Consider the following 57,671-nt stretch of genomic DNA (forward strand, 5'->3'; position numbering starts at 1 on the left):
AGGCGCCCATCATGGTCGTAAAGGCGCGCGTGAACGTGGACGGGCTGGTATAGCCGGCGCGGCTGCTGACCTGCTTGACCGGCATGCCCTGGCGCAGCAGGCGGCTGCCGACGCCGATGCGCCAGCGCGTCAGGTATTCGCCCGGCGGCATGCCCATCACATCGCGGAAGCGTTCGGTGAATGCGGCGCGCGACATGCAGGCTACCTTGGCCAGCGATTGCAGGCTCCATGGCTCATGCGGGCGCTCGTGGATGGCCGTCAGGGCCAGCGACAACTGGCGGTCCGACAGGCCGGCGAGCAGGCCCAGCGACAGGCGCCCACTGTCGAATTCGCGCCGAATCACCTGGATCAGCAACACATCGCACAGGCGATCCAGGATAACTTCGCGGCCCGGCTCGGCCTGGCTGGCTTCGCTGAACAGCAGGTCGAGCGTCGAGCGCAGTCCGGCAATTTCGCTCAGCGGCATGACCAGGCAGTTGGGCAGCACGCGCGACAGCGGATTGCTCATTTCGTCCTGAAACTGGATGTGCGCGCACAGCAGGTTGGCGGTGTGGCCAGGATGCACGTGCAAACGGTGGCTGGCGCCGCGCGGATAGAACAGCAGCGACGGTTCGGTGACGGTGATGACCTCGCCATCGTCATGGATGAAATCGACCGGTCCTTCGCGCACCACGTGCAGCTGACCGGAGACACCGTTTTCGGTGAATTGATTGGTATCGCAAAACGCGCCGTTATAGAAAATACGGGCGTTGAATGAATGGCGACCGACCAGTGATGACAGTTTGTCCATGACAGTACGATTTAGATAGATAGCTATCTATTCTGGACGAAAAGCGCTATTTCTGTGTGGAAATTGGTGACATTTTCAGCGCGAATACAACGCTTTCTAGACGCCAGAGTCCAACTATTTTCCCTAATAAATTAATGACTTACACAACAATCAATGAGGCAAAAGTCAGAGCGCGCGTCGGCAAATTGCAACATAACCTGACTAGACAACTTCCAGGGCGATTTCGTTAATGACATCGGGTCAAGAGCAGTTCAAGGCGCCAGTGCGTCGCATGCCGGCAACGCCGATGTAAAGCATCCACAATTGAAATAGCGCGTCTATTGAAGGCGCGCTGGCCTGCGTCCATCACGTTGGCCGGGTCGGTCAACGGGCATGGGGGCACCAAATCCCGAACCGTGAAAGGCAGTATCATTTAGCGATCTCATTGACCACCTCATCGACCATGCTGCATACGCCTGCTTCCTTCACGCCACTGTTTGCGCCGCATCCCGATCCGGCGCCGCTGAACTTCCTGTTCCACAAGGGACAATTGCTGGTGCGTGAAGACGGGCCGGCGCTGCCCGACGTCGCCGTGCTCGAACAGGTCGGCGCCCTGCGCGAACACCTGCAGCCGCTCGGCCTGCTCGATGGCCGGTATTGCCAGACCGGCTGGCTCGATGCCGAACCCGCGCTGCCGGCAGGCTATGCGTGGCGCGGCCTGCGCGCACTGTTTGGTGTGATGGACGAGTCGCTGGTGGGCCTCGCCGGTCGCGCCGCCCAGGTCGCGGAATGGGCACGTACCCATCGCTTCTGCGGCGTGTGCGGCAGCGGCACGGTGCTGGCCACCGGCGAGCGTTGCTTCAAGTGTCCGCAGTGCGGTCACATGGCCTATCCGCGCATCTCGCCGGCCATGATGGTATTGATCCGCAAGGGCGACCAGGTGCTGCTGGCCAAGCACGTACTGCATGCCACGCAGCGCTTCGTGCCGCTGGCGGGCTTTCTGGAAGCGGGCGAGTCGATCGAAGAATGCATCACGCGCGAAGTGTTCGAGGAGGTCGGACTGCGTGTGCACAATCCGCGCTATTTCGCCAGCCAGTCGTGGCCGTTCCCGCATTCGCTGATGCTGGCCTTCACGGCCGATTATCTCGACGGCGAGATCCGCGTGGACCCGGCTGAAATCGCCGAGGCGCGCTGGTTCGGCCCGGGTGACGAGTGGCCGGAGCGGATACCGCAGATGTCGATCTCGAGCGTGCTGATCGACGCGCACCGGCCACCCGGCACGTAACGCCTGGCGTGGCGTTACGGCGCCGGTGCCCCGGCCACCGCCGGCCGGCCATCGCCCGGAGCAGGTGAGCGCGCCACGGTCTGCCCTGGCTGCACCGAAGCCGGCTTGGTGCCGGTGCTGCGCAGGTTGATGGTGTTCTGCAGGATGTCGAACCAGAATGGCGCGCCGAACAGCGTCGTGCTGGCGGTGATCAGCCAGCCGGATACCTGCAGCGCGAAGCTGGCGTCGAGCACCGGCGGGAAGCTGGTCCAGCCGATCGGCAGCGCCGCCAGCCCATTTGCCAGCTTTGCATCCACCGCGCCAGGCACCGCGTCAATGCCGGCAGCCAGGGTCGGATGCTGCCACAGTGTCTGAAACAGGTGGATGCTGTCGATATTGAGCAGGATCGCCAGCAGCAGCGCCAGCAGGAACGACATGAGCAACTGGCGCCGCTTGTAGGTGCCTGCCAGGCGCTCCATGGTGCTGTCGAACCAGCCCCCCAGCGCCGCCTGGAAACGCTGCATGTCGCCGCCGGTTTGCACGTACAGCGTGTCCAGCGTGCGCCGCAATTGCGGATCGGGCACGGCGGCAATGGCGCTGTCGAGCGCTGCGCCGCCGGTACGGATGGCGTCGATCAGGGCCAGCGCGAAGTTGGCCGGTTGGATGTAGGATGGACCGGGGTTCGGTGGCGCGTGCGGGTCGGCGAAATCGGTGCGCGTACTGATCAATTGGTGTGCGTACAAGGCCCGTGCGGCGCCAGTGAACTCGGGGTCGCGCAGCATGCGCTGGATGCAGGCGCGCAGCATGTGAGCGCGCAGGCTGAACACGGCCGACAAGGACTCCTGCAAGGTGGTGACGGTCAGCGCCAGGGAGCCGTAGCAAAAGGCCATGCCGATGACCACTTCCAGTACCGTGCTGCTGAACATGGCGCTCTCCGTGAATGGGTAATGTATTCAACGTTATGAGATATGTCGCATGCAGCAGATGATTTAGCGCAAGAATAGGCCTACCCCGACCGGGGCCAGACGTTTTCTATATACTGGCGGCAATCGTTATTTTAGGGTGCACCATGTCTGACAAAGAAGCTTTCACCGAACACGACTGGCGTCGTCTATTGAAGACGCTGGGCGAAAATCCGGACCGTCCCGGCCTGATCGAAACGCCTGCGCGCGTGACCAAGGCCTGGAAGCACTGGACGTCGGGCTATGACCAGAATCCGGTGGAAGTGCTCAAGGCATTCGAAGACGGCGCCGAAGAATACAACGAGCTGATCGTCGTGCGTGGCATCCCTGTCTACAGCCATTGTGAGCACCACCTGGCGCCGTTCTTCGGCAAGGCCACCGTTGGCTATCTGCCGAACGGCAAAATCGTCGGCCTGTCGAAGCTGACCCGCCTGGTCGATATCTTTTCCAAGCGCCTGCAGGTGCAGGAACGCATGACGATGCAGATCGCCAATGCGCTGATGGAAGTGCTGGAACCAAAAGCAGTCGGCGTGGTCATCAAGTGCCGCCACCTGTGCATGGAAAGCCGTGGCATCCGCGCCATCGGCGAAGAAACCATCACCTCGACCCTGCTGGGCGAGCTGCAGCCGAACCTGGCACTGCGAACCGAGTTCCTGGCGCTGGCACGGGACTAGCTAGGTTCAGCTATTCCGGGTAGACTGTAAATACAGCTAGGGAACCTGTTCCAGATGCGGGCCTCCAAGCTGTTTTGGAGGTCACCATGGACCGAGCTGTCTACCCCAGCGATATCCCCCGCGAACACTTCGAGGTCGTGCGCGCCATGCTTGAAGCGGCGCGCCGCAAGACGCGCCCGCGCAAGCACGATTTGTACGACGTGTTTTGCGCCGTGTTGTATTTTTTGCACACCGGCGCCACCTGGCGCGCGATGCCACCCGATTTCCCCCCGTGGCGCACGGTGCACGAGTATTTCACGCAGTGGACCATGCAACGCGAGAACGGCCAGTCGCTGCTTGAAAGCGTGCTCGAGAAATCAGGCCGTGAGATCGAGCTCGCGCGATTGCGCGCGCTGACGCAGCGCTACTGAGCGTTATTCGCTGGCCGCTTCCGGCTTCTCGAAGTTGAGCTTGTTGTCGCTGTTCAGCGTGAAGCTTCCCAGCGGCAGGCCGGTGACGGCATCGGGGTCGGGCGCCTTCAGTTCACTACAGGTCGTGGTGTCGATCTGCCATGCCTGGTCGTCTGCGCGCAGCGTGTAGACATTGTTGCCGTTGCCGAACAGTTCGACCTGCAAGTCGGCCAGCCACACTGAGCCCAGCTCGTACTGGCGCTGGCAATCCGGCAGGCGCGACATGACGACGCGCAGCGTGCCTTCTTTCGTCCAGAAATTGTCCTTCTCCACCTTCAGCGTGATCGCATGATCGGTATTCAGGTCGATCACGTACGTCGACGTCTCGATGAAGCAGCCGCTCAGCAGCAGCGGAGCCAGGAAGATGAGGGGAAGGCGCATGAAAGGTCCGTTGTTCATTGATGCAGTTGCTGCCGAGTATAGCAACTGGCCTATGCGTCCGGGCAATTCCGTGGCGGGCACGTTTGGCTTGCGAGCGACAGCAGATCCGCGGGCGTCCCGAACTCGCGCTCCGGGGCCACCCGGCGCAGCGCTTCCATCGACGCATAGCCCCAGCCGACCGCCCCGAACGCGATCCCGGCCCGGCGCGCGGCGTCGCCATCGGTGGTCTGGTCGCCCACATACAACGCCTCGATGGCCGGCACCGTGGCACGGCGCACGACCTTGCGGATGCGCGCCGCCTTGCCGAAGATCGACATGCCGCATTCGTACTGTCCCATCAGGCCTGCCAGTTCCGGTCCCAGCACGTGGCGCACATTGTCTTCGGCATTGGATGACACCACCGCCAGCCGCACGCCATTGCGGTCGAGCTCGCGTAGCGTGTGGGCGATGCCGTCGAACAGCGCGATGCGGCCGGTGGCGCCGCGCATGCGGTCGATGAACGAGCGCGAGGCGATCGGCAACTTCCAGGCCGGCATCCCGACATGGCGCATGATGTCGCGCGGGCCGTAGTGGCGCAGTTGCTCGGCCTGCGCCGCGTCGACGCGCCGGAAACCGTGCTGATCGGCGATCTCATTGAACACGCTCATGAAGAAAGGCCACGAGTCGGCCAGCGTGCCGTCGAAGTCGAAGATCGCCAGGCGATAGCTCATGCGCGGGTCAGTGGAGTAGAAGTCATGCGGCGATTATAGAGACCGCCGCGCCGGCATGTCGTCGGCACGCACCTGTCAGCGCATCGCCTGCAGGCCGCCCGCCTGGAGCGACTGGCGCAACCGCGTCGCATCGCGCCCTGGCGACAGGCCGAAGAAGCGCGCGTATTCGCGCGAAAACTGCGAGCTGCTTTCGTAGCCCACCGCATGGCCGGCGCGCGCCGCGTCGATCGACCCGGCGAGCATCAGCCGCCGCGCTTCTTGCAGGCGTAGCTGCTTCTGATATTGCAGCGGACTCATCGAAGTCACGGTCTTGAAGTGCTCGTGCAGCGTCGACGAACTCATGCCCACCTCGCCGGCCAGGCGCTCGACGCTCAGTGGCCGGTTGTAGTGATCCTTGATCCAGCAGATGGCGCGGGTGACCTGCGCGATGCGTCCATCGCCGCGCGCGCAATGGCGCACGGTGTCGGCATGCTCGCCGGTCAGCAGGCGATAGTGAAACTCCTTCAGCAGCAGCGGCGCGAGCACCGCGATGTCGTGGGGTGCATCGAGCAGGCGCACGAGGCGGTTGGCGACCTCGAGCAGCGCGGGCGTGGTCTCGCTCAGAAACAGTCCGCGCGCCGGGGGCGTGCCGCGCGCGGCCGGCCGCGCCGGCAGTTCGAGGTCGAGCGCGGCGAGCAACTGCGCGTCGAGATCGACCCGCAGGCACAGATAGGGTTCATCCTCGGTCGCCAGCGTCACGCAGCCGGTCACCGGCAAATCGACCGACACCACCAGGAACTTGGCCGTGTCGTAGCGGTAGTCAGTGCCGCCCAGCGAGACCAGCTTGGCGCCCTGCGCGATGATGCACACCGCCGGCGTGTGCACGACACGCAGCGGTTCGGTCGTCTGGCCGCTGCGGATCAGCCACACGCCGGGGATCGGACTCTGGTGCATGCCGTCGCCGGGGGCGTGCTGCGCAATCTGGGTAGCGAGGTCGCGGATCGCTTGCATGAACAGTTTCTCAGGTCGGTGAACAACGTGCATTAGACCACCGACGGGGCGTGCGATGGTCCTGGAAGATTGCACAATCCTCCGGCAAGGCAGCCGCTGCCGACAACACTCACACGCAGGGCGTGCCGTCTGTCAGCAGGCAGATGGTGGCCACTTGCGCACGCTCGACGTAATCGGCGCGTGGCACGCTGCCAGAGTCCGGGCAGGTGGTGGCAGTGCCATTGCAGGCCACGGCCTCGATCCGGTAGATGCGTTTGACAACCGGTGACGAGTTACCGCTGGCATCGATCGTCTCGCCCTCGTTATAGGCCCGGAATGAGCAGCTGACACTGACCAGGAATCCGGACTCGGCACGGAAGTCAGTGAGATGATTTAACGCCCCCGCTGGCGCTGCATTGCTGGTCGACAGAGGGGCCTGGGAGCAGCGCTGCGCCGGGTTGTTGAAGACCCATTCAAGGCCGCCGCGTGCCGCCAGGCTGGCGCGCGCAGCCAGCAAGGCCTGGTTGACGGTGCTCTGCTGGGTATCGGTCAGGCGCAACAGCACGACCGCGACGCCGGCAATCACCACCAGGAAGATCACGGCAGCGATATAGGCGAAGCCTGACTGGCGCCGGGGAAGGATGGGGAAGCGGATCATGGCAGGTTGTCGACGTGGGTGCCGATCGTGAGCGGGACCGATTCACCGCGCTCGGTCAGCGTGAGCTGGAGTTGTACGAAGCCGCTGTCCTGGGTCGCTCCCTGGTTGGTGTAGACGACGAAGCTGCAGGCCGACACCCGGGTGGCCACGATGGCCGATGTGCCGGCCGGCGCATTGCACGTCGTTGCGCCAGACGTGGTGCGGGAAAACCGTGTCAGGAAGCCTGTGCCGTTGCCAGTTACGTTGTCGACGCCCTGCGTACAGACGTAAGTAACGACGCGCTCGTTTCCTGGCACGACCAGGAAGCGGCCGCCATCGTACCCTTGGGGAATCTGGATCGGCGCGTTCAGCATGATGCGGCTGATGCCGGCCTGCGCATTCGGCGATGGCCCGGCCAGCGCGCTGACCGTGCCGACATTTGAGTCGTTATACACATCGTCCGGACTGCGGTTGCCGATCACGATCGCATCGCCTGGCGTCGGCATCGCATTGAGCGGCGTGAGCACATCGAACGCGGTACCGGTTTCGGCATCGTTGATATGGACGTCGTCGGGATTGACTGTGTCGGGCCCCATTCGATAACGGCCGCCATCGCGGGTCGGCACGAGGTCCAGGCATTGCGGATTATTCAGGCGCAGCGAATTGGGCACGGCGGCGCGCACCTCGGTGGTGATCCTGCGCAGCGCGGTGTCAGCCTGACTCGTCAGGCCTGCGCGCTGGCTGATCAAGAGGTAACTCTGGATGGCCGGAGCCAGCTGCATCGTGAGCACGCCGCCGATGATGCCGATCAGGACGATGACCAGGATCAGCTCGACCAGCGTGAATCCGCCATCGCGCTGCACGCCCTGGCGCATGGAATGGCGCATGCAATGGCTCATGGACGCGTCCTCCAGCCGACCAGACGCAGATCCTGGGCGCCGGGTGCGCGCACGATGACCTGGACGCGCATGGCGTTGGCAGGGGCCACGCCGGTGATGCCCTGCTGGTTGACCTGCACCTGTACGGTATAGCGTCCCAGGTCTGGAACAGGGGCGCCGTTGACATCGCTGACGGCGACAGGCCCGTAGCCGTTGTAGTCCATGAGGTCATTGAAAAACAGGCGGCCTGCCTGATTTGGTTGCGCGACGAACGGCTTTTGCATGACCTCTTCCATCATCGATTCGGCGATCGCCAGCATTTGCTGGGTAATCAAGGGATCGGTGGAGGCGATATTGGCGCGGTTGTAGGCAGCCACGAGTCCCGCCAGGGCGGTGCCCACGATCACGATCGCAACGATCAGTTCGATCAGCGTGGTGCCTGCCATGCGTTTAATGGACATAGCCAGTGCCTCCGTCAAGCGTGATGGTGCGCCGGATGGCGTTTGCACCCTTGATGGCGATGTCGACCCTGCCCAGGCGTACGCCGTTGCCGTCATCGATGGTGCCGTCGGGGCGGAACAGCAGCAGCGGGGGCGCGCCGCTCATGACGATGCCTGCTTCCTTGCTGTCGTACAGACCATCGGTGATGCCCTGCAGCTGCACGTCGCAGGGTCCGTTGCCGACGGCGGTACGCACGCGCAGCGTCAGCGTGGTTGCCGTCATGGTTACGCATACCGTGCGGCGACGCGCGACCGCGCTTTTCTGGGCCATGCGCAAAGCGCTGGCCACCTGGTCGCCAAACAGGGCCGCACCGGTCGTGCTGTCTCCCATCAGGCGCGGAAGGGCGAAGGCTGCCAGCACGCCGATCAGCACCATCACCGTGATCAGTTCAACCATCGTGAAACCCTGCTGGCGGCTCAATTGAACACCTGGCGCACGTGGATGATGCGACGCTCTTCGGCCGATTGCTCGCCAAAGGTCGCGCGTGCCGATGGATCGGCGCAGCCCGTGGGCAGGCGCAGCCAGGCAAGCCGGGCGCCGCTGTTCGTGGGGTACGCGGCCTTGTTGCACGGCAGGGGCTGCGTATCATTGCCCAGATTGATCGCCAGGTCGATCCAGCCGGGCCGGTCACCCGTCAGGTCGACTTGCCCGCGGCCGCTGGCCAGTACTACGGCACTCTTGACAGCGCCAATCGTCGGCGCCACGCCATTCGTCACTTTTGGACGGGCCACTTGCGCAAACGCGCTGGCCGGAATCACGGTGAAGTCATCCTTCTGATTGAACAGCCAGCTTTTGCCGGTCCAGTAATAGGCTTCAATGCGCATCGGCAGTGGCGTGTTGATGCGACCGAATGCATTGGCGATACGCAGGCGGCCACTGTGGACTGCAGGCCGGGCTTTTTCATATGTACCTTTGCCATCGCCCGATGTCACCACGCCCCCGCTGTTGCTGGCCCTGAGCAAAATGCTGGCAGCGATCGGCGCTGCGGTTGTCGGCCCGTAGGCCGGCTTGGCCTGTGCGAGCCCGGCCTTGAAGGCGCTCGCCGGCACGGTGAAGTCCTTCAGTTCGGCGCTGGTGTCCTTGATTGCAGCATAGTCGGCCGGATTGAGCGCAGTGAGCGTCACCGTTTCGCTCAGGCCCAGGTCGCCCGAATAGTTCGTGGTAATGGCGCCTTGCGCATTCATCGCCGCCACCTCGACAGGAATTGGCTCGCCAGCATAGTAGAACGTTCGTGTCTTGATCGCAGCCGGATAATCGACCTTGAAATACTTGGGGATGAAGGGGCCGACGGTCGGCGTGCATGTCGTTGTCTCGCCACTGGTACCCAGCACGTCTACTTTGCTACCTAAAAAATCGCTCAACGTCGCCTTCAGGTCCAGCATGCCGACGTCGCCCCACGCCAGCGTCGCCACAGCGACGCCGCTATTGAATTCCGTCCTGGTGCCAGTGAACAGGCCGGCGCTGCCCTTGCCGACGCAGGACAGCCCAATGTCGGTGAGCGTGGCACCAGCCGCCAGGGCACTGCGGTGGAAACTTGGCGTGGTGACGCCTGCCTTGTTGACTGCCGTGACGGTGACCTGGAAATTGTCGCCCGCGCGGACGGGGGCGGAGGGCAATTTTGAAAAGTCGAAGGTGTAGGGCGCGACGGTCACGGTGGTGTCGCCCTGGGCGTCGTCGAACGACGCCAGGAGTTTGAGCGTGCCCACATCCTGGTAGACCAGCGTCAGTTGCGCCTTGCCGTCGGCATCGAACCGGCTGTTGACGGCTTGCGCCGCACCAGTGGCGCAAGCCAGCGTGGCGGCACGTTTGGTCGTGTTGTCAGTCAGCTGCAACCCCTTGGTGTCGGCACTGGTCGTGACATGCTGGCAGGCGTACGCGATATACTTGCTGGTGTTCTTGAAGGCCGCCACGCACTGGCCGGTAGCAGGGTCGGGCGCGAGCGCCGTGACAATGGCGCCCGCGCTGTCACCGGCCTTGTGGTGGTTTGCGTCGATCCGGAAGCTCACGCCGCTGGCAAATGTGATCGCGCAGCTGGTGCTCTTGCTCGTGCTGTTGTAGCAGGTGGTGGCCGGTTTGGCGCCACCTTGCGTCAGTTGCAGGGTGTCGGTGCCAGCCGTGTTGCGCGACACCTGCGCCAGCGTGGTACCGGAGCTGTCGATGGTGGCAGCCACTGCACCCGGCGACAACGTGATTTGCGCGCCGCCCTTGTACAAGGCGCTGCAAGACTCGTTGGCGCAGGCCGTCACGGTCACGCTTTCCGGCGCGCAGGTGCGGCCGCTGCCGTCATGGGTGATCTGAAAGTGGTGCAAGGGGGCCGTCGCCGGCTTGGCCGACTCGCAGGTCGGCCCTTTGGGCGTGTTGACCGGATTCCCGCTCTGGTTGTCCACGCAGTCGCATTCGCCAGGGCGCGTGCCTGTCTTGCAGATGATTTTCTTGGCCACGCGGCCATTCCAGTCCAGCTTTGCAAAGTCGACCGCTGCATTGCCCGTAATGAGCGCGTCCGAGGCTTGCAGCGTCATCTGACCGGTGTCGACGTTGCCGTCGATCGTGCTGCCCGAGCCCAGGAACAGGCTCGTGGACGCGTTGACGTCGCCCGTGATCCTGACCGGCGTGCCGATGGAGACCGTGGTGCCTGTGACGGGGCCGGTGATCGTCGTGTTCGATCCGATGGTGACCGGCCCGGTGGACGCCAAAGTACCGGTGATCTGCAAGGTCGACCCGCTGCCCAGCACCAGCGACGCGGCGCTGATGTCGGCCTTGAAGGTCTGCACCTGGTTACCCGCTGTGAAGGTTTTGGCAGCGCTGAAGGAACCCCCGGACACATTCAGGTTGCCAGGCGGAAGATCGGCAATGCTCAGATTGCCCGTACTGGTCAGGCGCGCGGTGCCCGACATCGTCAGACCCTGGTTGTAGCCGAACGTGAAATCGGACCGCACGCTGACGGTGTACCCCGAGTCGATGACGATCCGGTCGTCCGAGGCGATCCCCGCGCTGCTGGGGCAGGTGTAGATCTTGCCCGACAGCGAGCAGCCATACACCGCCGTGCCGCCGAAGCGGTACGTCGTGCCAGCCTGGGCGGCGCCGGCTGCGAGCAGCAGGCCGAACAGGGCCAGCGCCGTGCGCAGGATCAGCGAGAACGGAGAAGTGAAATACACAAGGAAACCTGCACGAAACGGAATGAACGAAAGTGTGCACTGGATTGCCGTACAGCCACAATAGATTTTTCACTCAGGCAACCATTCGACAGCTTTCCGCGCACCGGGTGCGTGCTATGGACAACGGTGTGTGGCCATCGTGCAAACAGTCTTACAATAGTTTCCACCTTATTAACGTTAGCGGACACCATGGCCCATATCCAACCAAGCGGCTGGCGCGAACTGTCTGTCACCGGCGCCGCCGCCCGCGAAATCGAGACGCTCGCTTATCTGGAGCAGCGCCTGGCCGACACGCCCTACGTGATCTACCACGGCGTGCACTGGACGAATGTCGAGCAGGGTTATTCGGTGTATGGCGACGTCGACTTCATCGTGCTCGCGCCGAATGGCCGCATGGTGGTCATCGAGCAGGTCGCCGGCTTTCTGAACGAGACGCCGGAAGGCCTGGTCAAAAGCTACCAGGGCAAGCCGCGCAAGGTCCGCACGCAGATCCTGGCCACGATCGAGGGCCTGGCCAAGCGTTTTCAGGGAAAGCTGTCCATCGACTACCTGCTGTACTGTCCCGACTACATCGTGCGCGACCAGCCGCTGGCCGGCATCGACGCCGACCACATCATCGACGCATCGAACAAACCCAAGCTCGCACGCGTGATCCGCGAGGCGCTGCCCATCACCGAGCGCACCGACGACTTCGACAAGGTCACGCGCTTCCTGGGCGACACGCTGAATTTGCGGCCCGATCCAAGCGCCATGATCGGCAACGCCGAGGCGATGGTCACCAAACTTTCGGGCGGCCTGGCCACTTGGGCGCGGCGGCTCGACTTCTCGCCATTCCGGCTGCACGTGATCGGCACCGCCGGCAGCGGCAAGACCCAGCTGGCGCTGGCCGAATACAGCGCCGCCATCGACGCTGGCCTGCGTCCGCTGTACGTGTGCTTCAACCGGCCGCTGGCCGACCACATTGAACGGCTGGTGCCGGCTGGCGGCCGGGTCGCGACCTTCCACATGCTGTCGGACGCCTGGCTGCGTGCGCAGGACATCACGCCCGATTACGCGGCGGCGGATGTGTGGGAAAAGATCGAAGCATCGATGGCCGACGCCACCTTGCCCGAGACCTGGCAGTTCGACGTCGTCATCGTCGACGAGGGCCAGGATTTTTCGGTGGCGTGGCGCGACATCGTGCTGCGCATGCTGAAAGAAGGCGGGCGCGCGATCTGGATGGAAGACCCGGACCAGAACCTGTACGGCCGCGGGATGGTGCCGCTGCCGGGCTGGGTGACGCTGCATTCGCATGTCAATTACCGCAGCCCGCGCCAGATCGTCGACATGCTCACGTCGATTGGCGCATCGCACCAGCCGGTGGAGGCGGGCAGCCCGTTCAAGGGCGCCGACATCGAAGAGCTGACCTATCCCGAAGGCGACGTCGAAGCGATGCTGGCGCAGACGCGGCGCGCCGTGACGTCGTGCCTGGCGGCCGGCTTCGGGCGCCAGGACATCGCGATCTGCGCGTTTCGCGGCCGCGAAAAGTCGGCGATTTTACAGCTTGATCGCCTGAGCGACGCGCACTCGCTGCGTTCGTTCACGGGGGCATATGACTTGTTCGGCACACCGGTGTTCCGCGAAGGCGGGCTGCTGGCCGAATCGGTGTACCGCTTCAAAGGGCAGTCGGCGCCGGCGCTGATTTTTACCGAGATCGATTTCGAAGCGCTCGACGAGCAGACGCTGCGCAAGCTGTTCGTGGGGATGACGCGCGCGCGGCTCAAGCTCGTGCTGGTGATGAGCGAGCGCGCGTCGTTGCAGATTGTGGATCGGATGAGTGGGCGGTGAGTTGCGGTTGCGGCGTCGGTGGCTGACCTTGGGTCCCCGCCTTCGCGGGGACGACGTGCTTAATGCAGGGGCCTCAGCCTGAACACCGTCGCTCCCGCGAAGGCGGGAGCCCAAGTGGCATCGTTATGCCGCCAGAGCGTCCGAATTCGGCTCGGCACTCACCACATGGCGGTTCACCGCCGACAGCACCGACTTGAACGACGCCGTCACGATATTGCTGTCGATGCCGACACCGAACAACGTCGGCCCATTGCCCACCCGCAGCTCGACATAGCACGCGGCACGTGCATCGGCGCCCGAGCCGATTGCATGCTCGTGGTAATCCATCAGGCGAATCTCGAGGCCCAGCGCCGTGACGAACGCGTCGATCGGCCCGTTGCCGCGGCCCGAGAACACCTGCGGCGCATGGTGACGCGCCACATCGACTTCGAGCTGCACGTCATGCGCGCTGTCTTCGGTCATGCGGTGCGCGATGTAGTGATACGGCTCTTGCTGGTCCAGGTACTCGCTTGCGAACAGCGCGTGCAAGTCGGCCGGGTTGATCTCGCGGCCGCTCTCGTCGGCCTGGCGCTGCACAACGCGCGAGAACTCGATCTGCAGGCGGCGCGGCAGTTGCAGGCCGTATTCCTGCTCGAGCAGGTACGCCATGCCACCTTTGCCTGACTGGCTGTTGACGCGGATGACCGCATCGTAGCTGCGCCCCAGGTCGGCCGGATCGATCGGCAGGTACGGCACTTCCCAGATGGCGTCGGCCTGCTGCTTCGCAAAGCCCTTCTTGATCGCATCCTGGTGCGAACCCGAGAACGCTGTGAACACCAGATCGCCCGCATACGGATGGCGCGGGTGCACCGGCAGCTGGTTGCAATCCTCGACCAGCTGGCGCACAGCGTCGATGTCCGAAAAGTCCAGGCCCGGGTGCACGCCCTGCGTGTACAAATTCATCGCCAGCGTGACCAGGTCGACGTTACCGGTGCGCTCGCCGTTACCAAACAGGCAGCCCTCGACGCGGTCCGCACCGGCCATCACCGCCAGTTCGGCAGCGGCGACAGCAGTGCCACGGTCGTTGTGCGGGTGGACGCTGATGACGAGCGACTCGCGGTTGTTCAGGTTACGGCACATCCACTCGATCTGGTCGGCGTAGACGTTCGGCGTGGCCGCTTCGACGGTCGACGGCAAGTTGACGATCATCTTGTTGGCCGGCGTCGGCTGCCAGACGGCGCTGACCGCATCGGTGATCTGCTTCGAGAAATCCAGCTCGGTCGTCGAGAACGATTCCGGCGAATACTCCAGTCCCCACTGGGTCTGCGGATGCTGAGACGTCAGATCCTTGATCAGATGCGTGCCCTTGACCGCGATCTGCACGATCTCGTCGCGCTCCATATTGAACACCACGCGGCGGAACACCGGCGCGACCGAGTTGTAGACGTGGACGATCGCGCGCTTGGCGCCAACGGCCGATTCGACAGTGCGGCGAATCAGCTCATCGCGCGATTGGGTCAACACGATGATGGTGACGTCGTCCGGGATGTGCTTGTCGTCGACCAGCATGCGCACGAAGTCGAAGTCGGTCTGCGAAGCGGATGGGAAGCCCACCTCGATCTCCTTGATGCCGATCTTGACCAGCATCTTGAAGAAGCGCAGCTTCTTCTCCGGGCTCATCGGCTCGATCAATGCCTGGTTACCGTCGCGCAGGTCGGTGCTCATCCAGATCGGCGGCGTGGTGATGGTGCGGCTTGGCCACTGGCGGTCTGCCAGATCGATGGCAGGGAAGGGGCGGTACTTGGCGGCGGGATTGGTCAACATGATCGGGTGCTCCTGATTGGTTTGGTCACTGGGCGGCGCGGATGCGCCTGCGGGTGGCGGAGGCTGCCGGGCGGGCCACGAAACGCGAGGCCCGGCAACCGGTCGGTAGGTTTAGCGCTGCGGATGGAACGCAAGCGCTCGCCGCCAGGATGGACCCGGTGAGGAAAAACGATGAAGCGAAAATTGGCGTGGTAGACATCTGCGACTTTCCTGCTGCTGTGGAGACCGGCGTGTGCCGGGCGTACGGCCGAACGATCAGGCGCGTAGTAGCAGTGCAGCTAGCGATAGCGCGCCAGCGGCTGGGAGAGTGTTTGACAGATGCAGGGTGAAAGACATAATTTCGACTTTAAGGAACTCGGCGCCGTATGTCAAGCGGACAATAGGCGCGTGTGGAAAAGAAAGTACGGGAATTCGGGGTGGCATTATTTTCCAGTCAACGTAAAAACGTCGTTCCCGCGAAGGCGGGAACCCAAGTACGTCGCCTGCATCTGACACGCCGCAGGGGAAGGTCCGACGCAGTTTATGCACCAGCCATCACCGGCAGCACCACCGCGCGCAAAGGCCCGTGATAGCATCGTTCGAGATACTTTCTGGAGATTTTGCCAATGCGCCGCCCTGTTAATGATGTGTCCCGTTCGCGCCTGAATCTGCTCGGCGCCCTTGGTTTGATGGCGCTGCTGGCCGGTTGCGGTGACGGCATCCCGAAGGACAAGGACAAGGACGATGACAAGCCGCCACCAGCACCAACGGCGGCGCTGTCGGTGTTCGCGGGCGACCCCACTGCCGACGGGACGATGGACGGCACCGGCACGGCAGCGCGCTTCAATAATCCGCACGGGCTGGCGATCGACAGCAGCGGCAACGTCTACGTGGCAGATCGCGGCAACTACGTCATCCGCAAGATCACGCCAGACGGGGTGGTGACCACGCTGGCCGGCGGCGCAGGGCAGAGCCGGCTGACCAACGGCGCCGCCGCCAATGCGCGCTTCGTCAATCCGGTCGCGTTGACGGTCGGGAGCGGTGGCACGGTGTATGTGGCGGATGATGTAAATATCCGCAGCATCACAACGGGTGGCCAGGTCGCGACGGTGACCACGATCCCGGTTGGCAGCAACGTCGCGACAGCGAGCCGGCCTGACGTCACGCCAGGCGCGATTGCCGTCGACGCCAACAACAATCTCTACATCACCAACAATTACGGCACGCGCCGCTCTGCCATCGGCGCAGGTGGGACGGGGATTTTGGAAGGGCAGAACACGGTCAATGACCTGTTCGGCACGCGCACGCTGGCGCCGCGCGGCGTGGCGGTCGACAGCAGCAATGTCGTCTACTTGTTCGATCTCGAGCGCGAGATCAGTCGCTGGAATCCGACGGCCAATTTTGGGTCGGACAATCTGTTTACGATTGCTGGTGCGCAGAATGCGCGCGGCGCAGTGAACGGCACCGGCAACGCGGCGCGCTTCGAGCAGGTCGTGGCGCTGACCGTTGATCCTCAAGGCAATCTGTATGCGGCGGATGCGGTGAATAACCTCGTTCGCAAGATTACGCCGGCGGGTGTGGTGACGACGGTGGCGGGGACGACGCGGGCGACGACGTTGCGAGTGGGGGATCTGCCAGGGAGCTTGGGCGACATTCGCGGCATCGTTACGGACGGCAAAGGGCTGCTGTATGTGACGTCGGGAAATGCGGTGGTCAAGATTCGGCTGCGGTAAGCAGCACGTCAGCGATAGGGAGATTTATGAAGACGCTTGGCCTGGTTCCTGTTCTTCTTCTGTTCTCCTTCTCGCCCGTTTTCGCAGCGGAAAAGCTGCCAAACGATGTCAGACAGTTCATTGCGCAACGCGACGCGTGCGATCATTTTCGCGGCGAGCTACCCGATCCTGAAGAGGCGGAGCGGATGCGAGAAGTCACTGGCCAGATCGAGAAACGCTGTCGCGGTACCGATCGGCGACTGCATTCGCTCAAAAAGAAATATGGCAGCGATGCCAACGTGAAAAAACGGCTGAACGTGTACGACGAACAGATCGAGCCGCGAGCCAATCAGCGTTCGGTGGCACGTTAATCCAACGCCGGCACCTCGACGATCAGCCGAGCAATTTTTTGATACAAGGCGAGCTTGAATTCATCGCGGTCGATCGACGAGTGGCATCGGCGATGGCAATTTGGGCAGAGGGCGGCCGCATTTGCTGTAGTGTCAGAACCGTGGCTCGACAGTGGCATGACGTGATGGACTTCGAGGTAGGGCAGGCCGTCTCCGCCCATGAACGGTGCGGGAGCATCACAACCTTCGCAGCGACCGTTTGCGACTTGCAGCACCCATGCTTTCACCGCCGGGTCTCGCACGTAAGAGGTCGCAATCGTCGACACCATGGCTGGTTGAAAGCTGCCGAGTGGACGCGTAGCAAGCGTTTGCTGCCGCAATGCCGTCACGTTCCTGGCCAATCTTGCCGGATCGGCTGTTGCAACGAACGGCTCAAGAAATTCGATGCCGCTCGTATGCAGCAGCGTGATCATCTTTTCCTTGACGGTGGTGCCAATATTTTTCGCAGGTAGATAGCCCACGATCCAGGGCATTTTCAGCTCATACAGCGCCGCCGATATATTCTGCATACGGAACTCAATGGAGCCCTTGGTCCGCATCGCAAGTGGGCCGGCCCGTAAATCACGGTTTATCTGGGCCTTGCTGTATGGCTGGCCATTCAATTCGGCCCGCAGCATGTCGAGGTAGGCTTCGATGGCACGCAACAACTCATCGTCCGTCCATGGACTGTTACTGATAACGGGTGACTCGTGGACGGATTCGGACATGACGGGAAGAACATAATGTTCTCCCCAGTCTATCGACTGTTCAATATCTCAGCAACAACATTTGCGAATTGTCGTCGTGGTCGTTAAAAGAAACCACCAGGATGGCCGCTCAGACGGCCGGCCATCCCCAATACTCACCGTTCAAGCCGGCATCATGACAGCCTGAGTACCGTACAAGACCATCCGGCCTCCGTGCTGGCGCTGCCACGCAGCTGCCGTAGGCTGGTCTGCAAACCAGACATGCTCATGGTCGCCGAACGTGCCAAGGTCGAGCCGGAAACGATCCAGAATCTCGCTCGGGCGACGATCGATGTCGCGTTTGCAGGCATCCCAACTCGCATAGCCGAGTTCTGCTGCCAGTGTGCGAAACATATGCTTGAGTTGTAGTTTGGCGCGAGCATGGTAAAGCTCGGTCAGGCGTGGCATTGAAAACGCGCGGGCCGTGTGGACACGGCGGACGATAGGGAGCGCCTTGCTGGGTTGGTCCGAGTGCGCGCTGCGCAACATGCCACGGGCGTGGCGGCGCAAAAAGTCGGTGTTGGTGTCGAGCGGGATTTGTTGCTGAGTTTGGGGGCGCATGCCTGATCCTATTCACATGATGTTGCCGCTCTCGCTACGGCGACTGTGATTGAACAGGTATGACTCCTGAAACGGATTTTCCTGAGCAGGTGCGTTGGCTTTCGCGAGAGCTGGGCGGCCTGCACTGCCCAGCGTCAATACTAGCACGGGTTGCACGCCATGTAACGGTGCCTGTCGCGTATCCAATGAAAAAGGGCCAACCGAATGGTTGGCCCTTTCTGGACGATCGTTCAAGCAAACATCTTAAACGTCGATATTCCCCGCCCGCAGCGCATTCGCCTCAATAAAGTTCCGACGCGGTTCCACGTCATCCCCCATCAACGTCGTAAAGATCTGATCCGCCGCGATCGCATCATCGATCTGCACCTTCAGCAGACGACGCACGGTCGGATCCATCGTGGTTTCCCACAGCTGCGACGGGTTCATCTCGCCCAGACCTTTGTAACGCTGCTTCGACACGCCGCGTTCGGCTTCTTCACGCAGCCACAGCATCGCTGCGTGGAAGTCGCGTACAGCGAATTCCTTCATGCGCTCGCCTTCGCCGCGGCGCACGATCGCGCCTTCGCCCATCAGGCCCTGGAACGTTGCTGCCGAGTTGGCCAGCACGGCGTAATCGGCGCCCGCCACGAAGTCGGCATCGATCGACGTCACCTGCACGTTGCCGTGGTAGATGCGTTCGATGCGCAGCGCGTGCTTTTCGGACAGGTCGTCCGAGCGCACTTTAACTTTCACGGCCGGGTCGTTGATCGATTTTTCCATCGCCTGCGCCGATGCTTCGGCGTTCTCGAGCGTGGTCAGGTCCAGTGCCACGCCGCCGCTAAAGATCGCGGTCAGTGCGGCCCGGTCGATCACGCGCGTCAGGCGCATCATGATGGTGTTGGCCAGGTTGTACTGGCGTGCCAGTTCGCCCAGCGCTTCGCCACTGATCGGTTCGGCGCCATCGCGCGGGATGAGCGACGCGGTGTTGAGCGCGAACGTCATCATGTAGCTGGCTTCTTCGATGTCGTCCTTCAAATAACGCTCGTCGCGGCCGGCCTTGACCTTGTACAGCGGCGGTTGCGCGATGTAGATGTGGCCGCGCTCGACCAGCTGCGGCATCTGGCGGTAGAACAGCGTCAGCAGCAGGGTGCGGATGTGGGCGCCGTCGACGTCCGCATCGGTCATGATGATGATGCGGTGATAGCGCAATTTCTCGACGTTGAATTCGTCCGGGCCGATCGACGTGCCGAGCGTGGCGATCAGGGTCGTGATCTGTTCCGACGACAGCATCTTTTCGAAGCGCGCCTTTTCCACGTTCAGCACCTTGCCGCGCAGCGGCAGGATGGCCTGGAATTTACGGTCGCGGCCCTGCTTGGCCGAGCCGCCTGCCGAGTCACCCTCGACGATGTACAGTTCGGCCAGCGCCGGGTCGCGTTCCTGGCAGTCGGCCAGTTTCGACGACAGGCCCAGGCCGTCCATGACGCCTTTGCGGCGCGTCAGGTCGCGTGCCTTGCGCGCGGCTTCGCGGGCGCGGGCGGCTTCGACGATCTTGCCGCAGATGATCTTGGCGTCGTTCGGCTTTTCGGCCAGGAAGTCGGTCAGGGTCTTGGCGACGATCTCTTCGACCGGGCCGCGCACTTCGGACGACACCAGTTTATCTTTGGTCTGCGACGAGAATTTCGGTTCCGGCACTTTCACTGACAGCACGCAGGTCAGGCCTTCGCGCATGTCGTCGCCAGAGATTTCGACCTTGGCCTTCTTGGCGAACTCGTGCTCGTCGATGTACTTGTTGATCACGCGCGTCATCGCCGCGCGCAGGCCCGTCAGGTGGCTGCCGCCGTCGCGCTGCGGGATGTTGTTCGTGAAGCACAGCACCTGCTCGTTGAAGGCATCGTTCCACTGCATCGAGACGTCGACCGAGATGTTCGTATTCTGGTCCGACATGCGCTCGCCGGTCGCCTGGAAGACGGTCGGGTGCAGCACGTTCTTGGTCTTGTTGATGTATTCGACGAAGCCGCGCGTGCCGCCTTCGAATGCATAGATTTCTTCCTTGCCCGAGCGCTGGTCGGTCAGCTTGATGCTCACGCCATTGTTCAGGAACGACAGTTCGCGAATCCGCTTGGACAGGATTTCGTAGTGGAACTCAACGTGGTTGAAGATGGTCTCGTCGGCCCAGAAGTGCACGTCGGTGCCGCGCTTGTCGGTTTCGCCGATGACCTTGATGGGCGAGACTTCGACGCCATTGACCATCGCCAGTTCGCGGTTTTGCGGCACGCCGCGCACGAATTCCATCTGGTGCACTTTGCCGTCGCGGCGGATCGTCACGCGCAGCAGTTTTGACAGTGCGTTCACGCACGAGACGCCCACGCCGTGCAGGCCGCCGGAGACTTTGTACGAGTTCTGGTCAAACTTGCCGCCGGCGTGCAGCTCGGTCAGGACGATCTCGGCCGCCGAGCGTTTCGGCTCGTGCTTGTCGTCCATTTTCAGGCCGACCGGAATGCCGCGGCCGTTGTCGGTGATCGAAATCGAATTGTCCGAGTGGATCGTGACGTGGATTTCGGTGCAATGGCCGGCCAGCGATTCGTCGATCGAGTTGTCCAGCACTTCGAAGACCAGGTGGTGCAGGCCGGTGCCGTCGGACGTGTCGCCAATGTACATGCCCGGGCGCTTGCGCACCGCTTCCAGACCTTCCAGGATCTGGATCGAGGAGGCGCCATAATCATCCACCGGGATGGCGGGGATATTTTCTGCTGGGGTATTCTCGGACATGGACTACTTTCTTTAAAACTGAGTATTTCAGACCGGCACGCGAAGCGTGCGGTACGCTGCATCCGGGCCGCCGGAGCGGCCCGTTCGAGGCATCAAATACGCATCGGCATGACGACATACTTGAAGTCGCCGACCTCGGGAATCGAGATCAGCGCCGACGAGTTCGAGTCGCCCAGGGCGATGTTGACCTGGTCGCACTTCAGGTTGTTGAGCACGTCGAGCAGGTAAGTCACGTTAAAGCCGATGTCGATCGAATCGCCGCCGTAGTCGATCTCGAGTTCTTCGACTGCTTCTTCCTGGTCGGCATTGGTCGAGCTGATCTTCATGACGCCCGGCTCGATGATGCAGCGCACGCCCTTGAACTTGTCACTGGTCATGATCGCGGCGCGCTGCAGCGAACGCAGCAGCTCATCGCGGCTGATCGTGAAGTCGTTCTTGTAACCCTTCGGGATCACGCGCGTGTAGTCAGGGAACTTGCCCTCAACCAGTTTCGAGACCAGCTCGATGTCGGCGAAGGTCAATTTCACTTGCGACGCGGCGATGTCCAGGCGGACCGTCTCATCGCTTTCTTCGAGCAGGCGCTGCAGTTCGATGATGGTCTTGCGCGGGATGATCACTTCCTGGCGCTCGAACTGCTGTTCGGTTTCTACCGAGCAGAAGGCCAGGCGGTGACCGTCGGTCGCCACGGCAATGATATTGCTGCCGTCGAGCACCAAGAGCAGGCCGTTCAGGTAGTAACGGATATCCTGCTGCGCCATCGAGAAGTACACCATGTTGAACAGGTGCTTGAGCGTCTTTTGCGGCAGCGTGACCGATGCGTTGTAGGTGTCGGCGATCGAGACGGTCGGGAACTCTTCGGCCGCGAGCGTCTGCAGCGCGAAGCGCGACTTGCCGCTCTGCACGGCCAGGCGCTTGTTTTGCAGCGTCATCGTGACGTCGCCCGATTCCGGCAGCGCGCGCAGGATGTCGAGGAGTTTACGCGCCGCGACCGTCGTGCCGGCGACTTCATCGCCCGCGCCGATATTGGCGTGCGTGGTGATCTGTACTTCGGTGTCGGTCGACAGGAACGACACGTTCTGGCCATCTTTGCGAATGAGGATATTGGCCAGAATCGGCATAGTGTGCCGACGCTCGACAATACCACTCACGATCTGCAGTGGCCGGAGAAGCGTATCTCGGGTGGATTTGACCAGTTGCATTTTATCCTCAGTACGTTTGATTGGTTAATTATTACTAAAACGATATTGTGCCATTGCCTGCGGCAAACACAAGGCGTCTGCCCGGCTGCTGCCGGATTACCCTTTCAGGGTCTGTTCCAGCACGTGCAGCTCGTGGTTGCATTCGGGATTCTTCTGGCGGTCGCCCGCGATCTTGCGCACGGCGTGCAACACGGTCGTGTGGTCGCGTCCGCCGAACAGTTCGCCGATTTCCGGCAAGCTCTTTTGCGTCAGTTCCTTGGCCAGGTACATGGCGATCTGGCGCGGGCGAGCGATGTTGGCCGGCCGGCGCTTCGAGTACATGTCCGCGACCTTGATGTTGAAGAAGTCAGCCACCGTCTTCTGGATGTTTTCCACCGAGATCTGGCGGTTCTGCACCGACAGCAGATCTTTCAGCGCTTCTTTGACGACGTCGATCGTGATGTCCTTGCCGTGGAAACGCGAGTACGCCAGGATCTTGCGCAGCGCGCCTTCGAGCTCGCGCACGTTCGAGCGCAGGTGTTTTGCCACGAAGAAGGCGACGTCGTCCGACAGCGTCACGTCTTCGGATTGCGCTTTCTTGAGCAGAATCGCGACGCGCATCTCCAGCTCCGGCGGCTCGATCGCCACCGTCAGGCCGGAATCGAAACGCGAGATCAGGCGGTCGTCCATGCCCGTGATCTCTTTCGGATAGGTATCCGACGTGATGATGATCTGTTTCTTCGCGGCGATCAGCGCTTCGAACGCATAGAAGAATTCTTCCTGCGTGCGGCTTTTGCCGCCGAAGAACTGAATATCATCGATCAACAGCATGTCGAGCGAGTGATAGTAGTGCTTGAAATCGTCGAAGCCCTTGCGTTGATAGGCGGTGACGACGTCGCGCACGTACTGCTCGGCGTGGATGTAGCGGATGCGCGCGTTCGGCTGGTCGGCCATGACCTGGTTGCCGATCGCATGGATCAGGTGAGTCTTACCCAGGCCGACGCCGCCATAGAAGAACAGCGGGTTGTACGACACGCCCGGGTTGTTCGCCACCTGGATTGCAGCGGCGCGCGCCAGCTGGTTGGCCTTACCGGTCACGAAGCTGTCGAAGGTCAGCTCGGTGTTGATGCGGCTTTGCTCGCGTTTCGGCGAGTTGGCGATGTTCAGATTCTGGTTGTGGCTCGGGCCGTTGCCGCTGTTCGGGCTCGGGTGTTCAGCGCCGGGCGCCGGGCGCGGGGCGTTGAAGTCGACGGTCGCGGTGGAGCCGGACGCACCGGCGCTCACCGTGTTGCGCGACGGATGTGTTTTGGGGTCGAGCACAAACTGCACCTCGACCGGCGCTTCCCAGTACTGGGCTGCCAACTCCGTGATGCGGGTGGCAAACTGTGTCTTGACCCAGTCGAGCTTGAAGCGATTCGGTGCGGCCACGCGCAGCTTGCCGTCTTCGTAGTCGAGGGCGACCAGCGGTTTGATCCACGCGCTATATTGCTGTGGCGTGAGCTCAAGCTCTAGCTGCGCGGAACAGGTCTGCCAAAAATTTTCCATTACTTCGCTTGTTGATACGTAACACGCTATTTTACCCGCACCGGACAAAGTTATCCACAGGCGCTACACATATTTTCCACCGAAACGGGCTGTCGGGGTGCCCGGCAGCGGGGCAGGGAAGGGCGATGAAGGCGGCCTGCGAAACAACATCCACCTTGACACTGATGCGCGAATTAGAGTCTAATTCAGGGTTCCCCGTCCGTGCACCGTGTCAGGCTGATAATTTCAGCGGCTGGTAGTCGGGCGAAGAGAGACCTGTGGCATGACGCGAGCTTAATCTGCGAAATTGTCATCGGCGCCGAATCTGACTCAAGTCAGACCCGATTTTGCATCTTATTTTGCTTTAAGCGAGACCACCATGAAACGTACTTACCAACCTTCCGTCGTCCGTCGCAAGCGCACGCACGGCTTCCGCGCACGTATGGCTACCCGTGGTGGCCGTCAAGTCCTGAACGCTCGCCGCGCCAAAGGCCGCAAGCGTCTGGCTGTCTAAGTCACACACCGCACGTTGCGGTCAGTGATGACAGGCGAAGGTTCGCACGACTTCGCGCGCGTTCGGCGCATCGTTAAAACGGATGAATTTTCATCCGTTTTTCGTTTGCGGCCGGCGCAAAAAACGGCGCATTTCGTGCTCTATACGCGACCGAACGCACTGCCGCATGCGCGGCTGGGCGTCGTTGCGGCCAAGCGCTTTGCGCCGCGCGCGGTCACGCGCAACACGATCAAGCGCATCACGCGCGAACTGTTCCGCACCACCGGCCTGCCGCCTGTCGATTGCATCGTCCGCTTGTCGCGGCCGGTCAACGGCAAGGATGGCCCGGCCACGAACCGGGCCCTGAAGGCCGCGTTGAAGGTGGAACTGACGCGCCTGTTTGCGTCGCAGCTGCGGCGCCCGGCGCCGGTGGACGCGGCATGAAAACGCTGCTCGTCTCGCTGTTTGTCGGGATCCTGCGCGGTTATCAACTGCTGATCTCGCCGATGCTCGGGCCGCGCTGCCGTTTCTACCCCAGTTGTTCCAATTATGCGATCGAAGCGTTGCGCGTCCACGGCGCTGCACGCGGCTCATGGCTGGCCGCGCGCCGCGTGGGCCGCTGCCATCCGTGGCACGCCGGCGGCCTCGACCCGGTGCCGCCTCACGGCGCCAAGGAATCCCATTCAGCCGCTTGCGGTTGCAACCACTCCTGAAGACTCCAATGGAATTCAATAAACGTACTGTCCTGTGGATCGTGTTCGCCATTTCCCTGATTGTTCTCTGGAACAATTGGATGGTGGCTAACGGCAAACAGTCGATGTTCTCGCCGGCGCGTCCGGCGCAGGTTGCCCAGCAAAAGCCATCCGATGTGCCGGCTGCACCGCAAGCGGGCAGCAATGCCGTGCCAGGTGTACCGGCCACGCCAGGTGCGCCTGCTGTTCCTGGCGGCGCGCCAGTGGCCGCCGTGGCGAGCCCGCTCGTCACCGTCACCACCGACGTCGTCAAGGTCGACATCGACCCGGTCGGCGGCGTGATCAAGCGCCTCGAGATGCTCCAGTACCGCGATCACTTCGACAAGACCAAGAACCAGGTCCTGTTCAGCGTGAATGGTCCGAACGTGTACCTGGGCCAGACTGGCCTGATCGGCACCACTGCCGCTGGCGTGCTGCCGAACCACACCACGCCGTTCACCGTGCGTCCTGGCGTGCGTACGCTGGGCGCGAATGGCCAGGTGCAGGTCGTGATGGATGCGGAGCAGGGCGGCGTGCGCCTGACCAAGACGCTGACGTTCCGCAAGGGCGACTACCTGATCGGCGTGCGTCACGACGTGACCAATATCGGCACCGCGCCGGTCCAGCCGTCGCTGTACCTGCAGCTGCAGCATGACGGCACCAAGCCGGCCACCGATTCGTGGTTCATGCCAAGCTACACCGGCCCGACGCTCTATACGAACGCCGACAAGTACCAGAAGCTGACCTTCGAGAAGATCGAAAAGGGCAGTGCGGATCACGCGCTGAAGGCCGACAACGGCTGGGTCGCGATTTCGCAGCACTTCTTTGTCTCGGCCTTCATTCCTGCCGACCGTACGCCGCGCGACATCTTCACCAAGAAGATCGCCACCAACCTGTATGCGATCGGTACCGTGCAGTCGATGGGTACCGTGGCGCCTGGCGCGACCGTGTCGGTTGACTCGCGCCTGTATTCGGGTCCGCAGGACGAGCGCACGCTGGAAACCATCACCCCGGGCCTCGAGCTGGTGAAGGACTACGGCATGCTGACCGTGATCGCCAAGCCGATCTTCTGGGTCATGACGCAGCTGCACGCGATGCTGGGCAACTGGGGCTGGACCATCGTCGCCCTGACCATCCTGATCAAGCTGGCGTTCTTCCCGCTGTCGGCGGCAGGTTATCGCAGCATGGCCAAGATGCGTGTGGTCACGCCAAAAATGCAGGCGATCCGCGAACGCTTCAAGAGCGATCCGGTCAAGATGCAGCAAGCCACGATGGAGCTGTACAAGACCGAGAAAATCAATCCGCTGGGCGGCTGCCTGCCGATCCTGGTGCAGATGCCGGTGTTCTTCGCGCTGTACTGGGTGCTGCAGGCCTCGGTCGAGATGCGCGGCGCGCCATGGATCGGCTGGATCCAGGATCTGACGCAGCCTGACCCGTTCTACATCCTGCCGGTCATCTACGCGGTGTCGATGTTCATCACGACCAAGCTCAATCCGCAGCCGACCGACCCGGTGCAGGCCAAGATGATGCTGTTCATGCCGATCGCGTTCTCGGTGGTGTTCTTCTTCTTCCCGTCCGGCCTCGTGCTGTACTGGGTGGTCAACAACATCCTGTCGATCGCGCAGCAGTGGGTCATCACGCGCAAGTTCGAGACGGCCGCAGCGAAGTAAGCTGCCCTGGTCCTTGCGAAAAACCCGCGCCTTGTGCGCGGGTTTTTTTTGGCGTGTGCGATGGACTTGGATTCCCGCCTGCGCGGGAATGACGTGTTGGCTTTACGGGTCATGGGTTGTGTCGCAGCCCGCAGCTTGAAAACCGTCGTTCCCGCGGAGGCGGGAACCCAAGTCATCCCCCATACCCATCACCCGAATCCCTTACAATCGCTCCATGAAACTCGATACCTCACCCATCGCCGCCATCGCCACCGCCCCGGGCCGCGGCGGCATCGGCGTCGTGCGCGCCTCCGGCAAGGAGCTCGGCGCCTTGATCGCCGCGCTGTTCCCCGGTGCGACGCTCGCGCCGCGCCATGCAACCTATATTCCGTTCAAGGCCGCCAACGGCGACATCATCGACGAGGGCCTGGCCCTGTACTTCCCGGGCCCGCATTCGTACACCGGCGAAGATGTGCTGGAGCTGCAGGGTCACGGCGGCCCGATCGTGCTGCAGATGCTGCTGGGACGCGTGCTCGAAGCGGGCAGCAGCATGGACCTGCGCCTGGCCGAACCGGGCGAATTCACGCGCCGCGCGTTCCTCAACGACAAGCTCGACCTGGCCCAGGCCGAGGCGGTGGCCGACCTGATCGACGCCTCCACTGAAGCTGCCGCCAAGTCGGCGTCGCAATCGCTGTCGGGCGCGTTTTCGCAAGTGGTGCACACGCTGGTGGACCAGACGACCAATCTGCGCATGCTGGTCGAAGCCACGCTCGACTTCCCGGAAGAAGAAATCGACTTCCTCGAAAAATCGAACGCGCGCGGCCAGCTGGCCGGGATCATCACGGCGCTGGAACACGTGTTCCGCCAGGCGGCGCAAGGCGCGCTGCTGCGCGAAGGGTTGAATGTCGTGCTGGTCGGGCAGCCGAACGTGGGCAAGTCGTCACTGCTGAACGCACTGGCCGGGGCCGACGTTGCGATCGTCACGCCGATTGCCGGCACCACGCGCGACAAGGTCAGCGAGACGATCCAGATCGAGGGCATCCCGCTGAACATCATCGACACCGCCGGCATCCGCGCGATTAGCGACGAGATCGACGTGGTCGAGCGCATCGGCATCGAGCGCACCTGGGGCGAAGTGGGCAAGGCCGACGTGATCTTGCACCTGCTGGACGCGAACCTGGGTCCGAGCGCGGCCGACGAAGCCATTGTCGCGGCGTTCCCGGCCAACGTGCCGGTGGTGCGCATCTGGAACAAGATCGACCTGTCGGGCCACAAGCCGTCGAAGGATGAAAGCACGGACGCCGTGCACCTGTATCTGTCGGCGCACGAAAAGCTCGGCATCGACCTGCTGCGCGCCGAACTGCTGCGCATCGCCGGCTGGCAGCAGACGGGCGAGTCGCTGTTTTTAGCGCGCGAGCGGCACCTGATTGCGCTGCGCGCGGCCAGCGACCATCTGGAACTGGCGCGCCAGCATGCAATGCAGGATGACCAGTCGCTGGACTTGTTTGCCGAAGAGCTGCGGCTGGCGCAGGATCAGCTTTCCAGCATTACCGGGCAGTTTACGCCGGATGATTTGCTGGGGGTGATTTTCGGGCGGTTCTGTATCGGAAAGTAGCGAGTCGGCAACTAGTGCCCCTGCTTGCCAAGATTTAGCGGTGTTTCATAGGAAAGTAGGCAAAGTTTGGCGAACTAAGTTATTTGAAGGCAAAAATCTTTTAGTACACACTTAAGTACACGAGCCGTCTTGTCTCTAATTCTGTGTACTAACTATGCCAAGAACCGCAATGCCCCTGAATGACAAGCGCATCAAAGCGATGAAGCCCAAGGCCAAGCGCTACCTAATCGCGGATGGCGGCGGCCTGGCGCTGGAGGTGATGACGTCAGGAGCCAAGATATGGCGCTACCGCTATTCGTTGCAAGGAAAGCAACAGCCTCTTTTGACGATTGGTGAATACCCTTCGATCAGCTTGCAGGACGCGCGGGACCGGGCGCGCAAGTATGGCGAGACAGTTTCCTCGGGCGTGTCCCCTATCGCCGCTGCCAAAAAAGATCGAGGGGTCGTACAGCCACATGATTCCGTTCGTGCTTTCGGCGATTTGTGGTTTGCGGCGGAATTGCCGAAAAATCCAAGTCATATAGCACCGTGACGCGCCGCGCGCTCGATAAGGACGTCTATCCCGCCATCGGTAACAAGCCGCTCGCCGACGTCAATGCGGGAGACGTGCTGGCTATTTGCGACAAGATCAAGGGGCGGGAGGCACCGCAGATGGCGCTATTAACCCGAAATGTGATTAAGCGCATGTATGAGTATGCGATCGCGCGCCAAGTGGTAACCATCAATCCCGCACAGCAGCTAGTGGCGCGGTTTATCGCCACGCCGCAAAGTCGCACCCGCGTCCTTTCGCCCGATGAAATCGGTAGGGTCATGCGAACGGTGTACGCATCCGATATGAGCCGGGCCTACAAACTAGCGCTGCACCTGCTGATCATCACGATGGTGCGCAAATCCGAGCTGATCGAGGCCGAGTGGTCTGAGTTCGACCTTGAGGCCGGCATCTGGCGCATCCCGGCTGCACGTATGAAGAAGGACATTGAGCACTGGGTGTATTTGTCGGCTCAGGCAGTCGAAATTTTACGCGAGGTGCAAACGTTGACGCATAGCCAGCGGTTCCTGTTCCCAATGCGGCGCGGCTATGACGACCGACCCATCGCCAAATCGACGCTCAACCAAGCAATTCGCGCAATGAAAACGGACGTTCAACACTTCGTAATTCACGACTTTCGACGCACCGCTTCAACCCATCTTCACGAGATGGGGATGTCGTCTGATGCAATCGAAAAGGCGCTAGCGCACTCTATCAAAGGTATCAAGGGAGTGTACAACCGGGCTGAGTATGCGGACGAGCGTAGCAAGATTCTGCAACTGTGGGCCTCGTTCGTGGAAGCGCAGATCAACGACGGAAACAAGGTAATCGCCGGCAAATTCGGCAGGGCCGCAGCATGACGCGCCGCGAGTGCTAGCCGAATTTATCCACGAGTTGGGCCATGCCTACCGCGACGGCGAGCACTGGGAAACCATTGCCCGTACGGCGATACCTATCATTACTTAAAAAAAAGGAACAGATGGACGTTTCAGATGAAATTTCGGAGAACTGGCGATGGTGCGACGAATTAACCATAGTTCAGGCCGCACTCTTAATTGTCGGCATTGATCCAACATCGAAGGCAGGGGCTTCCTGCGAGCGCACAGTTTATTCCGAACAACCCAAAGGCTATGCGCCAGCGAAGATAGCTATTAGCGACGCCTTGCAATCGGGCAAGATCAGAGGGAAGGTTTACCAAAACGACTCATATGGTAATTCAGTTGGAGCGATTCCAGGTTCCGTTGATGTGGATGCATCGGTTGTGTCGGTCGGTTCGGTGAAGGAGTGGCTTGTATCACGAGGTTTTAGAAAGGGCTTCCTCTTCCCTGCTCTAGAGCCAACGGACTACCTTGATCCGGGCAATGATCGGTATGCTCCAAAGCTTGCGGCGGCAGTACAGGCTTGGAAGGCTGTAACCGACCCGAACGGCAAACATCCAAAACAGGCACTTATGAAATGGTTGAGAGAAAACGCGGCCACATTTGGCCTGACCGATGATGAGGGCAGACCAAACGAAACTGGAATTGAGGAGGTCGCAAAAGTAGCGAACTGGAAGCCCGGAGGTGGCGCCCCGAAGACCCCGAGCGAGTAACCTGCCCACCCCCAAGAGCCGCATGGGCGCTAGGTTTTGCGGCTCTTCCACCTCGGAGGCTACCCACCTATTGCTGCGTTTTAAGGGGTGAGTTTTCGTAACCTACCTGGCTATTCGCCGCTCATTGACATCCCTAACCTTTGCACTAATCCGCTGAATTAAGGCGGCAACATGCAAAGTTAGGCAAACATGGCACAACAACCAGTAACTGCAGCACCAGCAAGTCAAACCCTCCCAGCAGATGGCATGAGCCGTTGGAATCAGATAGCCCCCTTCGCGCCGTTCAGCCGCGAGAAGTTCCGTCAGTTGGTGATTGCAGGCAAGGCACCTCAGCCAATCAAACTCTCTGAGTGCTGCACGGCATATCAAAATCGAGAGCTGCACAAGTTCTTCGCCGATCCGGTGAATTACCGCGCTGTTGTTAATCTCGTGACCGAGGAGGCAAAGCCATAATGGAACTGAGTTCTGAATCTATCGTCTCCCTTTCCATTTCTGACCAATTGGCCAGCCGGGATCAGTTCGATGCTGCTATAGCAAAGTTGCGCTCGCTTCTGACGCTGCTCTCCGGCGAAGGCTTCGCCGCTTTTAAGAGCCTGTCCGAAGACAATCAGCAAAACCTCATCTGGCTTGCATTCGATCTGGCCGATGACGTTGGGCGCGCTGGTGAGCTTGTGGCCGAAGCACGGACGGGCCGGCCACAATTCGTAACGAACCTGCGCGGCTGATGCGTGAGTTATTCCAAAAAGGCCGCGCGTGAGGCGGCGAAGCTGAAGCGCGAGCCGGGCACCTTTGCTGCCGTGCCCTTCGCTATGCTTCGCAGCCAATCGTTTGCCGCGCTATCTCCGCAAGCAAACAAGCTGCTTTTCGATCTACTTGCTCAGTACAACTTAAGGAACAATGGCGATTTGTCCATGAGCTTTGAAAAGACAATGAGGCCGCGCGGGTGGAAAAGTAAAGACACGCTCAATAAGGCCCGCCTTGAACTAATTGAGGCTGGCTTTATCTTGCTGACGCGCCAACGCGGCTTGCATCAATGCTCCCTATACGCCGTTACGTTTTACGCGGTCGATTACTGCGAGGGAAAGCTTGAGATGAGCGCGACCAGAACTGCACTTAGCAACTGGCGTAAAAACGAACCATTAAAAAATAAAGAGCCCAGTACGCGATCCGTACCAGTAGTACACCGTTTAGGTACGCCAGCCGTACTATAGGGCGCCACAAAACTCCGTTTAGGTACGCCAGCTGTACTTAAACGGGGTTTTTTTCGCTTGCTCTAATACGGCTAGCGTACACCTTCTTAGATTCACCATCTGGTGTTGAAATTCTAGTGCCGAGTGAATGGATTCAGTTCGGTTGTCAAACTGGCACTGCAGCAATCTCCAGGGAGGCGCTGTACCAGCGGCAACGATGCTACATACCGGGCGTACCGAGCGGTGCCTGTACTGCGGCTGGAATCACGGATTTGTTCCTAGTGCCGACCTGTGGCTAGTACGATGAGGAAGTTCAACCGTGCTGCGAAGCCCGCGCCTAGCCATGGCGATGGCAATGTTTGGACACTCGAGAGTCACTTTGGCCTGAAGGTGGCCGCGCCGGCCTGCAAGGCTGGTGGATGCGCTGTTTTTTGTTCGTTGACCCCGGAATAGCCTGGCCAGCTGATATATGATGCCATACTGAAATTCTACCTCGACGATGAACATGTATCGAACCTATCAAAAAGACTTGCTGGACGAAAGTCTCGAAGTTCCGGAGCAGAAAAATCCAGGGCAAGAAGGGCAAGTAAGCGACCAAAAAATCAAGTTGGGTCAGCTGGAAAGTCACTTGTGGGAATCCGCCAACATTTTGCGCGGTCCAGTGGATGCTGCTGACTTTAAGACGTACATCTTCCCGTTGCTGTTCTTTAAACGCATCTGTGACGTGTGGGACGAGGAATACCAGGAGATCGTCGATGACACTGGTGATGAGCAGCTGGCCTGGTTCCCGGAGTCGCACCGCTTCCAGATCCCCGAAGACTGCCACTGGAACGATGTACGCGCCAAGGCGAGCAACGTCGGCTCCGCCTTGCAGCGCGCCATGCGCGAGATCGAGAAAGCGAACCCGGAAAGCCTTTACGGCGTTTTCGGCGATGCGCAGTGGTCGAACAAGTACCGCCTGTCGGATGAGCTGCTTAAAGACCTGATCGAGCATTTTTCTAAGCTGCCGTTTGGCAACAAGAACGTCGATTCGGACCTGCTCGGCGACGCCTACGAGTACCTGATCAAGAAGTTTGCCGACGCGACGAACAAGAAGGCTGGCGAGTTCTACACCCCACGCAGCGTGGTGCGGTTGATGATCGACATGCTCGACCCGAAAGAAGCCGAGACCATCTATGATCCGGCTTGCGGTACCGGCGGCATGTTGCTGGCCGCGGTGCAGCACGTCAAGGAGATGCACGGCGATGTAAAGCGCCTGTGGGGCAAGTTATACGGACAGGAAAAGAACCTTACGACCTCAGCCATCGCGCGGATGAACTTGTTCTTGCATGGGATTGAGGATTTTCAGGTCGTGCGCGGGGACACGCTGCGCAACCCGGCGTTCTTCGAAGGCGACCGGCTGGCGACCTTCGACTGCGTGATCGCCAACCCGCCGTTCTCGCTTGAAAAGTGGGGCGAGGAGCAGTGGCTCAACGATCCGTTCGGCCGAAACTTTGCGGGACTGCCCCCATCGTCGAGCGGGGACTTCGCGTGGGTGCAGCACATGGTCAAATCTATGGCCGACGTAACCGGCCGGATGGCGGTCGTTCTGCCCCAAGGCGCGCTGTTCCGCAAGGGGACGGAAGGCAGCATCCGACAGAAATTGCTCGAAATGGACCTGATCGAGGCCGTGATCGGACTTGCCCCCAACCTGTTCTACGGCACAAGCCTTGCCGCCTCTATCCTCGTCCTACGTAAGCGCAAGCCGGCACAGCTCAAGAAAAAGGTGCTGATCGCCGATGCGTCACGCCTGTTCCGAGGCGGTCGCGCGCAAAACTATCTCGAGCCGGAGCATGCGGTAAGCATCCTCGGTTGGTATCGCGGCTTGGCCGATGTGCAGGACGCGGTGCGAGTGGTGACCCTCGACGAGATCAAAGCCGAAGACTGGACCCTGAACATCTCGCGCTACGTGCTGCCGCCGCTACAAGACGACATTCCGCCGCTAACTGACGCCATCGCGGCGTTCAAGGACGCGCTCGCCCGTTGTCGTGACGCCGAAGAGCGCCTCGCGCAGGTTATGACTGAAGGGGGATGGCTGCAATGAGTCACCCAAGCAAACGAATCAGCCAGCAAGAGCTGGAAAGCTATCTCTGGGGTGCCGCCGTCCTGCTGCGCGGCCTCATCGACGCGGGCGACTACAAGCAATTCATCTTCCCGCTGTTGTTCTACAAGCGCGTCTCGGACGTATGGGAAGAGGAATATCGGGCGGCGCTGGCTAGCTCAGGTGGTGACCTCTCTTATGCACAGTTCGCTGAGAACCACCGCTTCCAAATCCCGGAAGGCGCGCATTGGAGCGACGTGCGCCACGCACCCAAGAACGTCGGCGCCGCCATCCAGAAGGCGATGCGCGCCATCGAAACGGCCAATCCGGATATGCTCGACGGTATCTTCGGCGATGCACCTTGGACAAACCGTGAGCGCTTGCCCGACGAAACGGTGAAGAACCTTATCGAGCACTTCTCGACGCAGACGCTGTCGGTGGCGAACGTGCCTGAGGACGAGCTCGGCAACGCTTACGAGTACCTGATCAAGAAGTTCGCGGACGATTCCGGGCACACGGCGGCCGAGTTCTACACCAACCGTACCGTCGTCCACCTGATGACGCAACTGCTGGCCCCACAGGCTGGCGAGTCTATTTACGACCCCACCTGCGGCACTGGCGGCATGTTGATTTCGGCACTGGACGAAGTGAAACGCTCCGGCGGCGAATACCGCACACTTAAGCTCTACGGGCAGGAGCGCAATCTCATTACCTCATCCATCGCCCGCATGAACCTGTTCCTACACGGCGTGGAGGACTTCGAAATCATTCGGGGCGACACGCTGGCGGACCCGAAGCACATTGAAGGCGACTGTCTGCGCCAGTTCGACGTAATCCTGGCCAACCCGCCGTACTCCATCAAGCAATGGAATCGCGACGCATGGCGCAGCGACAAGTGGGGACGTAATTTGCTGGGCACACCGCCGCAAGGCCGTGCTGACTATGCCTTCCAGCAGCACATCCTGGCTAGCCTGACATCGAAGGGGCGTAGTGCCGCGCTCTGGCCCCACGGCGTGCTGTTCCGCAACGAAGAACAGTCCATGCGCGCCAAGATGATCGAGCAGGACTGGGTGGAGGCCGTAATCGGCCTCGGTCCCAACCTGTTCTACAACTCCCCGATGGAGTCTTGCATCGTCATTTGCAACCGGAATAAACCTGCTGCGCGCAAAGACAAGGTGATTTTTATTGATGCGGTGAATAAGGTTACGCGGGAACGTGCGCAGAGTTTCCTGAAACCCGAACATCAGCTGAGCATCTTAGCCGCCTATAAAAATTTTGAGGATGTGCCGCGTTTCGCCAAGGTCGCCACACTGGCCCAGATCGGCGCCAACCAGGGTAATCTCTCGATCCCGCTCTATGTGAAGCGTCATGTAGTCGCGCCTGCAATCGACAACAACGGTGACGCGGAATCAATGCGTTCTGCCTGGGATGGATGGCAAGCCGATAGCCGCGCCTTCTGGCAGCAGATGGACGCGCTAGTAGAAATACTGAATGGACCAATCACGGAGGGCATTGAGAGTGTATGACGAGATCGAAAGGGCCTTGGAGCCAAGCTGGCAACGGGTGAAATTTGGCGATGTGGTCCGACTCGAAAAAGCCCGTAGCCAAGACCCGTTGTCTGACGGTTTCGAACGATACCTCGGGCTGGAGCATTTAGAGCCAGGCGACTTGCGGATCCGCAGTTGGGGTAATGTCACGGATGGTGTGAGTTTCACCAGCGTGTTTAAGCCTGGGCAGGTGCTGTTTGGGAAGCGGCGCGCCTACCAGCGCAAGGTGGCTGTCGCGGATTTTGCTGGCGTGTGTTCTGGCGACATATATGTAATGGAAGCCAAAGACGCGCAGGTTTTGCTGCCTGAATTGCTTCCGTTTATTTGCCAGACCGACGCCTTTTTTGAACATGCAGTGGGTACATCTGCAGGATCGTTGAGCCCGCGTACTAACTGGACGAGCTTGGCGGACTTTGAATTCGCACTGCCAGATTTAGCCTCGCAGAAGAAAGTTACGATTTTTCTTCAAGGATACGTGGGCGCAATAGATGCGCTACAAAGTTTGGAGACATCAGCTAGAGCGCTCCAAAAATCGCTTCTATTTGATAGGGCTGAGACGCTTAGGAAAGGGAAGACTGTCACTCTTGACTCTGTGGTAGCGGATGGGAGGCCGATCACTTATGGGATTGTGAAACCGGGCCTGGCCTATGCTGGTGGTATTCCTGTTATTAAAGTGAGAGATTTTCCTAACGGCGTTGTGTTGGAAGGGGACCTGTTGTTGACGTCTCCTGAGATTGAAAAAGGCTATAAGCGATCAAGACTGCTTCCTGGTGACTTGCTCTTTTCCATTAGAGGTACTGTTGGTCGCATGGCATTCGTGCCTGATACGCTCTCGGGTGCGCAGATTACGCAAGATACGGCTCGATTAACGATCAGTTCTCATTTTGATCCCCGATATGTGCGTTACATGCTTGAGTCACCAAATGCCGTAGCCCAAGTTAAAGCCAACACGATGGGTCTTGCCGTACAAGGAATTAACTTGGGCGACCTCCGCAAAGTGTCGATTCCTGCATGTGATCTGGCCCAGCAGATCGAACTTGCTGACGAACTGGAAGAAATCGATCATGCGATTCGATCTATAGTTGCTCGCAAGAACGACGTCGTTCGCCAACTCGCTATTGCTCGGCAAAACGCACTTAATGGAGGCATGGTTGTTTAACGAAGCAAATAGCGTAGAGGCGTATGTCCGTGACCTGCTGGCCGGTGCAGTCAAAACCGTTCCGGCCACCGCCGTGCAGCAACCTCTCGCCAGCTACGGCCCGAGTCCCAAAGGCATTGGCTGGCTTTATAAAGCCTCGGCTGACGTGCCGCGCCAGACTCACGAAGTGCTGGTCGAGTCTTGGCTGTATCAAGGGTTAGTTCGCTTGAACCCTGAGATCGCCGCCCAGCCCGACCGCGCCGACGAAGTGCTCCACAAACTGCGCGCCATTGTATTGTCAGTGCGCTCGGACGGCCTGATCCGCGCGAATGAGGAAATGACCGCCTGGATGCGCGGCGAGCGCTCCATGCCCTTCGGTCAGAACAACCAACATGTACCCGTACGGTTGATCGACCTGGACGACCTGTCACAGAACCAGTACATCGTCACCCAGCAGTTCACCTTCCGCGCGGGACCTACCGAGCGCCGTGCCGATTTGGTGTTGTTGGTCAACGGCTTGCCGCTGGTGCTGATCGAGGCCAAAACCCCGGTCAAGAAATCCATCAGCTGGTTCGATGGCGCGGTGCAGGTGCACGAAGACTACGAGAAATTCGTCCCCGAACTGTTTGTCTGCAACGTGTTCTCGGTGGCAACCGAGGGCAAGGCGTACCGCTACGGCTCGATCGGACTGCCTGTCAAGGATTGGGGGCCATGGCATTTGGATGGCGGCGATGCGCAGCAGCATCCGCTCAAGTCGCTGAAGCTGTCGGCCGAGAGTATGCTGCGGCCGAATGTGGTGCTGGACGTCCTCGGTAGCTTCACATTGTTCGCGACAGACAAGAAAAAGCGCCGTATCAAAGTCATCTGCCGCTATCAGCAATACGAAGCCGCTAACAAGCTGGTCGAGCGCGTGCTGGCGGGCTATCCCAAGAAGGGGCTGATCTGGCACTTCCAGGGTTCGGGCAAGTCCTTATTGATGGTGTTTGCGGCGCAAAAGATGCGCATGCACGCGGGTCTGAAAAACCCTACCGTTCTGATCGTGGTGGACCGGATCGATCTGGATACGCAGATTACCAGCGCCTTTACCGGCGCGGACATCCCCAATCTCGAAAAAGCCGACACGCGCGAGAAGCTTCAGCAACTGCTGGCGCAGGACGCCCGCAAGATCATCATCACGACAATCTTCAAGTTCGGCGAGGCCACCGGTAGCCTGAACGACCGTAGCAACATCATCGCGCTGGTGGACGAAGCCCACCGCACACAGGAAGGCGACCTGGGACGCAAGATGCGCGAGGCCCTGCCCAACGCGTTTCTGTTCGGACTCACCGGAACGCCAATCAACCGCGCCGACCGTAACACCTTCTATGCCTTTGGTGCCGACGAGGACGAAAAGGGCTACATGAGTCGGTACAGCTTCGAGGAGTCGATCCGCGATGGCGCCACACTGGAGCTCCATTTCGAACCGCGCCTTATCGATCTGCACATCGACAAGACCGCCCTTGATGCGGCCTACAAGGATTTAACTGGCGGCCTGTCGGACTTGGACAAAGACAACCTCGCCAAGACTGCTGCCAAGATGGCAGTGCTGGTGAAGACGCCAGAACGCATCCAGAAAGTGTGCGAGGACATTGTCCACCACTTCCAGACCAAGGTGGAGCCGAACGGCTTCAAGGGACAGATCGTTGCCTTTGATCGTCAGTCGTGCCTGCTATTTAAGGCGGTACTGGACAAGTTGCTGCCGCCGGAGGCGTCGGACATCGTAATGTCGGTGCAGGCAACCGACAAGAAGGAACATCCGGAGTACGCGCCCTATGACCGCTCACGTGACGAGGAAGAACGATTGCTGGACCGCTTCCGCGACCCAGCCGACCCGCTGAAGCTGATTATCGTTACCGCCAAACTGCTCACTGGTTTTGACGCACCGATCCTACAGGCGATGTACCTGGACAAGCCACTGCGTGACCACACGCTGCTGCAGGCGATCTGCCGGGTGAACCGCACATACTCCGAAGAGAAGACGCACGGCCTCATCGTGGACTACCTCGGCATCTTTGATGATGTGGCGGCGGCGCTCGAGTTTGACGACCAGAGCGTCAAGCAGGTGGTCAGCAACATTCAGGAATTGAAGGACAAACTGCCTGAGGCCATGCAAAAGTGCCTGGCATTTTTTGCCGGCTGTGACCGCACCGTGCAAGGCTATGAGGGCCTGATCGCCGCTCAGCAGTGTTTGCCTAATAACGAGGTGCGCGATAACTTTGCCGCGGAATACAGCGTTCTCAACAGGATTTGGGAAGCGTTGTCACCAGGCCCAGTGCTTGGGCCCTTCGAGAAAGATTACAAGTGGCTGTCGCAGGTGTACCAGTCGGTACAACCCTCTAGCGGCCACGGTAAACTGATCTGGCATTCGCTCGGTGCCAAAACCATTGAACTGATCCATCAGCACGTGCACGTGGATGCCGTGCGTGACGACCTCGATACCTTGGTGCTGGATGCCGATTTGTTAGAAGCAGTGCTCTCGAATCCGGATCCGAAGAAAGCTAAGGAAATTGAGATCAAGCTCCAGCGCCGGCTTCGCGGGCATGGCGGCAATCTCAAGTTCAAGCAACTGTCGGAACGGCTCGATGCACTGAAGGACCGCTTCGAGTCCGGGCAGATCAACAGCGTGGAATTCCTGAAACAGTTGCTAGAGATCGCCAAGGAAACTGTGCAGGCGGAGAAGGAAATCCCGCCGGAAGAGGACGAGAATCGCGGCAAGGCGGCGTTGACCGAGCTGTTCAACGAGGTCAAGACCGCCGATACGCCAATTATTGTTGAGCGGGTGGTCGTGGACATCGACGAGATCGTCCGTTTGGTACGCTTCCCCGGTTGGCAGGGGACGCAAGCTGGTGAGCGTGAGGTGAAAAAGGCACTGCGCAAGGCCCTCTTCAAGTACAAGCTGCACGCCGACGAGGAGCTGTTCGAAAATGCCTACAGCTACATCCGGCAGTATTACTAAAGGCTTTTGTCTATCGCAAATGCCATGACTGAATTTGTACCTCAAGTGGCGCTGAGAGAACCGATACAGTTCATCATATTAGAAATTAAAGAGGATTCTGTGCTCGGACCTTCACATGAGCAAGCGGAGATTGTGCTAAACCTTTGGGCTTATTCGGATGACGAAGGCTACATACGGCGACTTGCTGGTAAATGCTATGCGCTGCACGGGAATGATGCTGACAAGTTGTCAGTCTTGCGCGCCCTGGCGAAATCAGATTTTTTGACGGCCCAGTGGGAGCCGGTTCCGGATAACTATGGAGTAATCCATCTTGGCCACGGTGAGGAGCGGGGCGTCGCAACCACTAATGAGGTTTTGGATCCGGATTCGCACGCCCAGTTGTTTGGTGCGCTGATCAATCGATTAGAGGCTAACTTACCGGAACAGGTTCTATGCGCCGAAGGGCAATACAGGAATTTTGAGCTGAAAATTCCACAGGAACCCTTGAGGATTACGACAATTGTGATCGAGCAAAATGACGGACGTTTGGTGCCAGTCGTAAATCCGTTGAAGTAGCGAGAATGAGCACTCAATCATGGCTGATTTCTTGGGTGGGCAACGCGGATCATGAAGCTGCGGAAGGCAAGCGCGCCAACGAACTCGGGCCCATCGCTTCAGCAGTAATCCTGCACGAGCCGGCGTTCGACCGAATCGTATTGTTGACCAATTACGACTACGAGCGTACGCGGCAATATGCCCAGTGGATGGAGAAAGTGACAGGCTGCGTCGGTACCGATCTCTACCACGTTGACCTTTCAAGCCCGATTGATTATTCGAGCGTTTATTCGCAGGTTTGTGCCCAACTCAAGCAATCGGGGCTTCCGCGCAAGGAGGTCGAGCTTACCTATCACCTGAGTCCGGGTACGCCTGCGATGGCTGCGGTATGGATCATCCTGGCAAAAACGCGCTTCCCGGCGAAGTTAATCCAGACATCGAAAGAAAAGGGACTGGAAAGAGTCGACTTCTTCTTCGATCTCGCTAACGAATTCCTGCCCGAGTTCCTCCAGCGAAGCAGTGAACGGATCTCACGTCTGAGCAACGACGAGCCGAAACCCGCGCCCGAATTCGGCAAGATTATCCATGGCAGCCGCGCCATGCGGGAGCAAGTCACGCTCGCCCACAAGATGGCTGCACACGACGTACCAGTTCTGGTCCTGGGCGAGACAGGTACGGGCAAAGAGCTGTTTGCAGAAGCAATCCACTGTGCCAGCAGTCGCCGTCATCAGCCGTTCATCGCCATCAACTGCGGTGCGATTCCGAAGGAAACGGTGAACAGCGAACTGTTCGGTCACAAGAAAGGAGCGTTTACCGGCGCTGTGGCCGATCGTCTTGGGCATTTCCGGGAGGCCGAGGGAGGCATCCTGTTCCTGGACGAGATCGGCGATCTTCCCCTCGATGCGCAAGTGCGCCTTTTGCGTGCGCTACAGCAGCAGGAGGTTACACCGCTTGGCGCGTCGACGCCGGTAAAGGTCAATGTGCGTGTCATCGCCGCGACGCATCGCGATCTTGCCGGGGACGTTGTGGAGGGCCGCTTCCGCGAGGATCTTTTCCACCGGCTGGCAGTCGGTATTTTGCGGCTACCGCCTTTGCGTGAACGCGAAGGCGACCTGGACCTGCTTGTCGACTACCTCTTGGCAAAGATCAATGCGGACGTAGCAGAACGACCAGAGGCTCATCATAAAGAGATTTCGTCAGGCGCGAGAGCGCTGCTGCACACCCACAATTGGCCTGGGAACATTCGTGAGCTTTACCATACGCTGCTGCGCGCTGTGATCTGGTCGGGAAGCGCTGTCATTGAGGAGATCGACATCGAGCGTTCGCTTCTGGTCGTGCGCGGCCGTGATGGAGACGTTCTCAATCGCTCGCTCGGGCCGGGCTTTGATCTGCAAGCGCTTCTGGACGAAGTATCTCGGCATTACATCCGGCGCGCGCTTCAGCAATGCGGGAACAAGAAAAAACGCGCGGCTGAACTGCTGGGATTCATCCACTACCAAACGTTTGGTAACCGCGCCGAGAAGCTAGGCGTGACGTTTGACGAGAATGAGGGATAGGCGCGAGACGAGAAAAGCGGGCGCCGCAGTGGGCGCCCGCCGAGCAGTTCCGACGGGCGCCTTCGATGGGTCAGCGCCGGTGCGCGTATAGGAAGGTCGGGTAGTTGGGGTTAACCAAACCAGTGCGTAGTTCCGCGATTTTTCCCCCCTGTTGCGCCGACGGCTGCGAAAAATCGAACTCGTTGTTGTGGTCGCGTGCGTCCCCCGCGCCGGGACGCGAAGTGGCCGCCTTCCAGTACGAAAGCCCCTGGTCAAACCGAATCACCACTCCCGATCCGTCGTGGAATGCGATGTCCAGCGTCCGTGCGTGCTCGGCATCGTATTTCTTGATCAGCGCAAACGTGATGTCAGGCATGCCGCAATACGCGAACGCTTCTTCTACGGCTGCTTTGCGTAGCGCTTCGTCGGTCCAGTCTACCCAGACTAGCCGCGGGACCGGGGCGCCGGGCTTAGCAACGCCCAGTGGAACGGTTTCAATCGCGATCTGCTGCGGCTCCCACTGATCGGCGAAGCGCCGCTTCAAGCCGTTGATCACCTCTAACAGCAGTGCCACCGGCAACGGCGCGTTCAGATATCGGTCTCGATACGAGACGCCGACGATGCTGTTGTGCGATCGCTCGAAAGGCAAGGCCAATTCTGGGTAGGCGTCGAACAGGTCGCGCCAGAAGCGGTCGCCGAAACCCTGCAGGCTGCCGTTCCATTGGTCCGCAATCCGGAGCTGATAGCTGTTGGCCTGACTTGCAGGCATTAATTCGCTAACCGGCACCGTGGAAGATGCAACCGGCACCAGCCCGAGGCCGCGCACCAGCGTCCGCCCCAGGCTTGCACCCCAGTGCGGGTCGGGACGTCCCGTCAGAGCCTCCCCGGTGGCCCATGTGACGGTGCCGTTGGCGCCGCCCACCTGGGCCAGCAAGGCTCCGCCGCTAATGGACAGGGCTCCCTTGCAGGTGGCAATGCTGACCGCCTCGAGGCTGGCCCACCCACCGAGAATCTGACGATTCTGCGATGACATCGCGTGCAGGGCCGACTCCGCGAGCACCAAGGTAATCGGTTTGTTCTTGCCGATCCAGCGGTGCAGGTAGCTGCGCAGGGGCGAGACCGCCAGATCCCACTCGGCGACATCGCCATGCAGGTAGATTTGGAGCGACGTACTGCCCGGTGCGGCCAGCTCGCGCCAAATCGCTTCGGCGAGCGGCTGGTATTCGGCGCAGCTGCGCTCGGGGCCAAAAAACGCGTCTTCGGCGGGGAGTTGCAGGTTACGGATCCAGTTGTCGGTAAGGAAGGCCAATGCCGCGTGCCTATTCAGCAGCTCCTTCTGGAAGCGGGTGCCGTAGTCGTCAAGGCAATGCTGGCATGCGCTGTCGCACGATTTTGGGCAGTGCAGGGCGCGCGCCGCGTTGCGCAATACGCTATCAATGCGGCCGCTGACCGCACTGACATAGCCGCTCGCGTTGTTATCATAGACCAGGATCGAGCGGCAGATGGCGCGGCCATCCGTGCGCACTTCCTTGGTGGCGCATCCGAGTTCGTCGGATTGAATTCCCAGCATGTCGGCGATCGCGGCGCGCATCGCGGCCGCCAGCGAGAAGGCCACCGTTTCATCCTGCAGGAGGTCGCCTTCCACGCTTTTGAGCTGCAACTCAAGCACGTCGGTGCGTACTTCGTGTCCCAGATGCAGGCGCGGCATGATCGACCACGGCTCGTCGCTGCCCGAACAGAGGACGCTTTCTCCACCGCGCTTGCCGCGCAGCGGTTTGTGCGGGTGTCGGAACACGGCCGGAAGGTGGCCGTTGGCTACCGTTGCGGCGCTCTCATCCCCCATCGGTTCCGCGCGGCCGCACTTCAGGCAGATCGCATAGCCACGATCATGCTCGCCCGACGAATGGAAATAAGCCGAGCCTTCGGGACTGGCGCGGAAACGGCCAAGGCGCGCGTTCGGCAACGATGCCCATTCGGCGGCCACGTGGATCCAGGGCGACTGTGGCTTGATGAACTGCTGTTGCGTCACGTCGTTGTGAATGTCCGCGTACAAGTCGACTGCAAAGCCTGCCGGCACAAGGTATTTTCGGATGCCATCGGCTGAGATCGGTTTCGCGCACTCGGCGCAATGCAAGGCCGAATCGACGTTCGGTTCCGTGCCGTTCGCACCGCACGAACGGCAACGCCAGGCGATGCGGATGTTCTGTATTTCTCGCACCTGTTGCTGGGCCGCAGGTGCATGCCAGTTGAGGGTGATGCCCGCGCTGCGATATACCATGCCATCCATCACTACGTCGGAGCCCGGAGCATACTCGCGCAGTGCAGTAATGAGGTCGCGGCTGGGCAGGTCGCGGTGGCGCATGCGGTTGTCCTCGCGGTGTGTGGTTTGTTGCCTATTGCGTTTGATTTCCTCTATGTTCAGCGTATCGAAGGAGGTGATGTGCGACGGGAATCCATAGCCGGGCAGGAAGCCCTCCGATGCCAGTTCGGACAACAGGTATTCGGCGGCCAGACGGCTGCGCTGGATGCTCAGAGCCTTGCACGCGGCTTCCTTTTGCGTCGCCGTCGACGAAAACTCGGCAATGCGTGCGTCGATGCTGGCGTATTCGGCGTGCCAGCCGTCGCGTACCCGTCGCATCTCGGCTGCGGCCACCTGCGCCAGTCCGGCGAGAGCCATGGTGCCGTCGAAGCAGGTATTCCGGATCAGCGAGCGCAGACCCTGCGCCAGTCCCGACTCGTTCTTCTCAAGGAAATTCTCGACCCAGGTGCAGAACTGATCGACCAGCGCTGCGCCGTGGGGTAGGAAGAACCAGGCGCAATCGAGTTTGTTGAGGTCCATTCCGCCGGTGCCCGCCCGCGTGCGCAGGAAGTGCGACAGCAGCATCGAATTGATGTGGCGCTGCACGATCGCGCTGCTCGACAGCGAGATGGCTGGCAAGGGCAGGCTGGTGTCGAAGGGCCAGCGCGTATTGTCGAATACCGACTGATCATGCGGGTTGTTCTTGCAGACGGTTAGTGCAACCGATCTGGTTTCGCTGCGGCGGCCGGCGCGGCCTGCACGCTGCAGGTAGTTGGCAGGATGCGGCGGCACATTGTTCATTGCGACAACCGAAATGCCGCCGATGTCGACGCCCATTTCCATCGTGGTGGAGCAGCTCAGCAGGTTGAGATAACCAGACTTGAACTCGCGTTCGTACGTGCCGAGCCGGCGCGCCGGCTGTTGGGCGGAGTGCTCGGCCGTGCGGAAATAGGCGCCGCCTTCGACGATCCTATCGCTCAGGTCAGACCACACGCCCTCCTCGCGGAAGCTGGTAATCTCGGGAGTCGTCGCCAGCCAGCCCCGGATTGCCTCTAGACGTTCGCTTTCCGACGAAAAGCCCTGTGACAGCAAGGCGCAGTTTGGCAATGTAATTACGCGACACTCGGCCGTTGCAGGGCTTGGGCCCTCGCGCGGCAGGTACGGCGTGACGCCTCTGAATGTCGTGTCTAGGATGCGCCGTGTTACCGGGCAGATCCAAGCGTGGGTGATCGGCGCGAATCCCATCGCATCGAAGGTCAGGAAATAGCCCCCGCTCAGGCTGCCCTGAAGGACCCCGCAAGCAATCAGGTCGTCCCACGCCTTGCGTAGCAGGGTATCGATCGTGTCGCGCCCGTCCGGGGTGCGCGCGTCGATCTTCAGGCCATACGCCAGCAGCCGCGCTAGGCGCGGATCGCGGCGTGCGCCTGATACCTGCGGCCACTTTAGGAAGGGGTGGCCAGCCGACTCCTTCGACTGTGGACCAAGAAGATATTTGCGCGGGACCTTGTTGCCGCCCCACTTCATCCATGAGGCAGGCAGATCGATGCAGGTGTTTTCACGCACGTAGAAGTCGAGCGCGATCTTAAGGAACGACTTCCATTCGTCCAGCGTCATGCCGCCAAGCACCGGCGGCGCCTGGAGCGCAGCCAACTTCGGGTACTGCACGGCGACCAGTCCCATCGTTTCCGAGCTGTTGACTCGGCGCGGCCGACGCGCAAATTCCCGCGCCAGCAGCATCTTTGCGAATTCCCGCAGACCCTGCGGGCCGCTAAAGAGTTCCGGGTCGAGGCCCACGTAGAACTCGTGCATGCGCTTGACGTCCGGTTCATTGGTCGTCAGGTGGTCGGCCATGTCGTTAAAGGCCACTGGCTTGAACGCGCTGGCCGCCAGGATCTCCTGCTCGAAGCTGCGAATCAGATCTGACGCTAAGGGGTTCGGGCCTGCCGCGAGCATGCCCTGCATCAGCGCGATCTGATCACGCTTCTGCTGGACGACCGGGTTCACCGGCCCCCCGGCCGCGCTGGCAACCCGTGCAAGGACGAGCCCACGGATCCTATTCCGTTCCGAGTCCTGCTGGATCTTGGCGGCGATGCGTGCGGTGCCTTGGCGGCTGTCGGTGAACGTGATCATCCGCTTGCCGCGGTACGGCTTGGTGAGCGGTTGTTCGCCGTCCTCGCAGAACTCGAGCAATGTGGGAATGATTTGTCCGAGCAGGAAGGGGGCGCCCAAGATGGCCCGGCGGCCCAGCGGCGACCTGGCGCTGTCGACCGCCTTGCAGCACGGGCAGCGCAGTGCCATGCTGCCGTCCTTTTGTGCTTCCTCATCGCGGATGTCCAGGCGCAGGCAGGAAGCGCCGTCGTCCGGCTCAAGCTGCAATGTGGTGCGGTCGATCCTGGTCCCGGCGTCGCCGTCCAGCATTCGGTTCGCGATAAGCACCTTAGTGCTGTAGGCGCTGACGGCGGTGTCGGGATCTTCTTCGGCGCCGTCGTCATCGTTCGTTTCGGTTTCTAGCGTAAATTCGTCCACCGAATCGCTATCGGTCGCTTCCAGGAAGTAGCCGTCCTCCTTCAGGCCCATGATCGCGGGCAGGAAACTTTCGCCGCAGTCGCTGCATGAATTGATTTCAAACATTGGAACGCCGCATTCACATCGCTTGCGTTGTTCCATGTAGACCATGCCGAAGGGCCACTCTGGAACGTCGAGCAGACTGCCGCTTTTGCATGGGCACTGCGGATCGGCACACGCCCACAAACCCGCCAGGACCTGGTGGAACAGGTGCGCCCGCAGCGGCAGGAACGGTTCACGCCGTCCCGCGGGCAGGGCCCTGGTTGTGCCGCTCAGCAGGTCGAGCCATTGCAGAGCCTGTGCTTGCCGTGCCGCGGTGTCCGCCTGGCCCGGCGTCGGCAACAGGTCGCACAGTGCCGACAACTGCGCGACTGGTTTATTGTCCGATGGGTGCGCGAAACGGTTTCGCAGTGTTCTTGCGGTGTCGTTGCCAGCCAGTGCGGCAAACAGGCGTTCACCGCTGTCCGCTTCGGCGGCCAGGGCCTGCAGCGTTTCCAGCGAAGAGTGGCGGTGGCGATCGTCTGCCGGCGGTAGGGCGGGCACCGACCGCTGGCCCGAAACCACGTGCACTCGATCAAGACCCACCCCCGCCAGGTCGGCGAGGAAGGCGCGCAGCTTGCTGCCGGCCTCGCCCGATGGATCGCCAATCGTCGCCGAGGTGGCGACGAAGCGCACGTTGCCCGCGTTAACCCCGAAGCCGTGCAATACACGCCGCAGCAATAGGGCCAGTTCGGCCGCCTGCGAACCGATGTAGCTGTGCGCCTCGTCCAGGACGATCCATTCGAGCGTTCCTTTCGACTTCTCCAGAATAGGCGCATCCTGTGCGCGCACCAGCATGTATTCGAGCATGGTGGCGTTCGTCACCAGGATCGGAGGTGGCAGCTCGCGTAGCGTCTCGCGGTCCAGCACTTGGTTAGGAACCTGGTCGCGCTCGCGCTGGGGAAGCTTGTGCTCCGTGTTGCCGTTGTACAGACAAAAGCGCACCGAATCGCCAAACGCATGAGTCCAGGCGTGCAGCCGGTCGCGCTGACTGTTGATCAGTGCGTTGAGCGGGTACAGGAACAGGGCACGTACGCCGACCAGCGGGCGGCGGGTGACCTGCTGTTCGCGGCATAGGCGGTCGAGGATTGGGACCATGAAGCATTCGGTCTTGCCGGAGCCTGTGCCGCTGGTGACCACAACCGACTGAGGTGATTCACTGGCCAGCAGGCGCCAAGCCTGCAATTGGTGCACGTACGGGGTGGCGGTTTTGGGAAAGCGGTAATCGTCGCGCAGCTCCTTCGGCGGCGTGTCCATGGCGTCTACCAGGGCTGGCGAGAGCAGGCCGCCGGCCAGGCTAGACATCGTTTCGGTGGACGCTTCCCAGCCGAACGTCGCCTCGAAAACGGGATCGCCCAGGAAGCTACCAGGCTGCCCGAATGGCGCGTTGAATTCCTTCAGCAGATGCTTGCGTAGCGCAGGGTTGCTGAAACCAAGGCGGCTAATGGTGGCGTATTTAGCCCGCTCTGCCATGTCGGGCAGTAGCTTCGAATAATAGAATGGCTTCATGAGTGATCAGTCGGTTGTCTGGTGGCTGGTTGACACAGCGCCGGCGGCGATGAACATCGCCACGGCCTGGTCGAAGGCATGGGAAAACCAGTCGCGGTCGAAGTCGCGATATTGGCGCAGCTGAATCAGCCGTTTGGGGTCGCTCCACCAGCTGCGAAGAAGACCGTTGCAGGTGCACAGTGCGAGCAGCACGGGTACGTTGGCCACACCTGCCTTCAGGTTGGTTGGATCCCACAGCACGCCATACACCGTCTGGGCCATCGCTGGCGAGATTTCTAGGCCGGCGAGATCCTCATAGAACGACAGGGGCGGCGGGAGGCGGTCCGCGGAGTTGCGCAGCATGATCGTCTGGAGGGCTGCATCCTCGCCCTGCCACAAGCGTGCTTTCAAGTCTTGTAGCCTTGCGCGCATCAGCGGCGCCACCGTTTCCGCCTCCTGGCCGGTCTGCCGGAACGCGACAAACGCCAATAGGGTGTCAAGAGCAGGGAAGTGCAGGCGGATGCAGCGCAGCGTTGCACCAACCCGGTCAATGATCAGTGCCGTCCGGACTGCAGGTTCCACCGCCGGCATCAGGGCGTGATATTGGGCGGCGAGCTTGACGCAGGCGGACGACCAAATGTTGATCGATACCGTCTCCCAGAGTACCCCCAGTTCGCTGTGAAAACGGCCGCACATCGCCAGCACCTCGTCCAGCGGGGTACTCTCCCAGTAGCGACATGCGAATGAGGCCAGCGCGGCGGGGTTCATGGCGAACGCGCGCCAGAGATCCAGCGTCGGCAGTGTCAGGTGCCCGAGATTGCTCCAGATGCCGTCCACGATCCGCCAGTCGGGGTGCGCGTAATCATCCGCCAATGCGTCGAGGCGACGCGCCAGTATGTCGCGGCGCCGGATCGGTTCGCCGATCTGCAGCACTTCTAGGATCGAAGCCGGGGCGGGGGCATAGCCAACTGGAACAGGCAGCTGGGTCTGGCCCGGATCGACCAGGACCGCCCTGAAATTGTGGCTTGAGGTGGGAGCCGGATAGACGAGCCATTGATGGTCGAGGACGTTCGGCGGAAGGGGCCAGCGCCCGGTCGGCACGCCTTCGGACAGTTGCTGCACCAGCTTGAACCCACGGTCGCTATGCATCGACTCGACCGGAACAGCGAACAATTCGATGCCTGACAGGGCGGCCGTGGTCAGGCGTGTCAGGTCCGATGGGGAAACGACGATCTCGATGTCGTCCGGAATCAGAGAAAACTCATAGCGCTTCACCTGCAGTGCAGCGGCCTGCTTCCAGCCTGCCCACAACGCGACAGTCACGACTGCGTCGAGCGCATCGGTCTGGCTGAGCAGCGAGTTGATGTCGTTCTGGTGATCGATCAAGCGCACTTCAGCACGGTTATCCTGCAGCGCGACAACATGCTCAATTGAGGGCACGGCGGCAGCCAGTCGTTCGAGGCCGTTGCGCAAAGAGAAGGCCAGCTTATGTTGTACCGGATGATCCGGATTGGAATCGAACAAGCGCAGGCGAATGCCGAGCAGTTGGTCGCGCGTGATCGCGCCGTCGGCATCCAGACGGTTCTCGTTGTGGTCGACAAAACGTCCGCCCGAGGCCGGGAACGGCACTGTGATGCGGCACGGCACCGGCGATGCTTTCCAGTCCAGAGTCAGCTTGACCGATTCGGGCGGCTGGTCAGTGGTCTTCAGATCGACCGACAGCCAGTCGGCATCGCGAGTGCAGCGCAGATGCAACGCCGGGTCCTCGGAGGTTACCGCGTCCACCGCCCATCCGGTGGGTACATTTATGCGTCCTTGGGTCACCGATTCGCCGGACTGAAACCGCAGCGGCTGGCGGTCGAGGATAACCATCCTGCTGCGAAGACGCAGTTCGCCGTCGACCCGCCACAGCACGTCAACCGTTCCGCGGGCGGCACCAGCCGTGACCACGCGAGCGGTGCTGGCCACGCGCCACTCTAGTTCGTGGGCGGGGATTACCGCGCGCGCGCCGTCGGCAGTGTAACGGCATAGTTTGGGCAAGCCATAAAAAGCCAAGGACGGCGACGAGGAAAACGGCAGGCGCCGCCCCTCCCACACCGGGCGTTCAGCTTCAGCTCCGGCCTGTCCGGTACGGATCCGGAATGTGTGCGCGCCGTCCGACACAAGCACCACGCCACGGGCCTTGAACACCGACCGGGGTAGTGACTCACTGGCGAACCGGCCCAGGCGCTCGACCAGGCTATCCGGGCCTTCGGCGACAATTTCCCAACTGTTTTCGATGACCAGGTAGGCATGATCCTGGCGAATCCGGGTGCTACCCTGCGCGACTAGCGGGCACTCCTCGCCGTTGGAGACGAATACCCACGGCGATCCCGGGTCCATCTGCATGCCCCCGGGTACCGGCACGCTGGCCGGCTCACGGCCCGGCAACGCGATGCACAGCAAGTGCTCGTGCATCGCCACATCCCCACGCCAATGCGAGCACGAGACGGCAAACTGGTAGCGCGCCAAGCCCGCCCCCAACGCCTTGCGGACATTTGCCGCGGAGTGCCGCTTGTCCAGCTGGAGGTCGACTGCGAAACGGAACGGCAGGGCGCTTTCCTCGACACCGGCCAGCCCCGCGAGCGCTTCGGCCAACAGTAGCTTGGGGAAATCGACGCGCGAGACTAGGGTGTAGACGCCTGATTCTTCCACAAGCAAGCGTTCGGCAACCACGGGCGCGGCGCGCGTTTCGGCTTCGATCGCCGCGGCTTCGCCGACGAGGTCGCCCAGCAAGACGATGGCTGCATGGTCGTCGAGGGCGACGGGAAAGCGTTCGCGCCATTGCGGCTCAAGTTGGTCAAGCCGCGCCACCGCGTTGTCGCCTTTGTTCAACTTAAATTCGCGCTTCAGGTCTAGCACCGTGCCGACGACTTGCGCAATCAACAGGTGAACAGTCTCGTTCTGTAGGCTCCGCGGCAGCTTGTCCTGGTAATCAGCCACCATCACGGCGATTTCGTCGACTTCAGCCCCGAGACGCGCGGCACGCTTGAGGACGGCCCGAATCAGTCCATAAATATTCCCCTTGGACTTTGCCAGAAGGACGCGCGGCAATCCGCCCTGTTCGACCAGCACGCCAAAGTATCTTTTCCCGGAGGTGGGGACCTGCTGCTTCCAGTATTGCAGTCCAATTTGCACGCAGTCGGATCGGAATTGCGTGGGCCAATCTGGATTGCCGCCGAACGAGCTGATCACGTCATCCCAACGCCATGCGCCTCCCGCGTATTCGCGCTGCCACCACGCGGCCCCGTACAGTACGAACAATTCCGCAGCTCCGTGCGCTAAGTGGCCGGTCGTGCGCAGCACATGTTTGCTGAGCCACGTGCCGACCAGGTCGCGCAGGCTGACGTACTCATGTTCCTCAAGACGATATGCGTACAACATCCGGCCGTCGGGTTGCTGGAGGGTGCGCTGGCGCAGAAACTGCGTCAGCCATATTTCTGGGGTAGTCATTGATCGAGATCCAGGTGAAAAGCGGGCAGGAGATATTGAGGAAAGTGGAAGGTACTCAGGAAAGCTGAGCGCCGGGAACAGAAAGTGCGCGAAGGCGCTGCTGCAAGCTCGTGCGTGCGGAAATCAGTTTTGCTGCGTTAGTCTTGCCGGACAACGCCGACTGTGGCTTCTGTCCGGTGAAAAACTGGATGCGTTCGATGTTGGCTGGCGACGGATGAGGCAAGCCGGCAAAAATCTGCGCACGCGACAACGCGCCTTCGCCTGACAGGAACTCCAAAGCTGCTGCAGCCTTGTCTCCCAAGGGGACGAACATTGCATGTTGCAAGTTAGCGGCCTCGACGGCGAAATGTTCGAGCAGGTGACGCCGCAGCACTGGATGGCGCAGCATGTTGGGTGTGCCGTTGTAGTTTTTCCCCTTGTAAAACACTGCATGGCGCAAGACCGAGGTCGTATGCAGGAGTCCATGCGCGCTACCGAACAGGTCGAGCGCGCTGGGAAGACCCAGCCATGTGTGAAAGCCAGCGTTATCGAGTAATGCAACGAGGTGCTGACGCAGGTTGCCGCTGAACGCACCGACCAGCTTGGCCGCGGCTAATGCATCCGCAACGCTGCTGCCGCGGCAAAGCTGCGCTCTTACCTCTCGTAACCCGTTCAGCAGCTGGGTCTGTCCGGGAGTGATCCCAACCAGCACGATTTTGGCGGCTACGTTGATATGCTCAAACGGGGTGTACCAGCATTCGAGGTCGCCGTCACGGAACAGCTGTAGGTCCCGGCCTAAAGGTGTTAGCCCGGAAAGTTGGGTGTTCGAAAGCTGAGAGATTGCAGGGGCAAAACGAGGCAACATTAACCCTAGGTGGGGGGCGTCTGTCCTAAGGTTTCCTAATATAAAACGCGAATCTGGCGAGACAGAAGCATTGGCCATGCGGTAGGGATTTTGTACTGCGGCAAAGTCATTGGGCATAAGTACTCTCTTTTTACTCGTTCTTCAGTAGAGCAAGAGGCGTGCCACTCGTCTTTCCCAAGCAAATTCGGATATTAAGGGCGAAACAGCTCGGATGGATGAGCGAATTTTTATATCTATATAAAATTTATTATAAAAAAGCTTGCGAGAAAGGGTAACAGAAATTGCTTCTTTGCATGTATGAAATGAGCGACATCTAATCCTGGCTGCCGGATCTGTGGTCTTGTTGTTACGCAGGATTGCTAGTCAACTTAATGAGTTTTCTCTCTGACATATTTGTATAGGTTGAAGTGGTACTCGCCGAGATAGCGCGCGCCGAGGGCAAAGGTTGCTTAGAGCGCCTAACAAAACCTCTCGACATACCGCCAACAGATGAGCGAGCAGGCAAGCGACAGGAACGCTTGGTGCATGTCTGCTCGCCGCTCATGCCGGATGCGCAATCTGCGGAAGCGGTGTAGCCAACCTAAGGTTCGCTCGACGACCAACGCCACCGTCCAAGCCTTTCGCGCGACTCTACGCCGTAGCGCGCGATACGAGCGGCGATGCCCCGACTGCGCAGCCAAGCCCGATGGGCTATCGAAGCGTACGCTCGATCGGCATGCAGTTCACCTGGACGTTTGCGGATACGGCCTGCCAGCCCTTTAACTGCCGGGGTTGACTCTACCAACGGGATGAGGAAATGCGAGTCGTGTACCTGCGCGCCCGAGATCTGGGCTACTAGTGGAAGCCACGCTCATTGACCAGCAAATGGTGTTTGCTTCCGAGTTTGCCGCGATCGGTTGGTTTTCGGCACGTGTGCTCGTTCCGGCAGATGCCGGTGCGCTTGCGGCGTCAACGCAAGCTCGATCCCACATGATCTGGTCGTGCTCTCGGTGCCGTCGAAGAATCGCCTCATGGATATGCTGCCAAACGCTGGCTAGCATCTATTCGTGAAGGCGACGCCAGCATGTCATGCCACTGCCGCAGCCGAATTCGCGCGGCAGGTACTCCCACGGTATTCCATTCTTGAGAACAAACAGGATTCCAGCCAGGGCCGCGCGATCATCGATGCACGGGCGGCCGCCTTTCGGCGATGGGCGAAGGGTCGGAAGATGAGCTGCTATAAACGACCACAGGTCTTCGGGAAGAAGTGCGCGGGCCATGGCATCAGTACGTCTACAAACCCGGACGCCATGTCAGTGCCCTGACTGAGCCTGCGCAGGTCCGCTATCGCCCCCCGAAGCAGACGATCAGTCTGACGGTCCGGCACCGCTACGGGTACTGTACAGCCCGTGCCGTATGCGATCTCCTTCGGTTACGTCGAGCAATTCGTATTATGCCGTTGCTTTTCTTCAACAAGACAACAATCGTTTCCGCAGTGAAAGTATAATAATGTCTTGTGTTGACAACGAACCTAAAAGCTGCGGAGACTTGTCCACGCAACGGTACGGCTCGATGCTGTTGAAATTAATCTGCCCTAGGCGGATCATATTAGATATGAAAAATAAATCGATGTGGGGCGAATTGTCCAAAGAGGCGCTTGGTACCGTTGTGAGTGGGGCGCTTGTTTATGCGCTAACTGACATGAGTTTGTGGGCAAGTGCCTTCTTTGGCTTTGTCATCACCACGACCTTTCTGAATAGAAGCCGGTTCGATTCGATCGAGGAACAGTTAACCTTTTCACAAACCGAACTCGTGAACGCCGACCTGAAGATTGCTACCCTCGAGAACGAGGTGTCGATACTTCGCGAGCGTGGAAATTAACATTAGACCTGCACAACTACTGCGGAAAGACGCAATGACACTCTCGCATGCCAGCAAGAGCTATTGCTATACGCCTTATTCACCTTAAAGGTCAACGATATTCAATCTGAATGTGGTCTCATCTGGTCTGATTTCAGCGGTCCCGATGCGCTTTCCAGAATTCTTTATAAATTCGATAATTCTCTCTCGAATCTTGCAACGGCATCGTTGTCCGAAGATAACCCGTGTTATTCCAGTGTTTGAAAGCGGCTTACAACCAATATCGTCAAGCGCACGCCACTCTTTCTCGTAGCCCCATTGTTCATATTTCGTGTACAGCGCTTTGTCAACGGCCGATGAACTACTCTCTCCAAACGGCAGAGCGTTTATTTTCGGACGTGACGGCACATAGTTAACCTTTTCTAAGTAATCAAACTCCTTGGTATCGATCTCGATACATACTCCACTAAAGTTTGCACCGTAATGCGACCACATTAGGATATTATTACCTTCCTCTGATGCGCAGAAAACCCCCCAGCCTTCAAGAATTTTCCCCATATTGTCTTGAAGACGTACTCGATTTTTAGGATGTCGTGGGTCGTCTTCTGTGTCAATTCTTGCTCTAATCTGAGGCTCTAATATTGCTGCGGCGAACGCACCTTTTTTAACTCTTACATATTCAAGGTTACGCTGCACGAATTCATCGTCAGCACAGTCCAGCTCAAATGCCGGTTTGCAGTCGAACGGGTCGTTGAAATCGAAAGAAGATCCAAAATAGATCTCACCGAATTCAATCATTCTCTGTAGTCGAACCAGGTCTTTCCCACTCTTCGCAGCACGGTACTTATAAACAAATTCGGGGGGATTATTTTCCACACTTTCTCCGCTTTGTAGTGATAAATTAGTCTACATTTTCCGGCGGAGAAGAACAAGGGCACTAACATGAATGATGTCGAGTGCCGCATTTTTTATTGTAGAAGGGCGAGGACATTTTTTCGCGTCCGTGAAAAATCCGAGATGCACTACCGAGCGCGCTCGCTCTGCTCCCTCAGTCGCTTCACGACTGAGCGATTGCGCAGCCCCTACCGGCTACCACTTGCCGAACTACGTAGCCTTCAAACCATTCTTATACAGCCTCCGAGACACAGCAGTGCCGCTCGCTGTCGTCCAAGTGTCCACTTGTGGCCGTGGATTCAACTGGTGAACGACCGTAACCGACCCAAAGCGGACTCTGCTCACATGACGTGAAGAGACTTTAAGCTCCTGCTTCGTCGTCGTAGGCGTCATGATCCGGATTACTGAGGAACCGTCCGTTCTCGCGTACCCCATAGCTGCCACCCCGGCTGTCGCTCTCATGACGGACAATCGATCTGGCACCGATTTCAGGCGAGACAGTTTGCGAGGTAGTCTTGATGGGCGATTTCTTCTCGTAGTAACCGCGGCCATCGCATCGGAAGCACGTCGCATTGTTGCCCATGCAGGAACAGTCCACCGATATCATCGGAACCGCGCTCTCCTGAGGGGCGAAGTTTTGCGGTGGCATGTAGACGCCGGAGAATCTCGTTCTGGCTCGGTTAGTAGAAGCGGCCAGACGGGAGCCAGATTTTATTTTGCCTGCATTTTGAGGCTTCTGCGGCGAGATATGCTTCTGTTTTACCAGCGGCGCGGACGTGGTTTCCGAAGCTATCTTTGGTTTTGCCCGTTTGCTTTTCCGGGTTTTCACCTTCGGCTCCGCAACCGCCTTTTCTCGCGCTCTCTTCTGCGATGCTAGCACTGCCAGCGTTGGAGGCTTGGGTGCGGCCGGTTGTTTTGCGGTTTTGAAAATGCGAAGCTTGATCGGTTCAGGCGCATTCGATCTAGGGGAAAGATTCCACCAGTGCAGTTCGACTTCAAACCGATCACTGTGATATACCAGGAACGATCCTTCGAGCAGGCTGTAATTACGCGAAGGCCTGGCATACGCACCATTGTAAAAACGCATCCTGACTGGCCCCAGCTGTGGCACTGGAAGGGACACCATCTCGCCGGCGACGCATGCATGGCCCTGAACCGCATGGCGTAAACCGATTGGACCCGCGACAAAAACATCATTGATGAGATCGACCGCGCGCTTTTCGCTCTCTTGACCAAGGCGTTGTAGCAAAGGTTCCAAATCGGTTCGATGGCGCTTATAGAACTGCTCTGCCCCCGCGTTTATCGCTTCGTCGATACCGAAGGTGGCGATGAGTTCTTGCACCTGAATGTGGAATCCAAAAATATCCTTGAGACATTGCATCTGGACGGGTGATGGAACCAGAACAGATGTCACCACCATCAATCTCGATGGGCGGGCGGATGGAGGAGAAAGGTCTTGATTTGCCATGGCAGGTCAGAAATGCGCTACAAGCACCGAGCGTAGAGGTGAACTCGCACGCGCACCTGTTTCTAAGAGCGCTCAGCAACCATTTTCCCACCAATTGCACAAAGAGCAACCACTTTCTGTACACCCGTGCGTGATTCTCGAGATTGCAGCAATGGCTCGCAAATGATCGACCATTCCGAATACACGGGCCGCCTGAACATTGACGCCGGAACCGAATACGCCCTCTTGACCTTCCCCTCGTCCATCGGCGGGACTAACGTCGGTACGTCAGTCCAGATGCCGGAAATCGAGGTCGACCAGCAGCGAGCGCAGCTTTTCGATGTCGTTGGCCAGGAAGACTTTGAGCTCGTAGAACAGGTTGACATCGAGCGTGCGCAACGGCAAACGGATGCTCATGAAACTGCTGTTCTCAAGCGGCATGGCCCAGTCGCGGAACTGCAGGCCCCCGACCTGTTCCTTGAACACTTCGCTACGCAAATAGCCCATGTGGTGGCTGGCGACGTGCGGCGCGAAGATCAGCATGTGATCGGAAATGTAATGGTCGTAATAGTACGGGAAACGCTGCTTGAACTCGTCCGACCCGATCGAGTACTGAATGGCGTGGGCCAGCACCTGCCGAGTACCGATGTAGCTGAAGTCCTTGAGCTGCACGTACAGGTCATTGATCGCCTGCAGCGCCACGGCCTCCTCGCCGGCGTCCGCCACGTGCAACGCGTCGATGAAGCGTCGGCATGGTCTTGGCGGGTGCCCGATTACGACTTCAAGCTCGCCGAGCAGCCCGCCACGGGTGGTCCCAAAGCCGGCGGACAGGCTCCGCACGATCGACGGCAGCTGGGTTCTCGTGAACGCCTCTAGCGTCTCGATCAGCTTGTAATCCCTGTGGTCAAGGTCGTCCTGCACCAGGTTGCGCTCGATCAGCTTGAACACGTCGTCGATGTCCCAGATGTCGAGGTGGTCAAGGTCGCGCTTGAGGCTTTCGAAGTCGGTGGTGTATGCGCGCTTGCTCGACAGGATCAGGACGATCAGCCTGCGGTACGACGGGCGCAGGCCGTGCTCGTAGAAAGCCTGGATCGTGTCCTTAATCTTCTCGACCTTGTTTTCCGCCGTCACCTGAATGGCGACCATGTGCTTCTTGTCGCCGAGGTCGATCGCCGGATAGTTCTGGTATTCCGTCACGTTCAGGTTCACCAGCTCCCAGCCGCACAGCAGGTTGAGTAACCCGGCGAAGAAATTCTCGGCGTCGGTGGCAATATCGTTCTTGCCGCGCTCGGTGTTGGAGGTGATCACGTAGCGCAGCACG

The 57,671-nt window shown here is 60.2% G+C and carries 43 protein-coding genes and 3 pseudogenes (2 of these 46 cut by a window edge); 23 read left to right on the forward strand and 23 right to left on the reverse strand.

Annotated elements, in window-relative coordinates; translation table 11 throughout:
• Positions 1-790 carry the 5' portion of an AraC family transcriptional regulator gene (locus NX775_RS22630; protein ID WP_183555212.1) on the reverse strand. 35 nt of this gene lie to the left of the window's left edge, so the window shows 790 of its 825 coding nt (coding positions 1-790); the start codon lies at positions 788-790; its stop codon lies beyond the left edge, outside the window.
• 442 nt (positions 791-1,232) lie between these two features.
• On the opposite strand from NX775_RS22630, the gene nudC reads away from it, so the two are divergent.
• Positions 1,233-2,054, forward strand: a complete 822-nt coding sequence (gene nudC, locus NX775_RS22635) for an NAD(+) diphosphatase (RefSeq protein WP_258838093.1) — start codon at positions 1,233-1,235, stop codon at positions 2,052-2,054.
• A 14-nt stretch (positions 2,055-2,068) separates the two neighbouring features.
• On the opposite strand, the gene NX775_RS22640 is transcribed toward nudC, so the two are convergent.
• Positions 2,069-2,959, reverse strand: a complete 891-nt coding sequence (locus NX775_RS22640) for a hypothetical protein (RefSeq protein WP_258838036.1) — start codon at positions 2,957-2,959, stop codon at positions 2,069-2,071.
• 143 nt (positions 2,960-3,102) lie between these two features.
• On the opposite strand from NX775_RS22640, the gene folE reads away from it, so the two are divergent.
• Complete coding sequence (gene folE / locus NX775_RS22645; protein WP_258838037.1) at positions 3,103-3,669, forward strand: GTP cyclohydrolase I FolE; 567 nt, start codon at positions 3,103-3,105, stop codon at positions 3,667-3,669.
• An 86-nt stretch (positions 3,670-3,755) separates the two neighbouring features.
• Positions 3,756-4,031 (forward strand): annotated as a pseudogene (locus NX775_RS22650) (transposase); the annotation flags it as partial.
• A 51-nt stretch (positions 4,032-4,082) separates the two neighbouring features.
• Here the strand turns inward: NX775_RS22650 and NX775_RS22655 are convergent.
• The 8 genes from NX775_RS22655 to NX775_RS22690 all read right to left on the reverse strand — a co-directional run bounded on the left by NX775_RS22655 (position 4,083) and on the right by NX775_RS22690 (position 11,349).
• Complete coding sequence (locus NX775_RS22655; RefSeq protein WP_258838038.1) at positions 4,083-4,499, reverse strand: hypothetical protein; 417 nt, start codon at positions 4,497-4,499, stop codon at positions 4,083-4,085.
• Positions 4,500-4,549: 50 nt separating this feature from the next.
• Entirely contained in the window at positions 4,550-5,209 is a 660-nt protein-coding gene (locus NX775_RS22660) for an HAD hydrolase-like protein (protein ID WP_258838039.1), read from the reverse strand.
• A 75-nt stretch (positions 5,210-5,284) separates the two neighbouring features.
• Complete coding sequence (locus tag NX775_RS22665; protein WP_258838040.1) at positions 5,285-6,199, reverse strand: AraC family transcriptional regulator; 915 nt, start codon at positions 6,197-6,199, stop codon at positions 5,285-5,287.
• Positions 6,200-6,308: 109 nt separating this feature from the next.
• Positions 6,309-6,836: a hypothetical protein gene (locus NX775_RS22670; RefSeq protein ID WP_258838041.1), complete on the reverse strand. Its 528-nt coding sequence runs from the start codon at positions 6,834-6,836 to the stop codon at positions 6,309-6,311.
• Positions 6,833-7,702, reverse strand: a complete 870-nt coding sequence (locus NX775_RS22675) for a prepilin-type N-terminal cleavage/methylation domain-containing protein (RefSeq protein WP_258838042.1) — start codon at positions 7,700-7,702, stop codon at positions 6,833-6,835. Before NX775_RS22675 ends, NX775_RS22670 begins: the two co-directional genes overlap by 4 nt.
• A gap of 8 nt (positions 7,703-7,710) precedes the next feature.
• Positions 7,711-8,154: a type IV pilus modification PilV family protein gene (locus NX775_RS22680; protein WP_258838043.1), complete on the reverse strand. Its 444-nt coding sequence runs from the start codon at positions 8,152-8,154 to the stop codon at positions 7,711-7,713.
• On the reverse strand, positions 8,144-8,614 hold the full coding sequence (locus NX775_RS22685; RefSeq protein WP_258838044.1) for a pilus assembly FimT family protein: 471 nt from the start codon (positions 8,612-8,614) through the stop codon (positions 8,144-8,146). Before NX775_RS22685 ends, NX775_RS22680 begins: the two co-directional genes overlap by 11 nt.
• The gene (locus NX775_RS22690; RefSeq protein ID WP_258838045.1) at positions 8,611-11,349 is read right to left on the reverse strand and encodes a DUF6701 domain-containing protein; all 2,739 of its coding nucleotides are present in this window, start codon (positions 11,347-11,349) and stop codon (positions 8,611-8,613) included. The genes NX775_RS22685 and NX775_RS22690 overlap by 4 nt, the downstream gene beginning before the upstream one ends.
• Before the next feature lie 189 nt (positions 11,350-11,538).
• Between NX775_RS22690 and NX775_RS22695 the strand changes: the two genes are divergently transcribed.
• Positions 11,539-13,176 carry an ATP-binding domain-containing protein gene (locus NX775_RS22695; RefSeq protein ID WP_258838046.1) on the forward strand — a complete coding sequence of 546 codons (1,638 nt, stop codon included), beginning with the start codon at positions 11,539-11,541 and terminating at the stop codon, positions 13,174-13,176.
• A gap of 123 nt (positions 13,177-13,299) precedes the next feature.
• Here the strand turns inward: NX775_RS22695 and leuA are convergent, their stop codons facing one another.
• Positions 13,300-14,982 carry a 2-isopropylmalate synthase gene (gene leuA, locus NX775_RS22700; protein WP_258838094.1) on the reverse strand — a complete coding sequence of 561 codons (1,683 nt, stop codon included), beginning with the start codon at positions 14,980-14,982 and terminating at the stop codon, positions 13,300-13,302.
• A gap of 602 nt (positions 14,983-15,584) precedes the next feature.
• Here leuA and NX775_RS22705 point away from each other — a divergent pair.
• On the forward strand, positions 15,585-16,691 hold the full coding sequence (locus tag NX775_RS22705; RefSeq protein WP_258838047.1) for an NHL repeat-containing protein: 1,107 nt from the start codon (positions 15,585-15,587) through the stop codon (positions 16,689-16,691).
• A 26-nt stretch (positions 16,692-16,717) separates the two neighbouring features.
• On the forward strand, positions 16,718-17,041 hold the full coding sequence (locus NX775_RS22710; protein WP_258838048.1) for a hypothetical protein: 324 nt from the start codon (positions 16,718-16,720) through the stop codon (positions 17,039-17,041).
• Here NX775_RS22710 and NX775_RS22715 read toward each other — a convergent pair.
• The 5 genes from NX775_RS22715 to dnaA all read right to left on the reverse strand — a co-directional run bounded on the left by NX775_RS22715 (position 17,038) and on the right by dnaA (position 23,837).
• The gene (locus NX775_RS22715; RefSeq protein ID WP_258838049.1) at positions 17,038-17,787 is read right to left on the reverse strand and encodes an HNH endonuclease; all 750 of its coding nucleotides are present in this window, start codon (positions 17,785-17,787) and stop codon (positions 17,038-17,040) included. The two genes, NX775_RS22710 and NX775_RS22715, sit on opposite strands and share 4 nt — an antisense overlap.
• A gap of 141 nt (positions 17,788-17,928) precedes the next feature.
• Positions 17,929-18,366, reverse strand: coding sequence for a hypothetical protein (locus NX775_RS22720; RefSeq protein WP_258838050.1), 438 nt, complete (start codon positions 18,364-18,366; stop codon positions 17,929-17,931).
• A gap of 243 nt (positions 18,367-18,609) precedes the next feature.
• Positions 18,610-21,114: a DNA topoisomerase (ATP-hydrolyzing) subunit B gene (gene gyrB / locus NX775_RS22725; protein ID WP_258838051.1), complete on the reverse strand. Its 2,505-nt coding sequence runs from the start codon at positions 21,112-21,114 to the stop codon at positions 18,610-18,612.
• Between the two features lie 92 nt (positions 21,115-21,206).
• Positions 21,207-22,313 carry a DNA polymerase III subunit beta gene (dnaN, locus tag NX775_RS22730; RefSeq protein ID WP_183555233.1) on the reverse strand — a complete coding sequence of 369 codons (1,107 nt, stop codon included), beginning with the start codon at positions 22,311-22,313 and terminating at the stop codon, positions 21,207-21,209.
• Between the two features lie 96 nt (positions 22,314-22,409).
• Positions 22,410-23,837: a chromosomal replication initiator protein DnaA gene (gene dnaA, locus NX775_RS22735; RefSeq protein ID WP_183555234.1), complete on the reverse strand. Its 1,428-nt coding sequence runs from the start codon at positions 23,835-23,837 to the stop codon at positions 22,410-22,412.
• A 358-nt stretch (positions 23,838-24,195) separates the two neighbouring features.
• Here dnaA and rpmH point away from each other — a divergent pair, with 358 nt between their 5' ends.
• The 16 genes and pseudogenes from rpmH (at position 24,196) to NX775_RS22815 (ending at position 41,464) form a co-directional block, all read left to right on the forward strand.
• The gene (gene rpmH / locus NX775_RS22740) at positions 24,196-24,330 is read left to right on the forward strand and encodes a 50S ribosomal protein L34 (RefSeq protein WP_040378179.1); all 135 of its coding nucleotides are present in this window, start codon (positions 24,196-24,198) and stop codon (positions 24,328-24,330) included.
• 27 nt (positions 24,331-24,357) lie between these two features.
• A complete protein-coding gene (rnpA, locus tag NX775_RS22745; RefSeq protein WP_258838052.1) occupies positions 24,358-24,753 on the forward strand; it encodes a ribonuclease P protein component in 396 nt (131 codons plus the stop codon).
• Positions 24,750-25,022 carry a membrane protein insertion efficiency factor YidD gene (gene yidD / locus NX775_RS22750; RefSeq protein WP_258838053.1) on the forward strand — a complete coding sequence of 91 codons (273 nt, stop codon included), beginning with the start codon at positions 24,750-24,752 and terminating at the stop codon, positions 25,020-25,022. The genes rnpA and yidD overlap by 4 nt, the downstream gene beginning before the upstream one ends.
• Before the next feature lie 8 nt (positions 25,023-25,030).
• On the forward strand, positions 25,031-26,710 hold the full coding sequence (yidC, locus tag NX775_RS22755; RefSeq protein WP_258838054.1) for a membrane protein insertase YidC: 1,680 nt from the start codon (positions 25,031-25,033) through the stop codon (positions 26,708-26,710).
• A 214-nt stretch (positions 26,711-26,924) separates the two neighbouring features.
• Positions 26,925-28,304, forward strand: coding sequence for a tRNA uridine-5-carboxymethylaminomethyl(34) synthesis GTPase MnmE (gene mnmE, locus NX775_RS22760; protein ID WP_258838055.1), 1,380 nt, complete (start codon positions 26,925-26,927; stop codon positions 28,302-28,304).
• 154 nt (positions 28,305-28,458) lie between these two features.
• Positions 28,459-29,693: pseudogene (locus NX775_RS22765) on the forward strand (tyrosine-type recombinase/integrase).
• 41 nt (positions 29,694-29,734) lie between these two features.
• On the forward strand, positions 29,735-30,424 hold the full coding sequence (locus NX775_RS22770; RefSeq protein ID WP_258838056.1) for a hypothetical protein: 690 nt from the start codon (positions 29,735-29,737) through the stop codon (positions 30,422-30,424).
• Between the two features lie 189 nt (positions 30,425-30,613).
• On the forward strand, positions 30,614-30,877 hold the full coding sequence (locus tag NX775_RS22775; protein ID WP_258838057.1) for a helix-turn-helix transcriptional regulator: 264 nt from the start codon (positions 30,614-30,616) through the stop codon (positions 30,875-30,877).
• Positions 30,877-31,149 (forward strand): hypothetical protein, encoded by a 273-nt coding sequence (locus tag NX775_RS22780; protein ID WP_258838058.1) that lies wholly within the window; start codon positions 30,877-30,879, stop codon positions 31,147-31,149. The genes NX775_RS22775 and NX775_RS22780 overlap by 1 nt, the downstream gene beginning before the upstream one ends.
• Positions 31,150-31,152: 3 nt before the next feature.
• The gene (locus NX775_RS22785; RefSeq protein WP_258838059.1) at positions 31,153-31,635 is read left to right on the forward strand and encodes a hypothetical protein; all 483 of its coding nucleotides are present in this window, start codon (positions 31,153-31,155) and stop codon (positions 31,633-31,635) included.
• A 484-nt stretch (positions 31,636-32,119) separates the two neighbouring features.
• The gene (locus NX775_RS22790) at positions 32,120-33,697 is read left to right on the forward strand and encodes a type I restriction-modification system subunit M (protein ID WP_258838060.1); all 1,578 of its coding nucleotides are present in this window, start codon (positions 32,120-32,122) and stop codon (positions 33,695-33,697) included.
• Positions 33,694-35,220, forward strand: coding sequence for a type I restriction-modification system subunit M (locus NX775_RS22795; RefSeq protein ID WP_258838061.1), 1,527 nt, complete (start codon positions 33,694-33,696; stop codon positions 35,218-35,220). The genes NX775_RS22790 and NX775_RS22795 overlap by 4 nt, the downstream gene beginning before the upstream one ends.
• On the forward strand, positions 35,213-36,400 hold the full coding sequence (locus NX775_RS22800; protein WP_258838062.1) for a restriction endonuclease subunit S: 1,188 nt from the start codon (positions 35,213-35,215) through the stop codon (positions 36,398-36,400). Before NX775_RS22795 ends, NX775_RS22800 begins: the two co-directional genes overlap by 8 nt.
• Complete coding sequence (locus NX775_RS22805; RefSeq protein WP_258838063.1) at positions 36,393-39,374, forward strand: type I restriction endonuclease subunit R; 2,982 nt, start codon at positions 36,393-36,395, stop codon at positions 39,372-39,374. Before NX775_RS22800 ends, NX775_RS22805 begins: the two co-directional genes overlap by 8 nt.
• 24 nt (positions 39,375-39,398) lie before the next feature.
• A complete protein-coding gene (locus NX775_RS22810) occupies positions 39,399-39,929 on the forward strand; it encodes a hypothetical protein (protein ID WP_258838064.1) in 531 nt (176 codons plus the stop codon).
• Positions 39,930-39,934: 5 nt separating this feature from the next.
• On the forward strand, positions 39,935-41,464 hold the full coding sequence (locus NX775_RS22815) for an RNA repair transcriptional activator RtcR family protein (protein ID WP_258838065.1): 1,530 nt from the start codon (positions 39,935-39,937) through the stop codon (positions 41,462-41,464).
• A gap of 70 nt (positions 41,465-41,534) precedes the next feature.
• On the opposite strand, the gene NX775_RS22820 is transcribed toward NX775_RS22815, so the two are convergent.
• The 4 genes and pseudogenes from NX775_RS22820 to NX775_RS22835 form a co-directional block, all read right to left on the reverse strand.
• The gene (locus tag NX775_RS22820) at positions 41,535-47,855 is read right to left on the reverse strand and encodes a DEAD/DEAH box helicase family protein (RefSeq protein ID WP_258838066.1); all 6,321 of its coding nucleotides are present in this window, start codon (positions 47,853-47,855) and stop codon (positions 41,535-41,537) included.
• Positions 47,856-47,861: 6 nt separating this feature from the next.
• Positions 47,862-51,326: an STY4851/ECs_5259 family protein gene (locus tag NX775_RS22825; RefSeq protein ID WP_258838067.1), complete on the reverse strand. Its 3,465-nt coding sequence runs from the start codon at positions 51,324-51,326 to the stop codon at positions 47,862-47,864.
• A 55-nt stretch (positions 51,327-51,381) separates the two neighbouring features.
• Entirely contained in the window at positions 51,382-52,287 is a 906-nt protein-coding gene (locus NX775_RS22830; protein ID WP_258838068.1) for a hypothetical protein, read from the reverse strand.
• Between the two features lie 341 nt (positions 52,288-52,628).
• Positions 52,629-53,429: pseudogene (locus NX775_RS22835) on the reverse strand (IS5 family transposase).
• A 334-nt stretch (positions 53,430-53,763) separates the two neighbouring features.
• Between NX775_RS22835 and NX775_RS22840 the strand changes: the two are divergent.
• A complete protein-coding gene (locus NX775_RS22840) occupies positions 53,764-54,030 on the forward strand; it encodes a hypothetical protein (RefSeq protein WP_258838069.1) in 267 nt (88 codons plus the stop codon).
• An 84-nt stretch (positions 54,031-54,114) separates the two neighbouring features.
• On the opposite strand, the gene NX775_RS22845 is transcribed toward NX775_RS22840, so the two are convergent.
• The 3 genes from NX775_RS22845 to NX775_RS22855 all read right to left on the reverse strand — a co-directional run.
• The gene (locus NX775_RS22845; RefSeq protein ID WP_258838070.1) at positions 54,115-54,885 is read right to left on the reverse strand and encodes a DUF2971 domain-containing protein; all 771 of its coding nucleotides are present in this window, start codon (positions 54,883-54,885) and stop codon (positions 54,115-54,117) included.
• Positions 54,886-55,264: 379 nt separating this feature from the next.
• Positions 55,265-56,371 carry a hypothetical protein gene (locus NX775_RS22850; RefSeq protein ID WP_258838071.1) on the reverse strand — a complete coding sequence of 369 codons (1,107 nt, stop codon included), beginning with the start codon at positions 56,369-56,371 and terminating at the stop codon, positions 55,265-55,267.
• A gap of 267 nt (positions 56,372-56,638) precedes the next feature.
• Positions 56,639-57,671 carry the 3' portion of an SMEK domain-containing protein gene (locus NX775_RS22855; protein ID WP_258838072.1) on the reverse strand. Its footprint extends 47 nt past the window's final position, so 1,033 of the gene's 1,080 nt are visible here — the last part of the coding sequence; its start codon lies off the right edge, out of view — the gene reads right to left on this strand; it ends in the stop codon at positions 56,639-56,641.

Origin of the sequence: Massilia aurea, assembly GCF_024753205.1 — a bacterium.
GTDB classification, from domain to species: Bacteria; Pseudomonadota; Gammaproteobacteria; order Burkholderiales; family Burkholderiaceae_D; genus Telluria; species Telluria aurea.

Excerpts from the sequence above, each read along its gene's own strand:
- nudC (WP_258838093.1), top strand. The coding sequence starts at position 1,233 with ATGCTGCATACGCCTGCTTCCTTCACGCCACTGTTTGCGCCGCATCCC.
- NX775_RS22640 (WP_258838036.1), bottom strand. The coding sequence starts at position 2,959 with ATGTTCAGCAGCACGGTACTGGAAGTGGTCATCGGCATGGCCTTTTGC.
- folE (WP_258838037.1), top strand. The coding sequence starts at position 3,103 with ATGTCTGACAAAGAAGCTTTCACCGAACACGACTGGCGTCGTCTATTG.
- NX775_RS22655 (WP_258838038.1), bottom strand. The coding sequence starts at position 4,499 with ATGCGCCTTCCCCTCATCTTCCTGGCTCCGCTGCTGCTGAGCGGCTGC.
- NX775_RS22660 (WP_258838039.1), bottom strand. The coding sequence starts at position 5,209 with ATGAGCTATCGCCTGGCGATCTTCGACTTCGACGGCACGCTGGCCGAC.
- NX775_RS22665 (WP_258838040.1), bottom strand. The coding sequence starts at position 6,199 with ATGCAAGCGATCCGCGACCTCGCTACCCAGATTGCGCAGCACGCCCCC.
- NX775_RS22670 (WP_258838041.1), bottom strand. The coding sequence starts at position 6,836 with ATGATCCGCTTCCCCATCCTTCCCCGGCGCCAGTCAGGCTTCGCCTAT.
- NX775_RS22675 (WP_258838042.1), bottom strand. The coding sequence starts at position 7,702 with ATGCGCCATTCCATGCGCCAGGGCGTGCAGCGCGATGGCGGATTCACG.
- NX775_RS22680 (WP_258838043.1), bottom strand. The coding sequence starts at position 8,154 with ATGTCCATTAAACGCATGGCAGGCACCACGCTGATCGAACTGATCGTT.
- NX775_RS22695 (WP_258838046.1), top strand. The coding sequence starts at position 11,539 with ATGGCCCATATCCAACCAAGCGGCTGGCGCGAACTGTCTGTCACCGGC.
- NX775_RS22705 (WP_258838047.1), top strand. The coding sequence starts at position 15,585 with ATGCGCCGCCCTGTTAATGATGTGTCCCGTTCGCGCCTGAATCTGCTC.
- NX775_RS22710 (WP_258838048.1), top strand. The coding sequence starts at position 16,718 with ATGAAGACGCTTGGCCTGGTTCCTGTTCTTCTTCTGTTCTCCTTCTCG.
- NX775_RS22715 (WP_258838049.1), bottom strand. The coding sequence starts at position 17,787 with ATGTCCGAATCCGTCCACGAGTCACCCGTTATCAGTAACAGTCCATGG.
- NX775_RS22720 (WP_258838050.1), bottom strand. The coding sequence starts at position 18,366 with ATGCGCCCCCAAACTCAGCAACAAATCCCGCTCGACACCAACACCGAC.
- gyrB (WP_258838051.1), bottom strand. The coding sequence starts at position 21,114 with ATGTCCGAGAATACCCCAGCAGAAAATATCCCCGCCATCCCGGTGGAT.
- dnaN (WP_183555233.1), bottom strand. The coding sequence starts at position 22,313 with ATGCAACTGGTCAAATCCACCCGAGATACGCTTCTCCGGCCACTGCAG.
- dnaA (WP_183555234.1), bottom strand. The coding sequence starts at position 23,837 with ATGGAAAATTTTTGGCAGACCTGTTCCGCGCAGCTAGAGCTTGAGCTC.
- rpmH (WP_040378179.1), top strand. The coding sequence starts at position 24,196 with ATGAAACGTACTTACCAACCTTCCGTCGTCCGTCGCAAGCGCACGCAC.
- rnpA (WP_258838052.1), top strand. The coding sequence starts at position 24,358 with ATGACAGGCGAAGGTTCGCACGACTTCGCGCGCGTTCGGCGCATCGTT.
- yidD (WP_258838053.1), top strand. The coding sequence starts at position 24,750 with ATGAAAACGCTGCTCGTCTCGCTGTTTGTCGGGATCCTGCGCGGTTAT.
- yidC (WP_258838054.1), top strand. The coding sequence starts at position 25,031 with ATGGAATTCAATAAACGTACTGTCCTGTGGATCGTGTTCGCCATTTCC.
- mnmE (WP_258838055.1), top strand. The coding sequence starts at position 26,925 with ATGAAACTCGATACCTCACCCATCGCCGCCATCGCCACCGCCCCGGGC.
- NX775_RS22770 (WP_258838056.1), top strand. The coding sequence starts at position 29,735 with ATGCCTACCGCGACGGCGAGCACTGGGAAACCATTGCCCGTACGGCGA.
- NX775_RS22775 (WP_258838057.1), top strand. The coding sequence starts at position 30,614 with ATGGCACAACAACCAGTAACTGCAGCACCAGCAAGTCAAACCCTCCCA.
- NX775_RS22780 (WP_258838058.1), top strand. The coding sequence starts at position 30,877 with ATGGAACTGAGTTCTGAATCTATCGTCTCCCTTTCCATTTCTGACCAA.
- NX775_RS22790 (WP_258838060.1), top strand. The coding sequence starts at position 32,120 with ATGTATCGAACCTATCAAAAAGACTTGCTGGACGAAAGTCTCGAAGTT.
- NX775_RS22795 (WP_258838061.1), top strand. The coding sequence starts at position 33,694 with ATGAGTCACCCAAGCAAACGAATCAGCCAGCAAGAGCTGGAAAGCTAT.
- NX775_RS22810 (WP_258838064.1), top strand. The coding sequence starts at position 39,399 with ATGACTGAATTTGTACCTCAAGTGGCGCTGAGAGAACCGATACAGTTC.
- NX775_RS22815 (WP_258838065.1), top strand. The coding sequence starts at position 39,935 with ATGAGCACTCAATCATGGCTGATTTCTTGGGTGGGCAACGCGGATCAT.
- NX775_RS22820 (WP_258838066.1), bottom strand. The coding sequence starts at position 47,855 with ATGAAGCCATTCTATTATTCGAAGCTACTGCCCGACATGGCAGAGCGG.
- NX775_RS22825 (WP_258838067.1), bottom strand. The coding sequence starts at position 51,326 with ATGACTACCCCAGAAATATGGCTGACGCAGTTTCTGCGCCAGCGCACC.
- NX775_RS22830 (WP_258838068.1), bottom strand. The coding sequence starts at position 52,287 with ATGCCCAATGACTTTGCCGCAGTACAAAATCCCTACCGCATGGCCAAT.
- NX775_RS22840 (WP_258838069.1), top strand. The coding sequence starts at position 53,764 with ATGAAAAATAAATCGATGTGGGGCGAATTGTCCAAAGAGGCGCTTGGT.
- NX775_RS22850 (WP_258838071.1), bottom strand. The coding sequence starts at position 56,371 with ATGGCAAATCAAGACCTTTCTCCTCCATCCGCCCGCCCATCGAGATTG.